Raw genomic sequence first — 57,671 nt, 5'->3', positions numbered from 1 at the left:
CGCGTACGATTCCTTTCTTGTCTACTTTTGCCATGACGTTGTTTGTTTTGGAGGGCAAGGTAGTGCGGCAGAGAAGGCGCGACGATTTTTTCGCCAAAATCGACAAAATTTTATGGATTTTTTAAAATTCCGTACCTCAAAAGCAGTCAAGTATAGCAAAGACTGATCTCAGAAATCCTTTATATCAAGCCCTGACCAGCCTGCTAAAAAGCCCTGATAAGTCCGACCTCATGCTGCTCAGGTCGGACTTATCAGGGAATAATGAGTGCCTGTTATCGGCTGCATACAACCATTGTGTTTAATCGATCGAAAAGATGTGCAATACCGGTAGGTATGAACGCAAAAAGGGGTGTATCACAGTCCGTGATACACCCCTTCGGATATTTGCAAAAAGAAAATTACTTAATGAATAGCAACTCGCTCAATTTAGGGAGTGGCCAAACGCTGTCAGCAACGATTTTCTCCAGCTTGTTTACATGGTAGCGGATAGGGTCGAAGTATGATTTAACGTTTTCGTCATAAGCGATTGCCTTTTCACGTGAATCTTCAATAACGTTCGCTTTCTTACGCTCGTTAATCATGATTGTCGTGTTCGACTTAATAAAGTTCACATGGTAGGAAATCTTTTTGATGATCTCCATTTGCGCCGCGTACGACTCTTCGTCCAATCCAAGATCTTTAAGACCCTTAACATTATCGATCAGAGTAGTCTGGTAGCTTACTGCGGCAGGGATGATCACACTGTTTACCATTTCGCCCATCACCCTTGCTTCAATCTGTAATTTCTTAAAGAAGCTTTCCAAGAGGATTTCATGTCTTGCATGACTCTCACGCTGTGTATAAACACCAGCTTCTTCAAATAAGCGGGTTGTTTTTTCGGTAATCAGTACGTCTAGAGCCTTAGGAGTAGTCTTGATGTTAGAAAGACCTCTTTTTTCAGCTTCTTCAGCCCACTCGTCACTGTAGCCGTTTCCTTCGAAACGAATCGCTTTAGATTCTTTGATATAACGTTTGATGACAGTCATCAACGCCACATCTTTTTTCTCGCCTTTCTTAAGCAATTTATCCACCTCTACTTTGAACTTGCCAAGTTGCTCAGCAACGATAGTGTTCAAAATAGTCATCGGATTAGCAGAATTTGCCATAGAACCTACTGCACGTAATTCAAACTTATTACCCGTAAAGGCGAAAGGAGAAGTACGGTTACGGTCGGTATTGTCAAGTAAGATCTGAGGAACCTTAGGGATGTGCGTCCATAAAGCAGGCTCCTGCTTCATTTTGCTCGTTACACGAGAAGTCTCGATCTCGTCAAGAACTTCATTCAGCTGAGTACCCAGGAAAATGGAGATGATCGCAGGAGGAGCTTCGTTCGCACCAAGACGGTGGTCGTTGCTAACCGAGGCGATAGAAGCGCGTAACAGGTCAGCATGCTCATAAACCGCTCTGATCGTGTTTACGAAGAAGGTAAGGAACATCAGATTGTTCTTCGGAGTTTTTCCGGGAGCAAGCAGATTCTTGCCGGTGTTGGTAATCAGCGACCAGTTATTGTGCTTACCTGAGCCATTTACTCCGGCGAACGGTTTCTCATGTAGTAAAACCTTGAAGTGATGACGACGGGCAACCTTATCCATTAAGTCCATTAATAGCTGGTTATGGTCGATCGCCAGGTTCATTTCCTCGTATAAAGGAGCACACTCAAACTGAGATGGGGCAACCTCATTATGACGGGTTTTTAAAGGAATACCCAGTTTTAACGACTCCGTTTCAAAGTCCTGCATGAAAGCAAGCACACGCTCAGGAATAGATCCGAAATAATGATCTTCCAGCTGCTGATTTTTAGCAGACATGTGGCCAAATAGCGCTCTTCCGGTAGTATATAGGTCTGGTCTTGCATTGAACAAGGACAGGTCAACAAGGAAATATTCCTGCTCAATACCCAAAGAAACAGAAACTTTCTCAATGCCCTTATCGAAGTATTGAGCAACAGATACAGCAGCTCTGTCAAGTGCAGAAATTGCTTTTAGTAAAGGAGCCTTATAATCCAGTGATTCGCCTGTGTAAGAGATGAAAACCGTTGGAATGCAAAGCGTTTTGCCCATGATAAACGCAGGAGAAGAAGGATCCCATGCGGTATAACCTCTTGCTTCGAAAGTGGTACGGATACCACCGTTAGGGAAGCTGGAAGCATCAGGTTCCTGCTGAGCTAGAGCTTCGCCAGAGAATTTCTCAATTCCAAAGCCGTCACCGGTTGGCTCAAAGAAAGAATCATGTTTTTCAGCCGTAGTTCCAGTAAGGGGTTGAAACCAATGCGTATAATGTGTAACACCCACGCTCATAGCCCAGGCCTTCATTGCAGAAGCAACTTGTTCTGCAACCTCGCGGTCAATTCTTTCTCCGTTGATGATCGAATTGTCTACGCTTGCAAAAGCATCTTTAGAAAGATACTCTTTCATTTTACGTTTGTCAAAAACGAGAGAAGCGAAGTAATCTGAAATTTTTGGGGACGGCGAAGTGACCTCAGGAACAGTCCTGGTTAGAACGGCATTTAATGCCTGGAATCTAAGACTTGACATGATTTAATGTTGTTTTTTAAAAATATTTAAATAAAATATTCGTGTTGGGCTCAAATATTTATATAATCTAGCTAAAAAACTAATAAAATATGAAATTAATGATGTTGTATGACAAAAGGTATGCGTTAATGTCGGTTTGTCGGGTTTAGGAGGGGTTAATGTAAAATTCAACTCAAAATAGTCACTATTATCTAAAAAACTTGCGGTAAGCGTGGGTTCGCATCAGAAACGTTTCTGCTGGCTTGTTCTTTGTCCGTTCGGATGACCGGTTTTCTTTAAGGGGGCTGATCATCAATTATAGAAATTCTTACATTTGGAGATCAGTCTGTACCGGCAAGTTCACCAGAAATAGATGAAGAACATCTTCCGCTTTAAACAATTCAGTGTCGACCAATCCGGTTGCGGCATGAAAATCAACACCGACGGAGTATTGCTAGGAGCCCTGGCTACAGTACCAGGGCCGGAAAGGATTCTGGATATCGGGGCGGGGACTGGCGTTATTTCGCTTATGCTGGCGCAGCGTTTTCCGAAGTCCAAAGTCGACGCCGTCGAAATAGATCCTTCCGCAGCAGAGGCCGCGCGGGGAAACTTCGTATCGTCGCCCTTCGCCGATCGGCTGTGCCTGATAGAAGGTTCCTTTCAGGACTATAGCACACAGCCGGAAGCTCCGGCGTACAACATGATTGTGAGCAATCCGCCTTTTTTCCTGAACTCGCTAAAAAACCCTGATCACCAGAAGAAGCTGGCCAGGCATGCGGAAGAAGGGTTCTTTGACGCCTTGATGCAGTTTGCAGAAAAACATCTTCGTTTGGAAGGAGAACTATGGCTGATATTACCTACAGAAGCAGCCGATAAAACCAGGAACATTGCGGTAAGCATGGGTTTTCATCTAACAGGAAGTACGGAAGTTAAATCTTTCGAAGCCGACTTACCACACCGGGAGGTCCTTGTTTTTTCCAGGAAGCAGAAAAAAAAAGATACAGCCTCATTGATTATTTATGAGGCACCAAAAATATATACAAAAGCATATAAGGAGCTGCTTCGCGACTTTTTAATCATTTTTTAGAATCATAATATGAAACGGATCGGACTACTTTCAGATACCCACGGGTTTCTGGATGATGCGGTTTTTAAACATTTCGATCAGTGCGACGAAATTTGGCATGCGGGTGATTTTGGCAACATTGAACTTGCTGATAAATTGGCGGCTTTTAAGCCACTTCGGGGAGTTTACGGGAATATTGATGGTAAGGATGTGCGGATTTGTCACCCGCTGGATCTGCGTTTTATGTGTGAGGGTGTGGATGTGTGGATGACGCACATTGGTGGGTATCCGGGAAAATATGACGCAAGGATCCGCACAGAATTATACAATAATCCTCCCAAACTTTTCATCTGCGGACACTCCCATATCCTAAAAGTTATCTTTGATAAAAAGATCGGTACTTTACACTTAAATCCCGGTGCTGCGGGAAAACAAGGATGGCATAAAGTGCGTTCTATGTTAAGATTCAGCGTTTCTGAGGAAAATATTTCTAACTTAGAGATCATAGAATTAGGAAATAGATAATGTATAAAATACACTAAGTATGTCGGTAGTTAAAACGTTAGGCCAGTTTATTATTGAAAAACAAAAAGACTTTCCCTATGCAAAGGGTGAGCTGTCCCGCCTGTTAAGGGATATTGGAATTGCCTCAAAAATTGTGAATCGTGAGGTAAATAAAGCAGGTCTGGTAGACATTCTTGGTGAAGTAGGTACTCAGAACAGTCACGGCGAGTCGCAGAAAAAGCTTGACGTGTTCGCTAATGAGCAGTTTATCTCTGCGCTTACAGTAGGCGGGGAGTGCTGTATTGTAGTTTCCGAAGAAAATGATGAACCTATCTACATCAATTCGGAAGTATCTCCCAATGCCAAGTACATTGTCGCAATCGACCCTTTAGACGGCTCATCCAACATTGATGTTAATGTTTCTGTAGGAACCATTTTTTCTATTTATCGCAGGCTTTCTACAGATGGACCGGCGCAGCTTAAAGATGCACTTCAGAACGGTACGGAGCAGGTTGCTGCCGGCTATGTCGTTTATGGATCGTCAACGATGTTGGTCTACACCACAGGAAAAGGCGTTAACGGCTTTACACTCGATCCTTCTATTGGCGAGTTTTGTCTTTCCCATCCGGATATGAGCATGCCAAAGGACGGCTATATCTATTCACTAAATGAAGGAAACTATGTTCATTTTCCTCAAGGTGTGAAAAAGTATCTTAAATACTGTCAGGAAGAAGACGCTTCGACAAACAGGCCATATTCTTCGCGCTATATAGGTTCGATGGTTGCCGACTTACATCGCAATCTGCTCAAAGGAGGTATATTCATCTATCCGAGTACGGCGAGTGCGCCAAACGGGAAGTTGAGGCTGGTGTATGAAGGAAATCCAATGGCTTTTATTATTGAGCAGGCCGGAGGACGGGCTACAAACGGCTTTAAGCGAATTCTGGACACGGAAGTCGAATCGCTTCATCAGCGTTCGCCCATATTCCTGGGATCAGAGAACATGGTGCTTAAAGTGGAAGAGTTTATGCGGGAATATTGTCCGGAACTAGCTCCCAAAGAAGTCGAAAGCTCAGAATTATAATGCCTCTGCCTCGAAAAAGGTATCTACTAATAATTTATCTTTTTGTTGAGCTGCTGCGACCGCCAAACGGTCGCAGCGTTCGTTTTCAGGATGTCCGGCGTGGCCCTTAACCCACTGAAAGCGTACTTTATGCTGCTTGTATATCTGCAGGAAGCGCATCCACAGGTCTTTGTTTTTCTTGCCTGCGAAGCCCTTGCTCACCCAACCAAACACCCATCTCTTCTCTACCGCATCGACAACATATTTGGAGTCGGAGTAGATGACAACCTCTTGTCCCGGCTTAGTCAGCGCTTCCAGTCCCACAATAACCGCCAAAAGCTCCATCCTGTTATTGGTTGTTTTCCTGAAACCTGCCGACAGTTCCTTGTAGTGAGGGCCTGATCTGAGCACCACACCGTAGCCTCCCGGTCCGGGGTTACCACTAGAAGCACCGTCAGTAAAGATCTCGATCATGTTGCAGAGGGGTTTTAGAGCTGGCAAAAATAGCAAGATAAAGGAGAATAGTGGGGAAGGGAGAGAAGGTTTAAAATCATTGCGTTCAGAATTAGGGAGTTAATGAAATAGTAAATTTAAAATTTGCATAATGTGATTTTTGAGTTATTTTTGCAGCATAATAAAGCACGGTGGTTTTAGCTCAGTCGGTTAGAGCGCCTGATTGTGGTTCAGGAGGTCGTGGGTTCGAGCCCCATATTCCACCCTTTATGGGGCAAAGTCTTTAAACGAGATTTTTGCCCCATTTTTTTTTGCCCGTAACTCTTTGTTTCCAGATAGGTTATCTCTGCAATCGAGTTAATATTCATGGTTCGATACCCATCTTTGTCATAAATTAACATTCCAATAAAAATTGTCTCTACTAGGTATCTTTTGTCTTCAATCGTGGCTGTTTGATAAAGACGAGGAAGATAACAGAGCGTTTTTATCGCATTGATCACCAGAGGTTGAATATTGATTTTAGGTTCAAATCGCTCTTTAAGTGCTGTTAGCTTAAGATTTATTGCTCGTACTTTGCTGTCATAATGCATTTTTAGGTTTTTAAAATCAGATGGTTCGATCTTTCCGGCGAGCAAAAGTTCTCTAGCATTAATACTCTGATAGTCTAGTATATGCAATTCATCTATATAGTCCTGTCTCATGGCGGAAGCCGTTTTTCTCACTTCGTTATAAGTGCTTATAATTTCTTGTAAGAATTTTGGCTGATCTCTTTTGGCAATCCTGAAGAGTTTTAATTCTTTGATGAAATTCTGGTTTACCTGATTGGCATTGAACCTTACTTTGCATGGCGATTTACAATGGTAATAAGCAACATAAGTTTTACGACCCTTAGATGCACTTCCTGTAAGCATTCTGTGGCAATTAGGGCATCTCAAAAAACCTCGAAGCGGTAGATCTTCTGGCGTAGCAATTGCAGATTTTTTAGGTTTAACATCTCCTTTCAATACATTTTGAACTTTGTCAAAGAGCCTTTCGGTTATCAATGGTTCATGCAGCCCTTTTATGATGTGTTCTTCTTCTCCATCTATTTCGCGAACCCTGATTTTTCCACAATAGATCCAATTTCGTACAAGCGAATGAAAGTTATTGATGCTACAGGTAAGGCCAAGTTTAAACGCCTTTCTATGAACTTCCGCCATTGAAGACATACCTAAAGAAAGCTCTTGAAACGCCCACCTGATGGCGGAAGCGTATGGCTCCTCTGGTGCAATATATTTCTTGCCGTCTTCGTATGTCTTGTTTTTATATCCCAATGGTGCCCTGCCAGACCAATTTCCCTCCTTTTTGGCCCTCCTCATGCCCATTTGAGTATTAAGGCTTCGTCGATCATTTTCGATTTCCGGTATAGCCAAGTACAATGCAAGCATTAATTTGTTCTCAGGAACATTTAAATCCAATGGCTGCTCTACTGCCTGTGGGTTAGTTCCCATCCTTTTTAGGTTTGCCAACACCTGATAAGTATCACAGGTATTGCGGCTAAATCTATCTCATTTTGTAAAGAGGAGGAAATCCGACAGGTGTTTACGCAAATAGGTAGTGAGCTTCATCCATTCTGGTCGTTTGAAGGATTTTGCAGAATGGTCTTCTGTGAAAATTTTTAAAATGCTAATGCCATGCAGTTTGCAGTAGTTACTTACATCTCCTGCTGAGCTCTTAATGAATAACCCCTCAATCCCTGTTCATCTGTACTTACACGGAGGTATAAAATTGCTGTTTTCATAATTTAATTTTCTTGCAATGATTATACAGCGATGGGCATTTGCCAAATCTTGGCAAGATTACGATATATTGGGTTGGGAAATACTCTAGTAGGTATAAATTTATTTAACATGCATCCTACGGGAATCCGTAATGTGTTACATAAATAAGGCTTTACATTTACTGAATCAGTCTGTAAGTGTCAGAATATCTATATATTAGTAAGTATCTATTTAAGCTCCATGATCAATACAAAACTTCCAAAAGTCCTCAATATACTGTATAATACTGGAGGCAATAAGATCATCCAATATTGCGGTGAAAACTCTGTTCTTGAAAACTGCATTTTAGAGAGTAGAGACCCGTTTATAATCAACAGTGGGGATAGGCGTTTTGTAATTACTACGAATAGAGATTTTGTTTCTGAAGACCATTTCTATGTGTTATTATCTTCAAGGGTCCCTACAAAAAGGGATTTTGAAGCTGAGAATTTGAATTTGATAGAATGGCTTAAACACCCATCGATTACGCAATCGACGCCACAAGAAGTTACTGCATCATGGTCGGAGAGTTTCAATTTTATTAAGGAAGATACCGAAAATAACACTGATGGCCTGCGTACCCCACAGCTTGGGGCTATACATTCTATTCTGGCGCACCAATATAGTGGTGATGATATTGGTATAGTAGTTATGCCTACTGGAACTGGAAAAACAGAAACCATGATCTGTTCAATGGTTGCAACCCCAGCAATTAAATTATTAGTTACTGTTCCCTCTCATTCATTGCGTACACAGCTTTTTGAAAAATTTCTGACTTATGGTTTATTAAAACGCTTTGGTGTAGTAGGGAATGAAGCCATCAACCCACATGTGGGAATTTTAACTTCAGGAGTGAGCACTCTTGAAGACCTGGAAGAATTTATATCTCGATCTAATGTAGTCATTACTACGATGGCTATAGCCTCTGGTGCTACCCAAGAACAAAAAGCGTTAATGTCAGAGAAATTTTCGAATCTTTATGTTGATGAGGCACATCATTCTGAAGCGACTACCTGGCAGGATTTTATTTCGCGTTTTGCTAAGCATAAAGTATTTCTTTTTACCGCCACGCCTTATAGGAACGATGGGAAAAGGCTTAAGGGAAAGTTTATTTTTAATTTTCCACTTCGAAAGGCTCAGGAACAGCGTTATTATAAAGAGATCAAATTTCTGCCAATAAGAGAATATGACCGCTCTAAAGCAGATAAAATGATTGCTGATAAAGCAGTATCTACACTTAGATCAGACATCGAAAATGGATACCCACACATCATATTAGCCAGATGTATGACTAAGGATAGAGCGGAAGAGGTCTTCCAGTACTATTCACCGCATGCTGATCTTAACCCGGTTGTAGTACATAATAACAAACCTGGACTAAAAACACCATAAAGGCTATTAAAGCCAAAGAACATTCTATCATTATCTGCGTTGATATGTTAGGAGAGGGATTTGACCTTCCGGAACTTAAGATTGGTGCTATTCACGATGAACGTCAAAGTATACCTATTACTTTGCAATTCATTGGACGCTTTACAAGAACAAGTTATAATGAGTTAGGAAATGCAAGTTTCATTACTAATATGGCTTATCCTCCTATTAAAGATGAACTTGATCAGCTCTATGCAAAGGATGCCGATTGGAATCTCCTATTACCTATGCTGAGTGAAGGGGCTGAGCAAAAACAAATAGACTTTAAGAACTTTTTGGACGGATTTAATCATTTAGAAGATTCAATAATACCGTTCCAGAACATTAGCCCAGCACTAAGTACTATTGTCTATAAAAATGATGGTGATACTTGGCATCCGAACAATTGGAGAGAGGGCATTAATAATCTTAATACCTATGATCACCAGTATTCGGATTATAACGCAGAACAGAATACTTTGGTTATTATTTTGGGTAAAGTAGTTAGAGTTGAATGGGGGGAATTTGATACGGTTCAGGACCTTACTTGGGATATGATTGTGGTTTTTTGGGATTTACGTCCAGAAATTAACCGGATTTTTGTCAATACATCCATTAAGAATTTTTCTTCTGAAACATTGGTGGATGAGATATTTGAAGGTAATCAAGTAAAAATTACCGGAAGGAACGTATTTCGTATTTTTCATGAAGTATACAGACTATCACTGTTTAATGTAGGTGCTAGAAAAGGTGTACCCGGTGACATTAGCTTCCAATCCTTTTATGGAAAAGGTGTGCAAGATGGTTTGCATATGCTTGAACAAGGTACTCTAATCAAAAATAACATCTTCGGGGTAGGTTACAAAGACGGAAACAAAGTCTCATTAGGATGTTCAGTTAAGGGAAAGGTATGGTCGTACCTAAGAGGTAATCTCCAGGAGCTTACTGCTTGGTGTAGAACTGTGGGAGATATTATCAATAACGCTGATATTAACCCTAATACAGTATTGGAGCATACACTACAAGTTGAAACTATTACCTCCAAACCAATTGTCACACCTATTGCAGTGGACTGGAATCCCGAAATGTACAAGTTTTCGGAGAGCAGATATCAAATATATTTAAATGGGATTAGATCATATCTTTGGGAGTTAAATATAGATATAGTTGATCATCAAGGCGACCATCTCCGCTTTTCTATCTCCAGTGAGTTACATACCGTTGAATTTGAGTTGGTGCTCGGAGTAGCGCAATTAAATGGAGAGCCTGTACCGAGTTTTGACATACTACAAATAGGTAACATCCCTGCAGAGATCATTAGCGGTTCGAAAACTGAGCAATTGGTTGACTATCTTAAGGATATGACACCACTTTTCTGGTTTGCAGATGGTAGTCAACTTATGCAAAACCAATATGTGAAACTGAGGAAGCATGCAGATCATATTCCATTGGATCAAATCATCAGTCAACAGTGGCCTGGTGTAAATCTCTCACATGAATCGCAGGGAATTCACCCATATTTGCAGGATTCTATTCAGTATAAGTTTATTGAACAGATCAGGAACCAATATGAAATAATCTATGATGACGATGGTAGTGGCGAAATTGCTGATATTATCGGTATCAATGATTCTGCGAATCATATCGACATTCACCTTTATCATTTGAAATATGCCAGAAATGGTCAGATCGGAAACAACATTGAAAATTTTTATCAAGTCTGTGGACAGGCACAGAAATCTCTGAACTGGAAGTATCGTCCAGGCAAGGAATTTTTTGAGCACTTGTTCAAGCGAAAGATGAAGACACGGAATGGACAGCAGTGTCCGAGGTTGGTAAAAGGCACAGAGGATGAAATGGAATATTTGCTTAATGCAGCCAAATGGACTAAAGAACTTCGCTTTCATATAAACATCGTACAACCAGGCTTGGCTAAAGCGGGGGCATCTGCGGATATACTTCAGATACTAGGAACAACGGCGCATTATTTACATACTGTCGGTAATGTTCATTTGCAAGTCTATACAAGCTAGCTCAATACGCGTTCTAATGAATTGAATTAGGCATCTGATCGTAAGGCATCACTTTATCTTGGAGACTTTTATCTCCTTTATTGCTAGTAGATGTTTAAAGTTAAAAGATATTAGTGCAGTTGAAGAGAGTTAGTGTTTGTAATACCTCTATAATTACTGCCAATATTGCCGAAATAAAAAAAATATTTTAAGCCGCATACTGTTAGAGTAGGTATTTCACTGATAGACAATTAATTTCTAACCATATAAACCAAGTAACAATGAGATTAGCGAAAGCAAGAATCCAAAACTATAGGTCTATAAAAGATACTGGCGTGAACTTGTTTACTCCGTCATTTTTTTGACGTCCGCATTGCTTTTACTTTTTTTATTGTTGGGTCAGCAACGAAGCTTTTATATTTATCTGTCTCCATTCCGCAAAGTGCAACTTTTCCGTTTTTGTCGCAATGAACACCCCACCCAAATTGTTTGGTTAGTGGCGAAGCTCGGAAACAGGGTTGTCCTTTTGAAAAAAAGTGCTCCCTTGCAGACTTGTAGTCGCTTTCCGTTACTTCATTTTTTTCGGCAAACACTTGAAATAAAACGTCGTCAGAAGTGTATTTGTAAGGATTTTTAGATAAGAGTTCAAATTGCATGGAAGCGACAGTTTTTTTGTCATTCTTAACTTCGGGGATTCGTCCTGCCGAAACTTTACAGTCATCAGCTACTTCAATAAATGTGTCAAAGTAGTTTGTCGTGTGTATTTTATTTATTGGTTTCATACGGTCTGTTGTGCTTGCCACTAATGATTTAGGCTTTGCGAAGATAGCGGATAAAAAGCGCTTCGGAGTTACTTCGGCCCTAAACAATACGTTAGCAACGTCGTTTTATCTGCATGGAAAACTTCTCAATTAAAGTCGACTATGCGGAGAAAATACATGAGTTCGAGGTTGGTGAATATCCGCACTATGACGATGAACGATGCAAATACCGGGTTTATAAAGATGGTACCTACGTAGCCAGTTTTGAACCGGACAGGCAGAACTATTTACATGTCTGTCAGAACGCAGCCGGACTCGATGAGGAGCTGTTGGATCTGCTGGCAGACTACATTGAATCACGAATTCCTCATCCCAGGAGCATAACCTTTAATGAAGATGAATCTGAAAGCTAATTGTTTACTGCTTAAATTCATTCAAAAGCTTTTGTAACTCCGTCAAGGGATCCTTAAAGTGTTTTTTGTTTTCTGCATGAATGGCAACGGTGCAGCAGAGAAGTGACGTGATGAAAATGAACGATGCACCTGCGGGATGAGCAATTACACCACCCGGAATGTAAATTCTAAAAACCATCCAGGTCATTATCGCCGTACTCAATATTACCAGCATGATTTCGTATGTGCTTTTGAATTTGTAAAAGCTCGACAAAAGTCTCTGGTGCTTTTGTATATACTCTTGAATGGGGAGGCCTGCAGCATGCTGGTCGCCAGATCGCAGACTTGCTATTTTCTTGAACTTTTTCAGTAATATGATTGTAAAGGGTATATATATGAGTATACAAAGGATACCTACAAAGATCAGCAATGAGTCATTCCAGTGTTTTATGATGACGTGTGTAAGATAGCTGTAAACGATAACTTGCAGGGCAAATGACGCCCAGAAATATTGCATATTTATTTTCATCTGCTTATTAGCTCTCAGCCTTAATATTTTATGCAATGAAGCTTTATCTAAATGAGAAGTATAGCGAGACGCGGTGCTGTCTTCCGCCCAGTTTTTCCGTAGCTCTTCCATGTTCTTACAAATTATGTTGTTTAAATTTTCTTAACTCGTTCTTAATTCTTACTAGTCGAACGCTGATGTTTGCTCTGGAAAGACCCGTAATACCGGAGATCTCATCGTATTGAAGATCTTCCAGATAGAGCAGGACTATAGATTTATTTAATGGAGACAGTTTGTCCAATAATTTATGAAGCATAGATATATCCCGCTCTTGCTCGCCGGTCGATTCATCAGGTATTTGATTATGTGCATCCGAGATGGATTCACTTTTGGTTCGTTTACTCCTTCTTAGGTTAGTTAAAGCTGTGTTAAGACATACTTTATACATCCATGTTGAAAACTTGGCATTCCCTTGAAAACCCGGGTACCCTCTCCATAGCTGATATAACATTTCCTGTATCAAATCCTCACGATCCTGACTGTCGTTAAAGTAAAGATTGCAGACCTTATGTGCGATACCTATATTTTGGTTGATCTGCCTGATAAATGCGTCTTCCAGTTTATCTTCCATTTGGAACCTTATCTTATTTTAGCAATTAGTATCAACCGAATGTAAAAAGCTACATTTGGAAAAGAAGTTTTATATCTTTTACTCAAGATTGTAATCTGAAACTGCACACAAGACTCAAAGTATCTGATTGTTCATCGATAATTTACAGAACAAAAATGAACATTCACAGGTATTTACAACCAGATAGCCCGACTAAAAGATAAGTTATGATTAGCATCCTGAAGTTTAAGAGTATTATCCTGATTGCTGGACTTATACCAGTATTAATATCATGTTCCGAAAAAAAGGTCAGTTCTACAGACTCATCCACACCGGAAGCATCAACTCCGGGATTAACGACATCGCCTGTAGAAACTAATCCTCCGAATACAAAGTACAAGCCTGCGTTTGAAGGGCAGACGCGGATAAACGGTGTAAAAACCAAAACTGCGTATAAAGCGACGGTTATTACATCATCTCTTGCAAACCCATGGGGCATTGTCTCGCTGCCAGACGGAAGGTTCTTAGTGACGGAGAAACCCGGACGTTTGCGAATTGTTAGTTCTGCCGGAACTTTGAGTGAGCCTATATCCGGTGTGCCCAAGGTTAATGCTTCAGGGCAAGGTGGTTTGCTTGGATTGTGCCTTGATCCGGATTTTGCATCTAACAGGATGGTTTATTGGTCATTCTCAGAACCCGGCAACCTCACTGCTATAGCTAAGGGGCGATTGTCGGCTGATGACCGTGCATTGGAGAACGTGACTGTCATTTACCGTGCAACACCTGCTTACGAGGGATCGCTTCATTACGGGGGCAGGGTCATCTTTGACCGCAGCGGGAACCTGCTGGCTAGTACAGGTGAACGTTCTGATCTGGAGACCAGGCCACAATCGCAGTCTGTTAGTTCGGGATTGGGGAAAATAGTCAGGATCAATAAAGACGGGCAGCCCGTTTCGGGTAATCCTTTCATGGGTCAAGCTGGCGCAAGGCCGGAGCTGTATTCTATTGGACACCGAAACCCGCAGGGATTGGCGATTCATCCGGTAACCGGCGACCTGTGGGAAAGCGAGCATGGTCCTAGAGGAGGGGATGAGATTAACAGAGTTGAAGCCGGTGCTAATTATGGCTGGCCTACAATAACCTACGGAATTGAATATAGCGGAGAGCGTGTGGGTGAGGGTATTTACCAAAAAGAGGGCTTGGTGCAGCCTGTGTACTATTGGGATCCGGTAGTGTCGCCGAGTGGCATGACGTTTTATAGTAGTGATCGTATTCCAGAGTGGCGAAATAACCTTTTTATCGGTGCCTTAAGTGGTATGCATATCGTTCGTCTGGTAATCGAAAACAATAAGGTTACGGGAGAGGAACGGTTGCTGACGGGAGAAAATCAGCGGTTCCGGGATGTTACTCAAGGCCTGGATGGTGCCTTGTATGCGGTTACTGATCAAGGTAGGTTGTACAAAATTGAGAAAGAATAGAAAGCCGACAAAGCTGAATTAGTTGAATCAATAGCCATTTATAGAGAGAATTTCCGTTACCGCATCAGTTAATTTTGGTTGACTGAGGTAATTAAGAAATGATCCGAAAAGATTTACTAAAAGTTTTACTGGTATTTTGTTTTGTAGTTTGCGGTTTTCGGATTAGCAAAGCTCAAACGGTACAGCCATTCATCATGGATATGGTTCACCACAACCCTGGTGAACCATTAACCGAGACAGCTTTCAGCGACCCCGAGTATCTAAAAACGTACGGTTATAACGGTATTGTTGTAAATGACTTCACATTTGCACACGCTGCTTTAACGTTTGATAGCTTGAATCGTGATATCTTCCCGGCCGGAAGTAAAGAACGGGCCTGGGTTATGGCTGCAGCTGAGCGTGTAAGAAACAATATATCCAGGGCAAAGAAGGCCGGTTTGAAGGTATATTATTTTACTGACATTGTCGTTGTACCAAAAAAGCTTGAAGAAATCTATCGGGATGAGATTGTTGACAAAGACGGGAAAATAACTTTTGACCGCCCCAAGACAGTTGAAATTCATCGAATCATGCTGGCCGAGCTGTTCGAGAAGTTTCCGGATCTGGACGGATTGGTCATTCGTACAGGTGAGACCTATTTGAACAACGTCCCGTACCATACGGGTAATAACCCCATCACCCGGGGTGTTGATAGCCATGTAAACCTCATTAATTTTCTAAAAGACGAAGTTGCCATCAAGCGTAATAAGAAGGTCTTCTACCGCACCTGGTTGTCGGCCGGTATGCATGAAAAACCTGAGGTCTATTTATCAGTAACCAATCAGATCATCCCTCATCCCAACCTGATATTTTCGATAAAACATACAAAGGGAGACTTCCACCGGACATTCGATTTTAATCCTACGCTTACACTGGGTAAGCATCCTCAAATTATAGAAATCCAATGTCAGCGTGAATACGAAGGTAAGGGCGCTTACCCCAATTACATTGCCGAAGGTGTGATAAATGGATTCGAGGAGTTCGCATCAAACAGACCCCAGTCCGGACACAAGGGACTTGCAGAGATTAAGGACCATCCTAATATGCAAGGTGTGTGGACCTGGAGCAGGGGTGGTGGCTGGGTTGGTCCCTTTATTACCAACGAGTTTTGGCCCCGATTGAACGCGTTCGTGATCAGCCGGTGGATGATGAGTCCCGGCGCTTCTGAAGAGCAGATCTTCGAACAGTTTATGGTCGAGAACGGCGTGTCCCTTAGTAGCAGGAAGATGTTTAGGGAGCTTTGTCTTTTGTCGGCAAAGGCCGTGCTGAGAGGTCATAACAGCGCCACGCTGGAGTGGAACGACAGATGGGTATGGTGGACGAGGGATGAGTTTCTTAGCGGGACTGATGGTCCCATCCTGCGCTCGGCATTTGAGAAACTTTACTCCAGCTCTTTACTTGAAAAAGCCGTAAAGGAGAAGTATGAGGCCTTGAAGCTATGGTCTGAAATAGAAGCCTTAAGCCGGAAAATAAAAATCACATCAAAAGACGACGAGAAATATATCCGGACCTCTTCCCGATATGGGCGTTTACTGCATGAGATCATTGCTGAAGGCTGGAATGTGATGGCTCTTGGCTTCGTAGGAGACAAGACAGGCAAGTATGATACCGCTCAGATAAAAAAGTCCATATACAGGTACGATCAGGCCTGGAAATCATACCGCAAGCTAGAGCGTACAGAGCCGGCAAGCGCGACTTTGTATAAACCCTATCAGTTCGTTTTCAGAGCAAGCGGCTATCATTCGACAGCCGGACTGGATGCTTCCGTAAGTAAGTATCGACAAATCAATTTAGACTAACATTTGTATGAGATCAGTAGCAAATAAATTTTTACTCGCCTTGTTTTTATCAGGCAGCGTTTTACAGGCCAATAGTCAAACGATGGATGAAATGTGGGACAGCCGGTCTTCTGATCAGGAGCATCCGAACATTGGCTGGTTCAAAGATGCAAAGTTTGGCATGTTTATTCATTGGGGTTTATACTCCAAGCTTGCAGGTGAGTGGAAGGGTAAACGTTATTACGGAAGCGGGGAGTGGATTATGAACCAGGCTAGAATTCCGATTGCGGAATACAGTAAAGAAGCGGCAACGTTTAATCCGACTAATTTTGATGCAGAGAAATGGGCTCAGCTTGCTGAAGACGCCGGGATCAAGTATATGGTGATTACAGCTAAGCATCATGAGGGATTCTCTATGTATGACTCGAAGGTTACAGACTTTGATATTGTAGAAGCGACGCCATATAAAAAGGATCCGATGAAGGCTTTAGCGGAGTCTACACGTAAGAGAGGAATTCAGTTCGGCTTTTATTATTCGCAGTTTCAGGACTGGTATGAACCTAACGGTGGTAAGAATACCTGGGATTTTGACGAGAGCAAGAAAGATTACCAGCAATATTATAATAACAAGGCGATTCCGCAGCTTAAGGAGCTGATGACTAACTACGGTCCCCTTGGGATTGTATGGTTTGATACGCCGGGCGGACTAACAAAGGAGCAAACAAACGATTTTATCAAGGGACTTCGCAAGCTGCAGCCTAATAGTTTGTTTAGCAGCAGAGTGGGTCATGGTTTGGGCGACTACCGGGATTATGGTGACTCGGAGATTCCGGCGACACCTATCAAAGGGGCCTGGGAATCTATTTATACGCACAATGACTCATGGGGGTATATTAACCATGATATGAACTTCAAAACTCCGCGGGAAATTGTGCATCTGTTGGCACAGGTAGCTTCAAAGGGTGGTAACCTGATGCTCAATGTAGGCCCTGATGGTACGGGTAAGATTCCGGAGTATTCGGAGAAGTTCTTAAGGGAGACCGGGAAGTGGCTTGCCAGGAACGGGGAGAGTATTTACGGTTCGACATATGGTCTCGTCCCAGCGCAACCCTGGGGAGTGTCGACTTCTAAACCCGGTAAACAGTACCTGCATGTGCTCAACAGGCCGCTGGATGGCAAGTTGGTTATTCCCGGCTTTAATGCTAACGTCAAATCTGTCGCCATATTAGGTGGACCGGCGTCCGTTCCTTTCAAAAAGCGGGGAGATGTTTTGGAAATCACCCTTCCTGCCGGAGAAGCGGCGAATTTGGCGACAGTATGCGTAGTGAATTATGCCGGCAAGCTGGCAGATCTTGACTTGAACGCTCCGGTGAGCGTATCCAACCAGTTCGAGTTCAATTCTGTTGAGGCTATTTTTGGGAGACCGCAGGGCAATACAAGAGTTAGGTCACTTACATACAGTCATTATTATGGCGATTGGAAGCACACGACATGTGTGACGGGCATGCAGGATTCATCAGATGCGATTACGTTTCAGCTGAATGTGCTGAATCCCGGAGACTATCAGATCATAGCGGAGTATAGCTGCCCGGAAGAAAGCGCAAAACTGGAGGGCTCATTGCATATTCAGAATCAGCAGTATCTGTTCCGTACGCTGCGCACGTCCGAATTTGTAAAAAGTGCTCCGCTTATGTTTATCAAACATACTTTGGCTACTACCACTTTTTCAACACCAGGGGTTTATCCTGTCGTTTTGCGCCCTGTCGGATCAGGCAAGGAGTTGTTTAAATTAAAGTCGCTGATTTTAAAGCCGGTAAGGTAATGACCATAATCAAGACCGTTTGTTTATCTGCTATACTTGTTTCCTGGGCCTATTTTAGTACGGCTCAGGCTCAAACCAATACCTCAACTGGTTTCGGGTCCTTTATCCATTATTACGGTGATCTTCGGAATTTTCGTTACCTGCTTAAGCACGAAAAGGAAATCAACGTGGCCTTTCTCGGCGGGTCGATCACGAAAAATGACGGGTGGAGAGACCAGGTTGGGGAGTATCTGAAAAGCAGCTATCCCCATATCAGCTTCAATCTGTTGAATGCCGGTATTCCTTCTCTTGGCAGCGTTCCCCATGCTTTCAGGTTTAAGGAAGACGTGCTCGCCAAGGGGAAGGTAGATCTTCTTTTTATAGAGTCTGCCGTAAATGACCGGGGAAATGGTACTCCGGAAATCCAGCAAAGACGGGCACTGGAGGGGATAGTGCGGCAGGCCTTAAAATCCAATCCGCATACAGACATCATTTTAATGGCTTTTGCGGATGAGCTGAAAATGGAAGACTACAGATCGGGAAAGGTTCCTCCGGAAGTAAGGATTCATCAGGAAATTGCTTCGAAATATAAATTGCCGTTTATCAATCTCGCAGAGGAGGTGACTCGTAGAATAGACAACAAAGAGTTTAGCTGGAAGGAAGATTTTAAGAACCTTCATCCCTCGCCATTTGGCCAGGATGTCTATTTCAGATCGATACAAAACTTGTTCGAGCGGCTTCGATCTAAGGTTTTCCCGGCGAGTGGATTATCTGCTCATGTGCTGCCTCGTGCTATGGAGAAGAAGAACTATTGTTCGGGAAGGTACGTGCCTGTCAGTCAGGCTCAATCCATCAAAGGCTTTCAGTTAAATCCTGCATGGAAGCCTAAAGACGGCGCACGTACGAGGCCAGGTTTTTCTAACCGTCCCGTGTTGGAAGGAGAGGGAGCGGGAGCAGAGTTGCATTTTAACTTCCAGGGGGATGCTGTCGGTATAGCCGTTAACTCGGGTCCGGACGCTGGGGTAATCGAATACAGTATTGACGGAGGAGCATTCAAGGAGATAGACCTCTATACACCATGGAGCAAGTCGTTACATCTGCCCTGGTATCTGGTGCTTGGGGATGACCTCAAAGCGGGAACTCCCCACCAATTAATGATAAGAATAAAGAACTCAAAAAATACCGCTTCAAAAGGCCAAGCATGCAGGATCGTTCACTTTCTGGTGAATTAGTTTCTCGTAGCATCTGACTAACTATACCAATATGCGTAATCATAAATTTATTTTCGTACTTATCTTTTTGGCAGGAGTGTATGCCAGCTTACAAGCGCAGCCAGCTTATGAGAGCAGAAATTCGGCTGTTTTAACTACAGCTCCGGCGAAGTTGCCGGTGAAAAGGGTTCCGGCTGCCGCTGTAGCGGGAAATGGAGATATAGGATTAACTCTCGGAGGTAACCCTGATCATTTGACATTTTATCTGGGTAAGAACGATTTTTGGCGGGCTCACCCGGTTTATCCAGGAGGTGGGATAGCTTTTCCCGGAGGGTTTGATATCATGATAAGTGATTTGGCGGGAGCCAGTTACCGTGCCGAACAGCAGATCGGTAAGGCACGTATCGCTGCGGAATTTGGAAAGGGTAAGTTGCGTGTACAGATGAATACTATCGTGTCGGCAACCAGTAATAACGTACTGATTGAGCTGACCGCTAACAGAAATAGCCGTTTGAAATTTAATTTGTGGCCGGCTGAAGGAAATACATCGGAGGTTTCTAATGGGAAAGATAAGGATGTGTATCGGGCGGTACGATCATTTGCCAACACCCCGATGCTGGAATGGCCCTCTCATGTGGCAATTGCCATGAAGGTTTTAAACGCAACAACTTCTTCTGAGCAAAGTGTTGAATTGCCAGCCAATAAGAAAGTTGTCTTTGTGTTGAGCATGTTTACCAATCATGATCGGGTTGATTGGAAAAGTCACGCTATCAGCAACGTTCAGAATATCGATGAACAGGCGGTAGCACGACTTAAAGAAAGTCACGAGCAGTGGTGGTCGAATTTCTGGAGTAAGTCTGAGATTCAGATCCCCGACAAGATGCTGGAGAAGTATTATTATACGTCACAATATCTTCTGGGAAGCAGCTCACGGAAGGACAAATTTGCTCCGGGCATCTGGGGGCCTTTCATTACTCAGGATTCGTCGCTTTGGGGTGGTGATTATCATCTGAACTATAATTACCAGGCTCCTTATTGGGCAGCGTTTTCATCTAACCAGATCGATCTGACGGATAATTTTGATCAGCCTATCCTGGATTATATGGAAAAGGGAAAGGCGCATGCACGTGATCTACTCGGACAAAATGGTATTTATTATCCGGTAGGAATTGGTCCCAAAGGCTTAGTGACAACCCGTTGGCCACTCACGGAGGATGAAATGTTGAAAAGGTATGCCACGAGAGAAAATACCATTGACGGGGGATATAAGTTTCTTGGCCAGAAAATCAATGCTGTATTCAGTGTGGGAAATATGCTGATGCGCTTTTACAGCACTTATGACAGCGATTATGCGAAGCGTGTTTATCCTTATATGCAACAGTGCGCTATCTTTTGGGAAGAGTATCTGAAGTTTGAAAATGGGCGATATGTTATCTATATGGACCATTTCAACGAAGTTATGCCTAACATTCGCAACAAGGGAATATGGCGTAATCGCTTAGGTGATTTTAATTCCAGCTTATCCATTGGTCTTGTGAAGATGCTGTTCAAGGGAATGCTCGACGTAAGTGAACACTTGAATGTAGATGCTGAACGTCGGGATAAGTGGAAACATATCGTGAGTCACTTAAGTCAGCCCCCTGTCGGAGAGGTAAACGGTAGGATGGCGCTTAAAAGCGTAGAACGAAATGTTGATTCAGATAATCCACCGGCTGTAGGGCTTTCAAGGGTATCGATTCATGGATTGATATTACCCGGAGGAATAGCCGGCCCGAAAACAGATGCTGAATTTAATAAGATTCTGTTAAGCGACATTTCTCATTGGAAGGATAATATTGCTTCGAAAGCTGACTGGGCTAATACATCAGGAAACGGTATTGAGACTTGTTTTCCGGCAGCAGTACGAGTGGGGTATAGCGCAGATTCGGTTTTGATGTATCTGAAAGAAAGAATTTCGGCACAGTCACTTCCAAATTTCTGGATCACTCAAGGTGGTGGTGGTATTGAGACACTTGCTGCTGTGCCACTCACTATCAATGAAATGCTCATGCAAAGCTACGAAGGTATCATCCGGGTGTTTCCAAACTGGAACAAGCGGAAAGACGCAAGTTTTAAGACGCTTAGGGCTTATGGGGCGTTTCTGGTTAGCAGTAAACTGGAAAAAGGGAGTATTCAGTACGTTGATCTGGACAGTGAAAAGGGCCGGGTCTGTGTAATGGAAAATCCCTGGCCCGGAAGGAAGATCAAGGTGGTTCGCGGCAATGGCAAGACCGAATTTGTTGAGGGAGAAAGGGTATCTTTTAGCACTTCTGTTAACGAACGACTGAGATTAATGGCTATGTGAAACCGGGTTTTTCAGGTTGTGATGTCAATATAACAGACCATTTAGCCAATTGAGGGGCACTTTCTGATCTCGGAAAACCCGGATCTTCGTAATCAAAGTAAACCTAATTTTTTCAGATGTCTGTAAATAGAACAAGCGGAATAGTATTGTTTGTCAGTGTCGTTCTTGGTGCTCATTTCCCGGTGGGCTCCATGGCACAGAATAGAACGAAGTCGATTTACCAAAAAGGTTGGATTGACTTAAATAAGAATGGGAAGAAAGATATATATGAGGATCCGGCGCAAAGTATAGAGAGACGGGTTGAGGATCTGTTATCTCAGATGAACACGGACGAGAAGACCGCCCAGACGGCTACGCTTTATGGGTACGGGCGTGTACTTCAGGACGAGCTACCCAAGCCGGAGTGGAAGAGTTCAATCTGGAAAGATGGAATTGCCAACATAGATGAAGAGCTAAACAGCGTGCCCAACAATAAGAAGGCCGCTACCTCTTATTCTTATCCTTTCAGTAAACATGTAAAGGCTAAAAACACCGTACAGAGGTGGTTCATAGAAGAAACCAGGCTGGGGATTCCGGTCGATTTCACAAATGAAGGAATTCACGGGCTGTGCCATGAAAAGGCAACACCTTTTTGCGCTCCGATCGGTATCGGCAGTACATGGAATAAAAATTTGGTGGGAAAAGCCGGGCATATCGTTGGCCGCGAAGCCAGAGTTCTCGGCTACACGAATGTTTATGCGCCGATCCTGGATCCGGCGCGTGACCCGAGGTGGGGACGTGTGGTAGAATGTTATGGAGAGGATCCCTTTCATATTGCTGAGTTGGGTAAGCAGATGGTTTTGGGAATACAGGCCGAAGGAGTAGCTGCAACCTTAAAGCATTATGCAGTTTATAGTGTTCCAAAAGGGGGAAGGGACGGCCACGCACGTACAGACCCGCACGTTGCTCCGCGTGAAATGCATCAATTGTATCTGTATCCTTTTAGAAGAGTTATTGAAGAAGCCCACCCTATGGGCGTCATGAGCAGCTATAATGATTGGGACGGGATTCCCGTTACCGGCAGCTACTATTTCCTGACGGAGTTGCTGCGTAATCAGTTTGGATTTAAGGGCTATGTCGTGTCGGATAGTGAGGCGGTTGAATTTATCGCGTCTAAGCATCATGTTGCTGCGGATTTTAAAGGAGCTATTGAACAGGCCCTAAAGGCTGGTCTGAATGTATGGACGAATTTCAGAGATCCGAAGATTTATCTGGAGCCTCTGCGTGAGTTGGTTAAGGAGGGCAGGGTTTCCACCGAGGTGCTCGACCAGCGCGTCAGAGAGGTGTTGACCGTCAAGTTCAGGTTGGGGCTTTTCGACAAGCCTTTGGTTGATGATCCGCGCAAAGCGGATCGTTTGGTACATACCCAGGCAGACCGGGATTTTGCTCATCAGCTTAACAGGGAGGCATTGGTGCTTCTAAAGAATGAGGCTAAGACGTTGCCATTGAGTAAGGATAAAGCCATGAAAGTATTGGTTACCGGACCTCTAGCTGAGGAAGTCAACTATACAGTAAGCAGATACGGCCCCGGTAATAATCCTTCGCTTTCTATTTATAAGGCGCTGCAGGCATATGGTACTGAAAAAGTAAAGTTTGATTATGCCAAAGGCTGTGATATTGTTAATGAAGGATGGCCGGGTACGGAACTCGTTCCAACGCCCTTAACTGACGAAGAAAATGCGGGTATAGCAGCAGCTGTTGAGAAAGCAAAGAACGCGGATGTGATCGTAGCTGTGGTTGGTGAAGATGAGAAACGGGTGGGAGAGAGTCTGAGCAGAACCAGCCTGGATCTTCCAGGGCGTCAGCAGCAGTTGCTCGAGGCCTTGCACAAAACAGGTAAACCGATTATCGTAGTGCTTGTCAACGGACGTCCGCTAACCATCAACTGGGCCGACCAAAATGCAGATGCAATTCTTGAAGCTTGGTTCCCGGGTCCTGAAGGCGCGAAGGCGGTTGCTGAATCCCTGTTCGGTGACTATAATCCAGGTGGTAAACTTCCGGTGACTTTTCCGAAATCTATCGGTCAAATTGAGCTTAATTTTCCTTTTAAGCCGGGTTCTCACGCGAATCAGCCTTCCAGTGGTGATAACGGATTTGGAAGATCCCGCGTTAACGGGCCGCTGTATCCATTCGGCTTCGGCTTGAGCTATACTACTTTTGGCTATGATAACCTAAAGGTTAGTCCGGAAAAGCAGGCTGTCGGAGGAAATTTCAAGGTATCGGTAGATATTTCCAATACAGGAACGGTTAAAGGAGACGAGGTAGTGCAGCTGTATGTGAAAGACAAATTAAGCAGTGTTGTTGTCTACGATTCCCAGCTGAGAGGATTTGAAAGAGTTCACCTTGCTCCGGGAGAGAAAAAAACTGTCACATTTGAACTGAAGCCCCAGGACCTTGAACTTCTTGATCGCGATATGAAAGCCGTTGTGGAACCGGGTGAGTTTGAAGTCCTGATAGGAAGCTCCTCGACAGATATCAGACAGCGGCAGCTGTTCCATGTAGAATAGTGTCAATTCAGTTGAATAATTCGCTAACCTGCTTACATAATCGCCTTTGTTTTTTCAGTCAATTGCGTCGATTAAAGGATCTGTTTAAATCTGTCTTTAAATACTAACAATAGCAATTAACCTAAAGATTAAACCAATTGATATGAGTAAAATTTGTACCCGATCTTTTTCATGTTTGAGCATAAGTAGTAAGTGGATAGCCGGGGCCACCAAGCTGCTTATACTTCTATTCTTTATGAATATGAATTCAGACGCATTTTCTCAGGCGGCTGTGTCCATTAGCGGAACCGTGACGGATAACAAGGGAGAGCCTCTTCCAGGCGTCAGTGTACGCGTAAAGGGAAAAACACAAGGAACCAGTACGAATGCTTTGGGAAAATATAATCTCAGAGTGACCGGAACCGGAATTACACTGCAGTTCACTTTCATAGGCTTCGAAACCAGAGAAGTCAATGTTGGCTCCCGGACTGTCGTAAATGTGTCTTTGGCAGAAAGTGCCAATACGCTTCAGGAAGTTGTAGTGAGTACCGGATACGGCGGTTCTGCAAAGAAAAGGGATCTTACAGGCCCTATCAGTACTGTCGGTGAAAAGGCCATTGCTGAAAGACAACCCGTAACCATATTCGATGCCTTGCAAGGTCAGGCAGCGGGTGTGCAGGTGTCTAATGACAATGGTGATCCATTCGGTCAGGGAACTATTCAAATCAGGGGAGCCTCATCACTTAATTCCGGGAATGGTCCTCTCTATGTGATCGACGGTTTGATATCTCAGGACGCGTCATTTGTAAATCCTTCAGACATCTTATCTTTCGAAATTTTGAAGGATGCTTCCACCGCCGCGATCTACGGTGCGCGGGGTGCGAACGGTGTTATCTTAATTACTACCAAGAGAGGTAGAGAGGGACGCCCGATGGTGCAGGTAAATCTTTCCAACGTATTCGGCAGCTTGGCTAACAAACTACGCACTACGAGTGCTGATGAGCTCCGCTATTTCAGAAAGATGCGCGGAGGTGGCGACGGTTTTGGTGGAAACATCGATTCAGTTAACCCTTACCTGAACGCAGATAATGATTTTCAGGATTTATTGTTCAGGAAAGGAAACAGAAAGGTATTAGGTGTGAACGTCAGTGGAGCAACAAAAGGCTTGAGCTACTATGGCGGGGTTACCTACACAGATGATCAGGCAATTGTTATTAACAGCTGGATGAAGCGTTTGCAGGCTAAGATCAATGTGGACTACCAGGCGACTCCTAAATTGAAGTTATATAATAATCTTTCTTACAGCTATCAGACAGGGAATCAGATTCCTATTGCAAACAGTGCCAAGCAAGTTTTCGAACGAAATCCATGGACAAGTTTATACCGGCCGGATGGGAGTTTAGCAAGTTATGTGGAGTCGAAGCGGAATCCGGTTGCTTTCGCCATGCTTAATGAAGATCTGGATAACGACTACACTGCTCAGTTCAATACGAAGGCTGAGTACAAACTCTTAAGTTCGCTTACGTTCACCACATTATTTAACGCCAGACTGGATAACGAAACGAACAGATCTTTCACGCCATCTTCCCTGACCAGTGGTGGAACGGGTGATGCCAGGGGAAGCAATACTTTCAATAAGGATTTCTACTGGGAATTCCAGTCATTCCTGAATTATGATAAAACATTCGCTAAAGACCATGCTGTTACCGGCTTACTGGCTTTCACTGCGGATCGGTTCAGATTTGACGATTATACGATATCGATGTTCAAGTATGTGAGCGAGGCCATCAATACATCCAATGCAGGTATGTTGGATCTTAATGCCACCGGAACTACTGCCGGAGCGTATTCTAACGTATCCGTATTCGGGCGTTTAGGTTATAACTACAAAAGCCGATATATCTTGCAGGGAACGATCAGAAGAGATGGATCGTCAAAATTTGGTATAAACAACAGATGGGGAACCTTCTTATCTGGTTCAGGAGCCTGGAGATTATCAGACGAGGAGTTCATGTCGTGGGCAAAACCTGCGCTTACTGATGCCAAGCTTCGCTTTGGTATTGGACAGGCCGGTAACGATGCTATTGGTAACTATTCTGCCTACACGCTGGTTAACTTCGGTGGCGAGTACTATAATGGAAACAGTGCTGCTGCGGAATCGTCAACCTTAGGTAACGACGCTATCAAATGGGAAACAACAACCTCAAAGAATATGGGGCTTGATCTATCCTTTCTTAAAGGACGGTTAAACTTTGTTGCCGACCTGTACACCAAGACGACAACAGACCTTTTGTACAGACAGGAAATTCCGAAAGAAACCGGAAAGTCAAACACCACGATCAATCTGGGATCAATTGAGAACCGAGGATTGGAAATGTCATTAACAGGTACCGCAATCTCAAATACGAATATGGGTTGGGATATAAGTGCCAACATTTCCTTCCAGAGTGGAAAGGTGAAGAAGCTTGCGAACGGCACGCCGTTTATCAGCGGAAACATCTGGAGAATTGAAGAGGGTGGTAAAATTGGCGATATGTTTATGTGGAAAAACTTAGGCGTTTATCAATATGATGTATCGAATGCTTATACGCCATCAGGTGAAAGACTGACCCCTGTAAATGTACAGGTTTCTGCAGACGGCATGTCGGTGGTAGATTTTGATGGCTATACATTGAACGGCCAGCCATACACCGGAGATGTTCGCAAGAAAGCAAGAAACGGAATTGTGCTTGAGGGTGGAGATACAGAATGGTATGACCTGAATAATGATGGACTGATTGATGATAATGATAAGGTTATCGTTGGAAACGGATTGCCTGACTTTTATTTCGGTATCAATAATAATTTCAGGTACAAGGCCTGGTCTCTAAGCTTTTTGTTTACGGGACAGGTAGGCAACGACATCTATAATAAAGTAAGAAACGATCAAAACGCTGCCTCATCTACTTATACACCGCCAATCTGGGATGCGGCAACTACAGCCTGGGCTAAGCAAGGAGATATTTCCAAATATCCTAACTGGGTAAGAAAGAACGATCGACAGAGTATCGTTACGGGTTATAACAGCCTTTACATCGAAGACGGTACTTTTATCCGCTTGTCGAGTGCTAGACTAACCTACACCTTTGATTCGAAACTGGCTAACAGAATGAAGCTAAAGGGACTAAGTCTGTATACATATGGTCAGAATCTTCTTACCTGGACCAACTACAGCTGGTACGATCCAGAGTTCAGTTCTTCAGGTTTAGAGATCGGTCAGGATAGCGGAAGATATCCTAAGAGAAGAGAGATCGGTCTAGGTGTAAACGTTAATTTTTAGTAGAGATGAAAAAGATATTAACAACCATTATAGCTGCAGCCATTTTTTTATCTGGGTGTAAGGATTTTTTAACAGAGGAGCCCCTGGCGCAGGTTGCCACAGAAGCCTACTTCAAGTCGGGTAAGGATATTAATTCAGGGTTGGCAGGTGTGTACAGCTCATTTCAGGAGATGATGACCGGAACCGGGGAAGGATTTTCGGGAATGTACCATTACTGGGGTGAAGGAAGATCGGATAATTTTGATCGGTCACAATATGCAAACAGTATGATATCTGAGCTTGCCATCAATACATTGACATCGGGTAACGGTTCTGCGAACTGGAATAACCTATACCGTACCATTGCAAGGGCTAACCTGATGATTCAGCGTTTGCCTGATGTTCAGAAATATGATCCGAATGTTTCGACGGCAACGATCAACTCTGCGCTGGCACAGTGTTATGCTATGCGTGCGATATGTTACTTTTATATCGTACGTATATGGGGAGATGCACCCATTCGTACGGAGGCGTACGAAAGTCTCAGTGTAGACCCGGAGCTTCCGAGAGAATCCAAGGAAAAAATCTTCACGGAGGTAATCATTCCTGACCTGACGATGGCTTATGATCTTATTCCAAAGGCTCAGACTCCCGTGGTATGGAACATTAACGAGGGAGCCATTGCGGCCACGTTGGGAGATGTATACGCATGGAGGAAGGATTATGAAAATTCTAAACTGTGGCTTTCAAAAGTGTTTGAGGCGAGAGGACCCAAGGGTGTGGCACATGGCAATACCGGGGCAACGCTTGAGCCACAAGCTACCTGGAAGAATCTGTTTTTAAATCCTGCAATTACCAATGAAGCAATCTGGAGTATTCATTGGGATTTCGCCAACAACGGTTGTGCTTGTATTCCGGTATCTGTAGGCAAGACGAACAACCCGGTACGGGTGGACTCTATTATTCATGAGGATTGGAAAAAAATCAAAGCTGATACGCGTGTTGCCAAGACTATAGATACCCTTCCCGGACTAGGACACATTGATAAGGTGGTAAAATATCACGACGTTAAGACGTTCGGAAATAACGCCAGTATAAACGAAGCGTTTCCGGTATATCTGGTTATGTACCGACTTGCTGATGTCTATCTACTATACGCAGAAGCATTAAACGAGACCGGATCGCAGTCTGAAGCGATCAGGTACCTGAACCTCATCAGAACCAGAGCAGGCCTTCCGGCGATTACAGCATCAAGCCCGGAGGCGGCCAGCAAGGAGACTCTTGCCAGTGCCATCCTTGCTGAAAGGAGATACGAGCTTTTTGCTGAGGGTAAAAGGTGGTTTGATATCGTAAGGGCTGATAAGGTAAAAGAGATCATGGATCCGATAATTAAATATCGCGTTGAGCGAATTACGCAGCGACCGGATCTTGTCGGTTTCGGCACAGATATGAACAAGATATTATGGCCGATTCACAGAACCCTTTTAGAGGACAATAAAAAGTTAGTTCAGAATCCATCTTACAACTAGTAAATATGAAAACCATAAAAAATATAACGTCTTGTTTGTTTCTTTTCATCCTTTTCAGTGCCATTCAGGGGTGCACCCTTTTCGGCCTGGATATGCAGGAAGACTATGACCGTAAACCCAATACGCTTAATCCCAATCTGAACAAGACAGCCTGGCAATATTTGAAAGAGCGCGCTACAGGTTCTACTGTAAATGATCAGATTTTTAGCAGAATGCTGGAAGGAATACAGTATGCAGAAATCGATAGCAATGAGTATAAAAAACCAGGCCGGACCTACATTTTGCTTCATAACGACGCGATCAATCGTGCCACTACTCCCCCAACAGACTGTTTCTTCGGAGCAAATATGGTAAATGCAAAGCCGGCAACAGCCTGGAGCAGTTATCCTAAGGAGTTTGTAAAAAGGTATTTCGAATACCTGATTCTGGAAGGCGAGTACAGTCATTATACACTTCCTGTTATAGAAGCGGTAAAGGCTAATACAACTGCACCTGCGGGTTCGCTGGTATCACTTCCGGCAGGTATCACCAGGCATTCAACTGCGCCTTTTGTACCAAACCCGGAATCCAAAATGTCTTTGCGGGTGCTGAACAGCTCACCGTCTAACACCTCCGATTATCCTGTTCAGCTTAATGGTACCAGGAACGTGAGGACCAGCAGCCTTTTGGCTACCAATGGAGTTGTACATGTAATCGACCGCTTTTTAAGTACAACCATGCCTGATTAGTAAAAACGCAAATACACATTAAGTTAGGGAGTTAGCTCCACGACATTGGTTCAAACAAAAAGAGGCTGTATCATAGAACATGATTACAGCCTCTTAATTACGTATCGGTTCCGGACAAGAGGAATCTTTTAAACTTTGAGGAAGTGAAGCGATTTCAATTATTGTTACTATTATTTGTTTCAGCGATATCCGTCTGTGCCCAACAGCGAGTAAGGCTAAATGATAACTGGCAATTTATGCGTCAGGATTTGGGAGGAATTTGGGAAGCTGTTCGCGGAGTAGAGCCAGGGAGTCCGGAAAGCGTCCCTTTATGGGAAAATGTTACGTTGCCGCACTGTGTCAACGCCGTAGATGGGGTACATCCGGATCTTAACTATTATCAGGGGCCATCCTGGTACAGAACCCGGTTAAAAGTGAGCAATCCGTATGAAAACGGAAGAACGCTCCTGCATTTTGAAGGAGCAGGTCAAAAGACTTCGGTATTCGTCTATACCACGGAGGTGAAAACGCATGTTGGGGGCTATGATGAATGGACCGCTGATATTACCGAGGCTGTAGAAGCATTTAAAAAAACGGATATCTGTAGAGAACTATTCAATGGTGAGGTACCTGTATCGATACGAACCGATAACTCGCGTGATCTGGAAATGATTCCTTCAGATCTCTCTGATTTCAATATCTATGGAGGTTTGTACAGGTATGTTAATCTTGTTTATGCGCCAGCTCTTTCCATCGAGAAAGTTTTTGCTTTCGCTGAAGTGGACAAAACAGGCAAGAACGCAAGGCTGCAGGTAAAGGCGAGATTTTATAATCCGGATCAGGTTTCTTCAGCCGAGGCTGAAGTGAAACTACTTGACCAAATGGGGCGCATAGTGAGAAAGGAAAGACTGAAAGTAAATATAGAGGGTGGGTCGCTATCATTAACTGACTGGCGACTGAAAAATCCCCTCATCTGGTCTACCGATCGTCCTGTTCTTTATACCGTCGAGGTGAGTATTCACTCTTCGAATGGAGAATACAAACATGCTGAAAAGGTTGGATTCCGTCACTTTGAATTTATAGAGAAGGGGCCCTTCATGCTGAATGGTAAACGTCTTTTGCTGAAGGGCACACACCGACATGAAGATCATGCGGGTGTAGCTGCGGCCATGACGGAGGACATGATTCGTACAGAGATGAAGATGATGAAGGATATGGGCGTTAATTTCATTCGTCTGGGTCATTATCAGCAATCGCGTATCGCATTAGACCTTTGCGATAGTCTGGGTATCCTGGTATGGGAAGAGATTCCATGGTGCCGGGGAGGCTTAGGAGGTGATGTTTATAAAGAGCAGGCCAGAAGAATGCTTACTAACATGATTGAACAGCATTACAATCATCCTTCAATAATTATCTGGGGTCTGGGAAATGAAAATGACTGGCCAGGTGACTTCTCCCAATTTGATAAGGAAAAAATCAGAGCTTTTATGAAAGAGCTTAACGATTTTTCTCATAAGCTGGATAACTCAAGAAAAACGGCCATCCGCCGTTGCGATTTCTGCAGTGATATCGTGGACGTTTATTCTCCTTCCATCTGGGCAGGTTGGTATCGTGGAGTTTATACCGAATACAAGAAGGTTAGTGAAGCAGAATTTAAAAAGTACAAGCATTTTCTCCACGTTGAGTGGGGCGGAGATAGCCATGCACGTCGTCATTCTGAAAACCCGGACAATGCACTAATGAAGGTTCAGGCTGCGGGAGAAGCTGATGAACGTGCAGGAGATGCTTCTTTGTACGGAGGAAGCACCCGTGTTTCCAAAGACGGAGATTGGAGTGAATCGTATATCTGTAATTTGGTGGACTGGCATTTGAAAGAACAAGAAACCATGCCATGGTTAACGGGAACAGCACAATGGCCTTTCAAGGATTTCTCTACGCCTGTTCGTCCGGATAATCCGGTGCCTTATATGAATCAGAAAGGAGTAGTGGAGCGCGATTTTACCAAGAAAGAGGTATTTTACGTTTATCAATCTTACTGGACAGATAAACCCATGGCTCATATTTACGGTCATTCATGGCCTGTTCGTTGGGGCGAGGCAGGTGAGGATAAGATGATAAAAGTTTATTCCAATTGCGACGAAGCTGAGCTATTCCTGAATGGTAAAAGTCAAGGGGTTAAGAAGCGGAATAGTCAGGATTTTCCAGCAGCAGGACTTCGTTGGAATCTGAAATTTATTGCCGGAGAGAACCATGTCAGAGTAGTCGCCAGAAAGGGAAAGGTGACCGTTGAGGACTCCATACGTTTTCAGTACCAGACAGCGAAATGGTCTGCGCCAGCGAGGATGACACTCACTAAGATTGAAGATAAAGATGGTATTCAAACGTTTGAAGCCAAAATCGTTGATGAAAATAACGTTCCATGTCTCGACGCACGGAACTGGGTACGTTTTTCATTGGCAGGAGATGGGGAACTCATTGAACATCAGGGAACATCGTGGGGATCCAGCTTTTTGCAGATGTATAATGGCAGGGCAATAATTCGCGTAAAATCCACCAAGGGAGGGTATGTCGTTGTTGCTAAGTCTGAAGGGATTCCTACCGTTTCCATAAATCTTTAAAAGATGAATTTAAAAGCGAACTGTTGTTTGATAGCATTGGGGATCTGTTTTTCAAGCTGGGCTTCCTCTCCAGTTAAAAGCAAGGCATCCGCATTAAAGCTCTGGTATAACACGCCCGCAAGAGCATGGGAGGAGGCAATGCCTTTAGGAAATGGAAAAACCGGGGCAATGGTATTCGGCCGGATTAGCAGGGAACGGATACAATTAAACGATAACACGCTTTGGTCCGGATATCCACTCTCAGGAAACAACTCCGACGGTCCTGTTATTCTGCCGAAGGTGAGAGAAGCCATATCCACGGGGGACTATAATCGGGCCTCCTACTTATGGAAAAAAATGCAGGGGCCTTACTCAGCGAGATATTTGCCTTTGGGAGATCTTATTCTAGACCATCATCTGAAGGATTCTACTGCTGTTGCTTATTACAGAGATTTAGATATCGGTCATGCTTTAGCAACTACCCGATTTAAAGTAGGCGGAGTGAATTATTCAAGAGAAAGCTTTATCAGTCATCCCGACAAAGTGGTGATGGTAAAGTTAAGCGCCGACCGAAAAGGTGCTTTAAACTTTACTGCCGCATTATCAAGCAAGCTTCGCTTCAAAGTTGCTGCCCTGCAAAACGATTATTTGGTACTTAAGGGAAAGGCACCGAAATATGTGGCTAACCGAGACTACGAATCGCAGCAGGTGGTATATGATGAAAAAGAGGACGGAGAGGGGATGACTTTCGAAATTCACTTACGGGTGAAGACAGAAGGGGGCAATTGTACGGTATCAGGCGACAGTCTGAAAATTGCAGGTGCTACGACGGTGACCTTGTATCTTACTGAAGCAACAAGCTTTAATGGCTTCGACAAGTCTCCGGGGCTTGAAGGAAAAGATCCGGCGATTGAAGCCGGGGGAAACATGAAGCAGGCCTTGAGAAAGAGTTATGACGAGATTAAAAGGTCGCATTTGACTGATTATGCGACGCTCTTTAATCGTGTTAAGTTCTCTTTGGGTGAAGAAGAGGTAAAATTGACGACAGATGAACGCTTACGGAACTTTAACGCCTCAAAAGGCGACCCGGGTCTGCAGGTTCTATATTATCAGTTTGGCAGGTACCTGATGATTTCCAGCTCCAGGTTGGGTTCGCGCCCCACGAACTTGCAGGGGATCTGGAATGATCAGGTTCAACCACCCTGGGGAAGCAATTACACGATGAACATCAACACGGAGATGAATTATTGGCTGGCCGAAAATACCAATCTGTCAGAACTCCATAGGCCGCTTTTTGATTTCATGAAAGAGCTGGCAATAAACGGTTCAAAAACGGCAAAGATCAATTATAACATCCCGGAGGGCTGGCTGGCACACCATAATTCGGATCTATGGGCTAAAACGTCGCCTACGGGTGGCTATGACTGGGACCCCAGAGGTATGCCCCGTTGGTCGGCCTGGCCAATGGCAGGAGCCTGGCTTTCAACACATCTGTGGGAGCATTATTTATTTAACGGAGACCGAAAGTTCTTGCAGGAGGAAGCTTACCCGCTAATGAAGGGGTCTGCCGAGTTTATTCTCCACTGGCTGATCAATGATCCACACAGCGAATATCTGGTAACCAATCCATCCACGTCTCCGGAGAATACCGTTAAGATAGCCGGTAAAGAATTCCAGCTCAGTATGGCATCAACGATGGATATGGCCATCATCAGAGAGTTATTCACGGCCTGCATCGAAACGTCAAAGGTATTGGGTATTGACAGCGATTTCCGCCACAAACTTGAGGCAGCAAAGTTGAAGCTTTATCCGTACCAAATCGGTCAATATGGGCAACTTCAGGAATGGTATAAAGATTGGGACGATCCGAAAGATAGTCACCGCCACATCTCGCACCTTTTTGGTCTTTATCCCGGCAATCAAATTTCTGTATTTACTTCTCCTGAACTTGCAGCAGCGGCCAAGCAGTCGTTGATTCATCGCGGAGACGTCAGCACCGGCTGGTCAATGGCGTGGAAGATCAATTGGTGGGCAAGATTAAAGGATGGAAATCAGGCTTACAAGATATTAGCATCGGCTTTTACCTATATCGATCCCACGGAGAAACGAGAGCAAATGAGTGGTGGTGGCACATACCCTAATCTTTTTGATGCGCATCCCCCTTTTCAGATAGATGGCAATTTTGGCGGAACGGCAGGTATGACCGAAATGCTGGTACAAAGTCATGACGGAGAGATTGAGCTCTTGCCTGCACTGCCGGATGTTTGGAAAAGCGGGTATATCAAGGGGGTACGGGCCAGAGGGAATTTTGAAGTGAATCTGCAGTGGAAAAGCGGCCGATTGCAGCGTGCGGTTATTCTTTCGAAAGCAGGAGGTAATTGCAGGCTTAGAACGAGTACGCCTGTTGTGGTGCGTGGGACACAGACTCAAAAAGCTACGGGTGACAACAGCAACGCCTTGATTTACCATTCGGAAATACCCGTTTATAAAAAATCCGGGAAAACGGAATTGCCTTCCTTGAACTTAAAAGATACTTATGTTATCGATTTTCAGACGGTTGCAGGAAAAGAATATGTTATAGAAGCAGCTATGCCTTCAGATACTAAGTTTTAATTATGAACAGACTTAAAGTAAGCTATCCGGCAATGTTACCCGTTTTGCTGGCCATCATGCTGATGACTATACCTGACGGCGGAAGCGCACAGGTGCAGGGAGATGAAGACCAGAATATGTTTAATCAGGCGCAGCAGCGAGATCATCAGGCTGTTGAAAAAGCAAAACGCAGCTGGTGGACAAACGCACAGAAAACACAGTCGGACAGACTAGTGTGGTGGAGAGAAGCCAAATATGGCATGTTTATTCATTGGGGTATTTACTCAGATCCTGCAGGAGAATGGAAGGGAAAGAAAGTAGAGGGATATGCAGAGCATCTTATGCGTAAAGAGCAGTTGAGTAAATCAGCGTACAGCAATCTCGCCCGAGAATTCAATCCGAAACTGTTCAATGCAGAACAGTGGATATTAGCAGCGAAAAATGCGGGTATGCGTTATTTCATCGTTACCGCCAAACATCATGATGGCTTTGCTTTGTGGAATTCAAAAGTGTCTGACTTTGATGTATTCGATCAAACGCCATTTAAGCGTGATCCTATGGAGGAGCTGGCAGCGGCAGCGAAGAAACATGGGATCCGCTTCGGGTTTTATTATTCACATGCCTTTGACTGGGAGCATCCTGATGCGCCGGGGAATGATTGGGAATATTCCAATCCCGGAGGCGATAAGCTGCTGGGAGGCACTAACTGGTTTGATGCGAAGCCTGAATGGTTACCAAAAGCAGCGAAATATGTCGACGAAAAGGCTATTCCGCAAATTAAGGAGCTGATTGCTAATTATCAGCCGGACATCCTTTGGTTTGATACACCACATAAACTTCCCTTATCAGAGAATCTTCGCATTTTGAAGGCGATCAGGGAAGCAGATCCGAACATCGTTGTAAACGGGCGTCTTGCCAGAAGCGCATCCTTTAATTTCGGTGATTATATTAACACGGGTGATCGCCCGGCTGAGTTCAGGTCGGTTGATGGCGACTGGGAAGCCATACCGACAACAAATGAGTCGTATGGTTATTCCAGGCACGATATTAGTCACAAGTCGGCCAGGTTTTTTATCCAGCTTTTAGCCAAAGCTTCGGCAAAGGGTGGTAATTTATTAATGAATATTGGCCCTAAGGGTGACGGGAGCTTTGATAGCAGAGATACACAGATTTTGGACAGTATAGGGTCCTGGATTCATAAGAACGAGGAGAGTATCTATGGCACACGAAAAACACGTATACCCGTCCAATCCTGGGGAGTCATAACCGAAAAGCCGGGAAAACTCTATCTGCATGTGTTCAACTGGCCCAGGGATGGGATCTTAGAGCTGGGCGGTCTGAAGAATAAGATTTTGAAAGCATATGTCTTAGCTGATCCAAAGAAAAGCGCCCTGGAAGTGAGGCAAGCTGGAAACGCCGATTTTACGATTAAGGTTCCACAAAAATCTCCGGATGAGTCAGACGCTGTAATTGTTGTGGATATTTCGGGAGAAGTAGTACCCGATGTGGAAAGAAGGATTAGTTCCAAAGAAGGCATTAATCGTTTGCTTGCTTTTGACGCAAACATCCACGGGACAGGTTTCAGTTTCGGAGATGGGAAAGCGAATCGTTATTTTGCCGAAGGATGGAAGTCTGTTAATGACTATCTGACGTGGGATTTGAAGGCACTCCAGCGTTCAAAATACAGGCTTTTGGTCCGTTACCTTCCAGTAACAGAAGCGGGGATGGCTTACGATATCAATATAAATGGGTCTCAGTTTAAAATGACTCCTAAAGGAGGTACGAAGGATATTCCCGTTCTCCACGAACTCGGTGTTATCGATTTGCCCAACTCTTCTTTCCAGCTTTCATTAAGACGGCTGCATACAGAAGGATCGGAGCTGTTTAAGCTTCTCGAAATACAATTAATGCCCCTGGTTAAGTAAATAAATATTGAATTATGAAATATAGTTATCTCTGTATCGCTGTGCTTGCAGCTTTCTTTTATAAAGATGCTGATGCGCAAGAATTGAAAATTAACAAAGCCATTAAACACTCCGAAAAGCAAACTTCTGTTATGCTTACTGAAGTTATCAAGGCGACTGATGCTTCCACGCCTGAACTCGTATCTCCCCGGACGCTTGAAGAAGGTAAGTTAAAACTTGTGGCATCCCGGGATTGGACCAGTGGTTTTTTCCCCGGGGTATTATGGTACTTGTATGCGCATACGGGAGCAAACAAGTGGCAGAACGAAGCCAGGAAATATACCTCTAAGATAGAAAAGGAGCAGACCAATGGAACGACACATGATATGGGATTTAAGGTTTACTGCAGTGTTGGCACTGGGTTAAATATTACGCAGGATCCTCACTACAAAGATGTGGTGATACAATCTGCGAAAACCTTGTCTACCAGGTTTAACCCTAAAACCGGCGCCATTCTTTCCTGGGACCATAGCCGGGATAAATGGATTAATCCTGTAATTATCGACAATATGATGAACCTTGAACTGTTATTTGCGGCAACAAGGCTCACAGGCGACTCCAGTTTCTATAAGATCGCTGTTCAGCATGCCAATACGACGATGAAAAATCATTTCAGACCAGACTACAGCTCTTATCATGTAATTGATTATGACCCGCAAACCGGTGAGGTGTTAAAAAAGCAAACGCATCAGGGTTATAGTCATGAATCGGCGTGGTCAAGGGGGCAAGCCTGGGCTGTTTACGGATATACACTATGCTACCGCGAAACGAAAGATAAGCGATATTTAGAGCAAGCGGAACATATTGCCGACTACATCCTCAACCATAAGAATATGCCCGAAGATATGGTCCCTTATTACGACTTTGACGCCCCGAACATTCCGAACGAGCCTAGAGATGCATCTGCAGCTGCGGTTATTGCCTCCGGTCTATATGAACTCAGTACATTTAGCCAGAGTGCAAAACGATATAAAGAGTCAGCAGATAAAATGATGGTCAGTTTAAGTAGCAAATATATCTCGCCATTAAAGCAAAACAAGGGTTTTATTCTGCTGCATAGTACAGGATCCAAGCCATCAAACAGTGAGGTGGACGTGCCCTTAAATTATGCCGACTACTATTACCTTGAAGCTTTATTGCGGAAGAAAAACCTGGATGCCGGGGCTTCTGTGCTCAGGTTACGGAAGTAAACAAATAAAGTGTTCGTTGTAAACTAAAAAGCCTGATTGGATTTTCAAAATCCAATCAGGCTTTTTAGTTTACAAGTATGAGGAGCAGGATGTACCACTATCGGTTTTGCCTGTCTTGATATTGAGTCATGTATAGTGATTGAGGATGTAAGCCCTTCTTGTTGGGATTTTCCCAGAATCCATCAGGTCTTTCGGCAAATCTACCCTTGTGTTTCTCTCCGATCGTCCCTATGCTGTAGTTGGTTCCAGAAACCCAGGGACTTTGAATCGCAGCTCTTTTGACGGTACAGTTCCACAAGACTTGAGTAACCCCTGCCCAACCGTGTCCGCTTCCCCAGTTACCACGATCCTGGACATTAATTTCCCCATCTGTGACAATATTATCATATAAGGTTCCAACAGCCCAGCGATGATGGGGGCCGATATCAGCATGTGTTTTTGTTGATTTTCCGTTGTAGAAAACATTCGGTCCGAGAGTACGGGCGCCTGTTACAAAGTCATGACGACCTTGAGTAGTTTCCAGATTCATGAAGAGATTCTGTTGCCCGTTATTATTGAAGGAGTACCTTCTGGCTCCCGTAATCACTGATTTTGCGTCCAGGCATTTGGAATCTCTTACCGTAATATTTTTTGCAGCCTCGTTAAGGCTTACTCCGGCGTAAACAAAATGTTTAGCGGTAATATTCCTTACCCAACCGTTTTCGATTTTATTAAAAAGGATACCGGTCCAGCTATGTTCTTCGTCAGTGTCATGAGTATAAGCAGATTCGCAGAGAATGTTCTCAATTCCAACCTCGCGAATTCTTCCCTCGAAGCTCGCTTTATAAATACTCGCTCCACCATACTTCTGTTCCATCTGCATCATGACAGGGTTGTCGAGCACAATGGTGTTGCCTTTGATCTCGGTAATCTTTCTTTCAAAATGGAGATCGAAGTCCTCTGGTTGCCACTGCAGTGTTCCCGGGCGTGTCACGATCGCATTCATTTTGATATCATTGATCCAGTTTGCCATTCCCTTTCTGAAGAGGACTACTTCGTCCCCTACCTTGTACTGGCTGGCTGACTCGACGTTCAATGTTTTGGTTCCAACAGCTAAATAGGGGTCTGTGACACGTACTCTGGTTCCGGGAACTTCCACAAGATTCCCCGAGCCTGTCACTTCAATGAGCGGCCGTTGCGATGATCCGCTGGCAATTAGCCGTGTTCCGTTTTCGCCATCTCCCTCGCCTCGTAATACGATTCCGCTACTAAGAATTTTTATGCTGCCGGAAATCTTATAAGTTCCTTTTTTCAGAAGTATAGCGCCACGGAAGCCGTTGTTGTTTAAAGGCATTTTTGCAACTTCGTCTATAGCTTTCTGAATCACCTGGTCGCTGTTTCCCTTGGGTTGAGGGGATACGGACCTCACTACAGGGACATCAGGGATCTGGCGATCTCCGTGATGATATCCAACTCTACTAAAGTCAGGTAAAATATTCCCTTTTTCGTCGGGTATATATTCAAGCTTTCCGGAAGTACCGATTTTTAACAATTCAGACTGCCAGATTTTTTCGGTTTTAGGGGCGAAGGCCAGGATAAGGACGACGCCTCCTGATAAAAGGATTTTCTTTATCATGTGAGTGAACTCCTGATATTAGCATGCAATCATCCGACCAACATGCGTCAGGATCAAGCGAATATATAGACATCGTTTTGGTAGATATATGACCATATTGGCAATTGTATCTGCTATTTTATCTGTCTTTCCTATTTACTTCGCTTTTTTAAGATGTAAGAGTTCATCGTTTGTGAAGAGCGAAACGACTTTGGATTTGTTCAAAAATTCTTTCTGATATGCTGAGGGACTGTTACCTGTAACTGTTTTAAAGTATTTATAGAAGCTAGCCGAATTATTGAAGCCGCTTTCATAGCATATTTGTTTGATGCTGTAATTGTCCTCTATCAACAATTTACAAGCATGGCCTACCTTCAGTTCCAGAATAAACTGAGAGAATGTTTTTCCGGTTTTTGACTTGAAAAATCGGCAGAATGAATTTGGGCTTACATTGGCGATTTGGGCAATTTCTTCGAGCGAAATTTTCTCCTTGAAGTGCTTGAACGTATAGGCATATATATCGCTTACTCTTTCGCTTTCTTTGAAATCGAGTTTGAAACCCATGGAAGACAGAAGAATAATACCGGGTGATTTGGCAATCTCATGAAGGGCCTCCATTAGCATGAGCATGCGCTCGAAGCCATCTGTCTGAAGCATCTTACCCATAAGTGTGGCGACGGTCTTCTTTGCTTGTCCAGTAATTTTTATGCCCCTTTTTGCTTTTTCGAGCAACTCTCGTATAATCTTATTTTCGGGTAGATTCAAGAAAACCTCTCCGAAGAAGTTAGGTTGAAAATGAGCTACCCTGATATCAACGGGAAGTGTATTGGCAGGTTCAAAATATTGGTCGTCAAAGCGTGAAATGTGAGGCATTTCAGACCCTATCAAAACAACGTCGCCTGGTTGAAAGCGATTGATACTATCACCTACAAACTGAGTTCCTTTGCCTTTATTAAAGTGTATGAGTTCCACTTCGACATGATAGTGCCACTTGTTATTGACATCCGGTACTACATCCTGCCTAACATTAAACGATTGTGTGGGCTCCTTTGAAAGTCGTAATAATTGAGGTTTCATGAGAAATGGTTAGTGGCAGGACTCTGGTTAGCAAGCCTGCGTTCTGTCTTATTCAAAGGAACATTTTGTTAGGGTTTAGTGAAATGGACGAAAGAGGATATCGAATGGATTAAAACAGAAAAGAGCCTTTTTGGCTCTTACAGAGGGGGGATGCATGGCCTAGAGGCTGTTATCAGACTTTGTTTTGCGCAGCCGTGAGAATTGTATTAGTTTTAACACAGTAAACCTAATATTAGTTGATGCGCGCCAGACAGTTTTGTGTGTTTGTTATATTCACAGTCCTTTTTAACTTAATAGGGGCGGTATGTTTTTCGCAGTCTGCAGCTCCGGATTTTAAACATCTCACCCGCCAGGAAGGTTTATCGTCGAACAAGATTAACTGCATTACGGAGGACAAGTTCGGCTTTATCTGGCTGGGTACTGAAGATGGGATTTCGCGCTATGACGGAGTTCGGTTTAAGTTTTATAAAACAGAAGATGGCCTATCGGACAATTACGTAAACTCGATATCATGTGATCCGGAAAACGGGGATCTTTGGATAGGAACCAGAAAGGGGATCTCGTTTTTTAACCGGAAGGAAGAGCGATTTTATAATAACAGCAACGTGCTGCATATTGACAGTAAAGATGCGGTGGTTTTTGGAACAAGTATTCTGAAAATTTATCTCGATAAAAGAAATTGCCTTTGGGTTGGGACATCACTTGGTCTGTTTTACTTCAATAAAGATATATCTAACCAAAAAAATCCTGTATTTAAGAGTAGCCGACTGATAAGTAAGAAGGTTGTAAACGACATATTTGAAGACTCAAAAGGCAGGCTATGGCTGGGAACGGGCGGTCTGTTTCAATATGATCTGAAGAGAAATCTAATGCTTCCTTACAAGATGCCAAAGCACACGGCAAATGTTCGTTCTATCTGGGAAGATAGTCGGAAAAATCTTTGGGTATCGACGGGCGATTTTGGCGTTTTTCTTATTGACGAGTTAAGAGGTGATAGCCGGCACTATAGTAAGGGACATTCTCTGCTAACTAATAATATTACGGGAGTTGTTGAAGATGAACATGGAAAGATATGGATAGGAGCAAAAGATGGTGGTGGACTTTATGCATATGATTATACAAGCAGCAAGGTAGATTTTCTCAGCGGGCATAGTAATATTCCGAACGATCCGAAAGGGATTACCAGTAATGCTATCACCGCTATTTACCGGGACAAAAAAGGATATATATGGGTTGGCACCTACGCCGGTCTTAACTATTACGATCCTTATAAAAAGAATTTCCTTCTCTATAAGGTCAATTTTAAGTCAGACGGATTATTTAATAGCAATATCAGATGTTTCTACCAGGAGCTGGATGGAAAGATTTGGGTGGGAACACGAGATGAGGGTGGCATCAGTCAATTTGATCCGCAGAAGGGTACTTTTACCAATTATAAAAGTAACGCACGTGCGGAAAGAGGCCTCACTGACGGAAACGTATTGAGCATTACCTCACTGGATTCAGATCGGTTATTGATCGGGACAAATAGCTCAGGACTGTTCATCTTTAATACACGCACTAAAGCATTCACTACGCCTGTTTTAAGATATGAGAATGCTGCAGTAATCAAACGTGGAAGAATTCAGTTGGTCCACAAAGATCAAAAAGGCACAATTTGGGTAGGAACGACCAGTTCTCTCTGCATATACGATCCGGCTAATTCATCGCTAACATCAGTTCTGAAAATTCCGTCTGCAGTACAGATTTTTGAGTATGATGAAGATGAGATTTACATCATAACGCTTTTCTCCGGAATGTACAACTTCAACCGAAAAACAGGTAAGTTACAACATTATACCCCAGGTGATAAGAAGTTTAATTTGAGTAATGGGCGGACAAATTCTATTCAAAAAGACAATAAAGGCAATTTGTGGATAGCTACCAACAAAGGTCTCAACTATTTTGATGTTAAAAAAAAGGAGTTTAAACTCTATACAGTTGCTGATGGTCTCCCCAATAATATAATATGCGGAATATTAATTGATAAGCATGACAACTTATGGATGAGTACCGTGGATGGCCTGGTAAACTTCATCACTTCAACCGGCAAGATAAATAAGTTCAATATTCATGACGGTTTGCAGGGTAATGAATTTGAGAAGGGGGTATGTTTGCAGACGAGTGATGGTGCTATGCTATTTGGGGGCATTAACGGCTTCAACTACTTTTATCCTGACAGTATCAGGAAAAATCCCCTGGTTCCTACAGTCGTATTGACCGATTTAAAGATCTTTAACAAGTCAGCATCCATTAATTCGGAAGAGTCGCCACTTAGTCAGAGCATAAGCTTTGAGAAGAAAGTGCGATTAAGTCATCTTCAGAGTTTTCTGGAGTTTGAGTTCGCCGGGTTAAGTTTTACATCTCCGGAAAATAATCAATATGCCTATAAGCTCGAGGGTCTTGAGGAGGAATGGAATGTTGCGGGCAACAAAACGTATGCATCTTATACAGGTTTACAACCCGGTGAATATGTATTCAGGGTGAAGGCTTCAAATAATGATGGTGTTTGGAGTGAAGATGAAGTGGCGCTGCAAATTGAAATAACACCCCCCTGGTGGCAAACCAGTATATTTCGATGGATATCTGCAGTTGTGTTATTGGGACTTATAATCTGGCTGAATTTTTATCGAACCCGAAGCTTAAGGATGCAAAAGCGCAAGCTCGATCAGCTGGTAAAGGCCCGAACGGAAGTCATTCGTCGTCAAAATAAGCAGCTCGAAGAAAGCCGGGATCAGGTGGTGAAACTGAACAGCCGGATAAAGGCGATCAGTGAATATCGAATGCAATATTTTACTCATGTGTCTCATGAGTTTAGAACTCCATTAACGCTAATTATCGGTCCAGTCAACAAATTGCTGTCGGGAGCGGCGGATGCCTTAGAGATAAAGGAAAATCTAATGGTCATTAAACGCAACGCAGGAAGGTTACTTCATCTGATAAACGAGCTGATGGACTTTAGGAGCATTGAGAATAAAAATTTGCCACTAAGAGTGAAGAAGATAAACCTGACGACTCTGGTGGATGAAATAGCTGCTCTATTTGTGGAACTGGCAAAGGAGAAGCGAATAACGTTTGGGGTAGAGCATGAAAATTTTGATGTTAAAGGAGCCGCAGACGCCACCAAAATACAGAAAGTGGTTTTTAATCTAATTGCAAATGCGTTTAATTATACAAATTCTGGTGGGGAGATTAGTGTAAGATCAAGAATCACGATGACGCAACCCTTGCGTTCCGAAGAATCTGAAATTACTTTTGGCAAGTGGATAAAGAACTACACTTACTTTGAAGTTTCTGTAAGAGATTCGGGTGTAGGCATCCCGGAGGAAAGCTTAGGTAAAGTATTTAAGGAGTTTTACAGGGAGTCATTAACCAATATCGATACTAAAGGAACAGGCCTGGGGCTTTCAATTGTGAAGGAATTGATACGCTTACATAAGGGTCATGTTACGGTGAAAAGCACGGTAGATATCGGGTCGGAATTCCTGGTCAGGGTTCCAATAAATATTGATGCCTACGCAAGTGAGCAGAAGGAAAGTCCCGGAAGAGACGGAGTTATTTACGAAAAAGGGCAGGTACTGGATCTTTTAGGGGGAGCGGTTTTACAGTCTAAAGAAGGGGTTCGTTCAAAGTCCGGGAAGGGAAGGGAGCATGTGCTGTTGGTTGAAGACAACGAAGAGCTGCTGCAATTTATATCGCAGCAATTGGCGACCGAATATCGGGTATCCCAAGCGCGGAACGGCCATGATGGACTTAAGGCCGCAATAAAGTACACCCCTGATATCATTATTTCGGATGTGGTCATGCCGGGAATGTCGGGGGTCGAGCTTTTAATAAAGCTGAAAGATGATCTTAAAACCATGCATATTCCTGTTGTACTTTTAACAGCTAAAGCAGATATAGAAAGTCAGATGGAGGGAATGGAAGCGGGAGCTGACGATTACATCAGCAAGCCTTTCGATGTCGATCTTTTTCGGTTACGAATTCGTAATCTGGTTCAAAGCAGAGTGAAATTACGCCGGCTATTTTCAACATCAGTAGAGGATGTTCCTGTGGAAACAGGGGTAATGGACCAGGACTCGATCTTTTTAGAAAAAGTCATATCGATTATCCGAAATAATATATCCAACTCTGATTTCGGTGCTGGTGAGCTTGCGGATCAGATGTGCGTCAGTTTGAGTCTTCTTCAGAAAAAAATCTCCAAACTTACGAGTTATTCCCCTACAGAATTTATTCTATTGTATCGTATGAAGAAGGCGCTGGAACTTATTAAGACGTCTGGACTCTCTGTGGGTGAAATTAGCGAAAAGGTAGGGTTTAAGGACCCCTATTATTTCAGCAGGTGTTTCAAGAAACATTTCGGTAAAAGTCCGAAGCTATATGCACAGACTTTAGGAGATTCAAGGTGATGATATTCACGATAGGTTAATTATTCAATCTTTGTGTGATTTCCAACTTCTTCCCGTTGGTTCCTGTTACTTTTATCGTCAAGGGGTTGGAGTCTTTTATAAATTTTCCGGTATATTTTACTTCTTTCTCGGGGCCTTCAAGGAAGGTAAATTCAATATCATAGTCCTTGAATCGGCCGGTGAAATTATGAATGTCTCCCAAGTTATTCTGCTCATTTCCGGTAAGTGTGCTTTCATTGACGTCTCTCTCATCTGCGGTGAAAAAAAAGAAAGTATCTCTGTTACTCTCCCATTGATTAGATAGGTTGGGAACAAACAGGTCCGCAATACCATCGTCGCCTGAACAGCTTATCAGTGAGATTACGACAAGCAGGGTGGTCAATAGCTTTTTCATAACATGAAGTTTTAATTGTTAATAGCTTTATTGTTAGCCAACAGTGAGTTCATATTCGTTACTCTTTCTCCCAAGCTGACCAATCTTCTTTCCATTGATGAAGAAAATATTTCCATCTCTTTCTTCAGATATTCCAGGCTTGCCTTCTTTTTGTTCTTGTTCGTTTCTTTGTTCAGATCGTAAAAGCGATTGATGAACGTGTAATTCACTTCGAGAATAAATGGCCGATGAAGATCTTCAATTGCGAAATCAATCAGGTTGGAGAATTTTAGAGATAGCTCTTTGCTGTTCCAGTATGTAGCAATAGCTTGTTGATAGATGTCTTTATTTGCGTTTAGAAGGTTGAAAATCTCATTGTATGCATAAATAGATCCGTTTAGTTGTTCGTATGCACCTTTGTTTGTTAAGGAACCTGAAAGAGACAGGAACGCGTCGTTGAAGTTTCGCGATTCATTTACATAATTGTTTAGGGCGGATGATATCAATGGAAAAAATTCCATCCGTCCTTCAGCCAGTGCGCTTTCATCTATGTCTTTATTGTTCAGGAGCTCAACAATCTTGTCGTACCCTTTCCGACTTTCATCTTCCAGCTTCTTGATAATCTTATTCTGCATACTGGCTTGTGTACTCGCTATTTCTGCTCTGATTTGTTTGACCGGATCTCCTGCAGGCTTCTTGATATAGATGTCAATGAAAGTCCCTGGATCTTTAGGCAATATGGCTTTCCCCTCCAAAGGATACATGATTTCATATTGCTTAAGATCAGAAGATTCAATATTAACGTAGCTAAGCTCTTCAGAACACTTGAAACTTATTACTCCCTGAGGATCCGTACTTAGGCGCTGTCCGCTGATTATAAATCCGGAACTTTTGTATGGGGTGTAATCCGCATACCTTACTCTGAACTTGTAATTTATCCCCTGTGCCAGTATAGGCTGAGTTACCAGGCATCCGAGTGTAATGAAGTAGGCTGTGTATTTCATTCTACCTGTGTTAATGTAAGAAAATCATCCTGATAGACCGTTCTTAAGCTGTTATAGACTTCTTTGTTCCCTTTGAATGCGATTATCCGGATCTCGCTACCTGGTTTAACCGGTAATTTTGCTGAGAAATTTCCAAGGCTGTCTGTATTTGCTATATACGAAGTGCCGACAAAACGAACTACAGCATCAGGTATACCGGTTTTATCATGGGAAGAATACAATCGTCCCTGAAGGGTGGTAATTTCAACATCTCTTTGGAGTTGAATTATCAGATTGGTATGATCGGAGGAATCACTTAGCTTATAGATTTGTGCGTTTTCAGGATGATAGCCTGAGACGTTTAAAAACAGATCGATCTTGCGGCCTTTGTACTGATCGCTTATACCTGTGAAAAAAGCAATACCCTCGCTGTTCAGGATTTTGGTCTGCTGGAAGAGATCTATTACAACATTTACTGAAGCATTCTCTGGAATTTTGTAAGAAGATTGACTTCCTGTCAAACGAACTGCGAGAGATAAAGGACCTTTCTTTTCGAGGGGCCTGTACTGATATCCGAAGTACATGACAATGCAGAATATGACAACTGGGCCAGCTAAGTAGAGTTTTCCATTGCTTCCTGAGTTTTCATACCTGCTAACAGACTTCATTGCTCCTGCCAGAAAGCCACTGGCAATAAGGCCAATAATGATAATCAAAAAGAAGTAAACGGAAATGTCAAGCTCTATTCTTCGTCCTGTTTTTATAGTAAAGAAAAAGAAGACTGCAAATAGAACAAAACCTCCAATAGAAATATAGATCCAGGTCAGTTGTGACAGCTTTTTCATAATGGATGTAACTAAATCTACTCATATCTAGTCTGGCCCGAAATAGCTAGTAATAGCTATTTTATCTCGCTCATGTAGTAGGTAAATTAGTTAAGTAATCCTATTCCAATAAATAGCAGAATCGCTTTAATTCGTTACAGATGGCTAGTCCGAAATTGATCGCTGGACCCATTCTCAGAAGGGTCGATAAAAAGAAGGTTTCTGTTTGGGTAGCTTTTTCCAGCAACTACCACTGTTCGCTGAATATTTATGAAGGGGATGGAATTAAACTGACAGCATCTGGAGACAATACTTCTTCTGTTACGGAGGCACCATTAACAACAGTTAAGAATACGGCCCCCACTGTACAGTTTGGAGCGCGACTTTGGATTGCATTGATCACAGCAGAGATAAGTACTCCGGGTCTACAAGCAGATCAGATTTACAGCTATAATGTTTTATTTGAAAGCAGCGATGATCCCAGCGATAAGGGCGATTTACGAACAGAAGGTTTGTTGAGTGATGAGAAGCACGAGGAGCGGGCGCAGAAAGCAATAGGCTATAAAACGGACGTGTTGCCTACTTTTCTTCTTCCTTCTGATGATCCTGCCAAACTTTTTTTAGCGCAGGCTTCCTGCAGGAAAATGCATGGGCATGGAGAAGATGCTCTCTCATATCTGGATAAAGAAATTGAAGATTTTAATAAAGCAACCACCAAAGATATTCAAAAAAGACCCCAGCAGCTCTTTTTAACAGGTGACCAGATCTATGCCGATGATGTGGCGGGAATGTTGTTACGTTATACCGGTAATGCTGATGGTTTTTCGCGCGTAGGGGAAGAACAGATTCGAGTCAGGGAAAATAATACATCACCCATCGAACAATTTACAGCAGAACATGTAACGTTTCCCCCTTATCTCCGACAATATATCATGTCGAAGTATGCAGGCTTTACGAGTGGGAGTGCGGATTGTCATCTAATTGGCTTCGAGGAATTCTCTGGTGTTTACCTGAACTACTGGAGCTTACGGTCCTGGCACATTGACTTTTACAAGAAGGTAGAGAAGCTTATTAAGGACAATAAAGATTCGGTACTCAATGAGGTAGTGAGCAGTCTGCTCGACAGCGAAGCTGTAGAAGATGATCCTACGTTGATTAGTGTGATCATGGACAGGGAGAATCTTCGGGGAAAAGCTAAGGAATATGTGTTCGATGAAGGTATGCGCGAGACGTTTGCAAATACTACCAACGCGAAATTTGTCCAGTGGAAGGAGAAGGTCCGCTCAACGATGCGTAGAGAATTGAGAGAGTTAGCCAATTTTGCGAGTACCTTACCGTCTGTAAGCAGGGTTATGGCAAATGTACCATGCTATATGATCTTCGATGACCACGAAATTACCGACGACTGGTACATCACGCAGCGCTGGAAAAATCAGGTGTTGTCAAAACCTCTTGGCAGGGATATTATCCGAAATGGTTTGATGGCTTATGCCGTCTTCCAGGATTGGGGAAATGTGCCCGATGAATACGTTCCGATAGGAGATAGTACAGAAAGTTCTTCTGGTCTGACGGAAAAAACGAAGTTCATCCGTCTCGTAAATGAGTATTGCTATCGTGTCGCGAATAAATTAAAGTTAGACACCTTGGTTTCTGAGGTTATCGAACCTATGGAGATTCTTTTGGGAATGGCAGATGAGGCCTCTAAATTAAAGTGGCATTATAACGTCGCCACCGGCAAAGCAACAACGTACGTGCTTAATACACGAACATCCAGGACGTATCCGTCACTTAATACTCCTCCAGGTTTAATTTCAGATGATTCATTTTCGGAGCAACTGCCGGAGAATGTTGCAGAATCTACACCGTTTACAGTCGTCATTTCACCGGTTCCTGTGCTGGGGCTGGCTAGTTTTGAAGAGTTGATACAACCACTTGCAGCATCAGTGGTTGGCCTTTCTCATAACTCCGGAGCCAATCAAGGCGTGGTAGCGGGTGAGATAGAATTCGATTTTGAGGCATGGAGTTTTAATGTGGCAGCTTTTGAGAATTTGCTCGAGAAATTAGATAATTACAAGAAGGTTATACTGTTATCCGGGGATGTTCACTACGGTTCATCAGCAGTGCTTGACTATTGGAAAGGCGAAGGAACAGCACCAAGCAGCCGTATTGTCCAGCTTACATCCAGCTCTTCAAAAAATCGCTGGATGGAGAACATGGCATTTTTTAAGTCAGCTATTATTCAAAAGATCTTCACAGGCATTGGATCTGATCTGGAAAAAGTTGGATGGAAGGATAAAATTCTGTCGCTTTCAGGAAACGTCAGTATCCGCAATAGGCAGCGTTTAAGACAAAATCCTGGTGTGATTCCTGTTGCCGGTTGGCAGGCAGGTGCAACGGTGAGCCAAAAACCGGATTATGGCTGGCGATTGAAGTTTATAAAGGACGACCGCTCTTCAGCGGATGAGTTTTTTACCAGTGATATTGACCTTAACAACGCCACTTCATTAAAAGATGGATACAAGAAGGTAGTGCAGAGGCATCTTCAGACATTCGTATCAGGCGTTTCCAAGCGGCTGGTATGGCCATCACATGTCAGCAAAATAACGTTCAGTGCCGATGGAGAAGAGTGGAAAGTGAATCATGAGTTTTTATTTAGAAAGGGGGATCTTGATATATCAAAAAGATCTGTAGGAAGTCATATTACTCATGTGATATCATTGAAAACTCCGGCCGCCGAAATAGTTAAACCCGTGCTACCTTAACACTATTTGACATGGCTGAAGAAAATAAAGACTTCTTTAAATCGCTTCTATCCAGGGTTAAGGATATTTTAGCTCCCGGAATAAATCTGCTTAGTGATCCTCAGTCAAGAGCGGAGTTCCTGGGCAGTTTGGGCATTCAAGACACAGGTACTGCTTTAGCAGCAGCTCCTGCCAACAGTCTGGATGAGTACATAGCCTCGGAATCCCAGGAAGTAGATGCCTTTAAGCTAGCGAGCGCCCTTGCAGACCTGACTCAGCTCATGCTGTCGATTGAAGGCTTTTTCAGGGCGGCAATAGCTGCGGACAGCGATTCGGAATTTTCAGCGGGAGAGGCGCTCGACACTTTCACTAACATGCTGGTTCTGGACTACATTCGCAGACGACAACCGACTATTCACAGTACTATACGGCTTTTATCCGTTCTTAGTCAGCAGACGGCAGAACAGGGAGGTTCTGTTAAGTTCATTAAGGAGGTGGTATTTGGATTCTTTGAGAGGCTTGGCAAAGGCTTTGAAAACTTCGAATCTGAAGAAGATGCAAAAGTAGTGTCTGATTCAATATTCCTTCTTTTGGGTGCGGGTCTGTTTATCATAAATCAAAAGATACTTAAAGGTAATGGCATCGAGTCTGTAAGTATTGAATCAGGCTACGGGTTTGAAGGCGTATCGCAATCAGCCACTCCTGTGGCCGACAGCATCGCAGACCGTTCATTTACTTATTCTGTTTCATTCACACCCTTAGATGATCCTGATAATATCGCTACGCTTTACAACACGCTTTCACTTGTTCCAAAAAGTCAGGGTGGTATATCCTTGGTTACCGATCTGGCCGGTAAGCTGGATGCGACGCTTCCGATTGATGAAAACAGGTCCTTAAAGTTTGATTTTGCAGGAGAAGGGATATTCAGAGTAGGCGAGTCACCTGAGGCAGAGGCAGGAAAGAACAATAAAGCAGCAATTTCTTATACAGACACACGAAAGGATCCAACCTTATGGTCATTACTCGATAAACCATCTATAAAGATCGGCATAGGAACCTATATGGTCGGGTTTAAAATTTCTCCTGATGATTTTGAAGTGAAGACCAAAATCGAAATGCCCTTTAAGTTCGGCCGGGGAGGCTTATCAGGGTTCCCTTTTGAGTTGCTGCCAGAAAAGATCGAGGAGAAAATACCCATAGCGTTTGGTTACTCATTGAAGCGTAACTTCTTTTTTGGAGATGGTAGCGCAGGTACAGATCCTAAAGCTCCGAGTACAATGGCAAGAACTACCGGAGAGCCGGCAGAGGACCCGGGTCTGGTCGCTGGTATTGCGAAAATGGTTCTTAATGCAATTGACTTTAGAATTCCCCTGCATCAGAATGTGGGAGGGGTGCTTGGCTTGCAATTATTAAATGTCCGTACAGGAGTTGAAGGGAATTTTGATACGATACAGCTGGAAACTTCTTTAGATTTCTGGTTGAAATTCGGATCTGTGCTAACCCTGTCTGTGAGCCGCTTAGGTATGTTGCTGACGCTGGCAAAACGAGAAGATAATGGGGGTGTAGGAGGATATGACATAAGTCCCAAGATAAAGCTTCCTAACGGAATAGGTGTTCGGGTAAATGCTGAAATAATTAAGGGCGGAGGATTTCTTTATATCGACGAGGAAAGAGGCGAGTACTTCGGAGCATTAGAGCTGGAATTCAAAAATCTGTTTTCTTTGAAAGCGGTGGGGTTAATCAACACGATCATGCCTGATGGCTCCAAGGGCTTTTCGATGATCGTTATTATTACCGCAGAATTTAGTCCCATTCAGCTCGGCTTCGGATTTACTTTATTGGCAGTAGGAGGGCTTTTAGGTCTTAACAGAACGGTTCAGGTAGAACCACTGCGAATAGGCATTAAGACAAATGCTATTAAAAGTATTCTCTTTCCTGAAGATGTTGTTGGTAACATAAGCAGAATTATAAGTGATATACGCGAGATCTTTCCGGTAAAGCAAGATCAGTTTCTGATTGGTCTGATGGCGAAATTTGGTTGGGGAACGCCAACGCTCATTAAGATTGAATTGGGTGTGATTGTAGAAGTGCCGGATCCTAAAATATTGATTCTCGGCGTTATCAGTACGAAATTGCCGACAGAGGAGGCGGCAGTACTTAAATTGCAGGTGAACTTTTTGGGAGTGATCGACTTCCAGAACAAGTTTATCTATTTCGAGGCTCATCTTTTCGATTCCATGTTGGTAGGCTTTCCGCTGACAGGTAGTATGGCGTTTGTAGTGGCTTGGGGGAATACCAGCTTGTTTGCTATCAGTATCGGGGGATTTCATCCTGACTTCAAAGATTACCCTTCCGTTCCTACTTTGCCCGGTGCTTTTAGGGAAATGACCAGGATTGGTCTTTCACTACTCAGTGGCAAGAATCCGCGTCTTACTATCGAGTGTTATATCGCGATAACCTCTAATACGATTCAGTTCGGAGCCAAGCTGGAATTACTTGCCTCAGGACCAATGGGCTTCAATCTCTATGGCATGCTCGCCTTTGATGCCATCTTTATTTTTGATCCGTTTAGCTTCGGGATTGCTCTTGAGGCAACCCTAGCTATACGTAAGAATACCAGTATTCTATTCGGCATTCATTTCAAAGGTGTTCTTTCAGGTCCAACGCCATGGCATGTAGAGGGTGAAGTAACATTTGGTGTGCTCTTCTTTGATGTGACTATCGGGTTCTCCGCCACTTGGGGAGATCGGCCTTCTGAAATTACCAGGGTAACAGTTGATCTCCTGGAAAAGGTAAAACAAGAGATCTTCGATATCCGGAACTGGAGAACAGAACTAGCTGAACACCAGCATCAAGCTGTTACTTTAAAGAAGCCCGAGGATGAGGAAAACGCTCCTGTAGTGCTGTTTCCATTTGGAGAGCTGAGGTTCAGCCAGAGATCCATTCCGCTGAATTACAAAATCGAGACCTATGGTAGTCAGGTTCCTCTTGATGTAAATCTGATCCGGATTTCGAAAGTAAAGATTGGCAGTGAGGAGGAGGCTACAGATGATGAGAAAGAAATGTTCTCGCCAGGACATTTTACCAAACTTTCTGAATCAGAAAAGCTGTCGCGGAAATCGTATGAAGCATTGCCGAGCGGATTCAAATTAAAAGACAGCGGAAAGTTATTGACTGCCAGTCCACATCTTGATCCCGTTGTAATGGATTACGAATTGGATTATACTAATGACGATAAAAACTTACCATTTAAGCTTTCCATATATGCATTTGATAATATGAAGCGATATGCTGCAGCTTCAAAGTCGGAATTGAGCTGGCTTAAGACGGCTTCTAAACCTCTAAATTCACCTGGAAAGGTTGAAGTGGAGCATAAAGGGTTTGCCATCGCCAAGACGTCTAACCTGACTGAGTATGATGCCAGTTTCAGGGCTACAACTTTGGCGGAAGTCAATAACTTTTATGATAACCTGATTAGATCCAACCCATCTTTGGCACATGAGATACAAGTTGTGGAGAGGTATGAATTAGCGGAAGTATGATGAACAAATAAAAAATTGAGCGATGAGTTTTGGACAGTATCAATTTCTTTCATGGGCAAGACGAGGAATTGCACGGCATATATCTGAGCAGGATACATTAGGAGCAGCTGCCGGTAATGCAAATGAAAGAGCCGGAATTTCGATTTCTGTACAGATAAACGAAACCGTTTTACCTGACAGAGTTTTTGCCTTAACAGGGCCTGGGGATATTACAGGTATACAGAGCAGTATGATCATTCGTACTGAACCACCACTGGGCATCGCAGATTATGAACCTAATCTTCTGCCGTATATTGAATTCTATGATGAAGACTTCCCCTGGAGATATAGTCCTGCTTCTCCGGCCGGCAACAAAGACCATTTACGCCCCTGGATTGCACTTATTGTACTAAAGGAAGGAGAATTTGAAGATACGAAAAGGCGGGAGCCCCTTACCTCCATTAAAATTACTGACCCTACTAATCTCCCACCTCATGACCAGCTTCATCTATGGGCACATATGCACTCTAATCTTCCTCACCAGCAAAGTGAGTTTGAGTCGTTTATTGATGATTTAGAAGAAGATGCAAAACGCGACCCCGATGGGGTTTACAGCAGGGTCCTTTGCCCGCGTAAGTTAGAATCGAACGCTTTATATCATGCCTTTCTTGTTCCCAGTTACGAAACAGGGCGTTTAGCAGGAACGGGGCGACCTACGGCGGATATAAAAGCCCAGCAGCCGGCCTGGCCCTCTACAGATTCAGAATTTCCAGTCTATTATCGATGGCACTTCCGTACAGGACAAAACTTTGACTTTGAGTACTTGGTTAAGCTTCTCGAGCCGAGAATAATGGACGAACGTGTTGGATTAAGACCAATGGACTGTTCCAGGCCAGGCTTTGTGCAGGCAGATAAAAACGAGGAAGTATCCTCTCCTGTACCATCAATCTTGTTATTGGAAGGTGCAGTTAAGTCGCCAAGCGCGAAGTCAACAGTTTTCCCCCCGGCGGAGACACCGCAACCTTTCTTCGATGAGATGGAGAAGCTGGCGAATTTAAATAATTATCAATTGGAGAACCTTGAAAATGACCCCTATGTGTCAACTCCGTACTATGGCATGTACCATGCCATGCGCAAAGATCCTGCACACCCGGGAAAGAAAGAGGTTCCGACCTTTGTTCCTGAATCGGGCAATTGGTATAATGATCTGAACCGTGACCCACGGACCAGGGTTCCTGCAGGTTTTGGCGTCCGTGTAATGCAGGAAAATCAAGAGAGGTTTATGGATAAAGCCTGGAAGCAGCTTGAAGGAGTGCTTGATGCTAACAAAAAGATGCGGCTGACTAAGTTTAGTGCCGTTATTTCGCAGCAACTATTCAATAAAACAATTCAGAGTCGGCCAGCGGAAAATCTCTTGAGTTTAACCTTTCCTTTAGCTTCCCGCATTCTGACCGAAAATGAAACTTTGAAGTTTACTATTCAAAAGAGCATCTTACCAAAAGCCATTTTTAGTGCGGGATTCAAAAAAATTACCCGGTCTAAAACTTCTTTACTTAAGGGTTTGAACGTGCAGAACGTTTCTGGAAATTTTGTGAACCTTATGGGGAAAATGAACCAGGTAAACGGACTCTCTGCCAAGTCTAAGTCTACTTTCAAGGGTATCGAAGGTTTGAATGCCATTACCTTCTTTGAAGCGCCATCTTCGATTAATCAGGTTAAAGGCTATGCTATTAAATCTAATCTGGAGCTGGAATACGTTTACACTCCTCCGGCCAAAGGAGGCTTTAAGAATATTGATATTATCAAAGAAATAGATAAACCTGTTGTTTTTAATCCCGGAGTACTTAAGACATTAGGTAATTTGGGAGGGCTCAAGCCGGTGAAGCTTCCAAAGGAAATTGAGCGTGAGCGCCCTTTCCCGGAGGTGAAGAGGCCACCATCTGATGTGGATATCAAAGTAGCCCCGATTCTGGTCAAGGACGTAAAAGTAGTTAATCAGCCGGATGTTCAAAAGCTGAATTTGGAAGTAAACCTGGCTTTTAATCAAGTCAACTCGCGCTTTCAATATCGAGAACCTGAGACGCAAACTCAGGTTTTACAGATGGCATCGATTAAAGCTTATGTAGCAAACACTTTGAATCCCTCTGTCTCCTATAAGAAGCTTATTGCCGGACAGATAAAATGGCCGGGAGGGACAATTAAGCCACCCAAAGAAGATTTTCTGCCTGCTATGGCTTATCCGGATATTCCTGAACCTGCATACAAGTACCTCGTAGATATCGATAAAGAGTTTCTGTTACCTAACCTGCAGTTGATACCTCAGAATACATTATCACTTTTAAAGACAAACCAGAAATTCATTGAAGCCTATTTGATGGGACTTAATCATGAGATGGGGCGAGAGCTTCTCTGGAGGGAATATCCTACAGATATGAGGGGGACATATTTCAGGCAGTTTTGGGACACCGCCAATTTTGTAACACCAGATACCAGTCCCCAAAACGCCGATAAGCTAAAAGATATCAGGCCCATACATCAATGGGGCAATTCCAGCTTACTGGGAAGCCATAATGCACGTGATGCGCAGGGAGATGCAGAGCAACTGGTATTCGTGATCAGAGGAGATCTGTTGAAGAAGTTCCCAAACACTGTTGTCTATGCACAAAAAGCTATCATGATAGATGGTAAGAAAAAGATAAGGGTTGATTTGACGTCAGAACAATATGCAAAAGAGGTGCGATTTCCGCTTTATCAGGCTGAAATTGTTCCGGATATTAAGTTGCTTGGTTTTGATCTGACCATTGATGAAGCAGCTGGCATCGATGAAACTCCCGGTTTCTCGGATAAGGATGGATGGTTTTTTATTATGGCCGAGGTGCCTGGAGAACCACGTTTCGGTATGGATGTTACTTACAATCCAAACAAGCCAGAGAGTCAGACCTGGAATGATCTGTCGTGGGAAAACTTCGGAGGGCAGAGTTTGAAATTCATCAGGAAGGAAATCGTTCCGGGTAATACCGGAAAGCCGGGAGGAAACTTCAATGTTTCTGCTGGAGATAAGAAAGGAAAATGGGGAGCAAGCTCTAGTGATATGGCTGCCATCCTTTTTCAACGGCCAGTAATGGTTGCTACTCATGCAACGGAAATGCTTGATATACCTGTACCAGACAATAAAGTTAGCAACAGGTTCATTAGCCTGATTGATTATATACACTCTTCAATCCGTTAAATCATGCCCACTCTTGATCAAGATCTTCAGAAAATAAGAGAAGCCCGTCTGCAAATCCAAAATGCCGACAAGGAACTATATCAAAGTAAGTTAAACCGGCAAAAAGGTTCGGGTGACTCTGCTACTGCTGATTTAAGTGTTCGAAGTGAAAACTATATCAAAGCTTCTTCTGCGTTAGATAAGGCCAGGAAAGAGCTTTTTGAGCGGAACGGCTATAAGAATATAGTTGCAAATATGAGTGCAGAGGTTCCTGTTCTCTTTTTTCCTATACGGATTGAAACACGCTTTGTAAATGTTGGTAATGCCACTGAATTATGGATCAGGATCTATCCGGATGATATTCATATCCATACACACGAGTCACTTTTGACAGAAGACGAGCATTTCGCAGGAAGACAATACTGGTTGAGCTTGCTCAAAATAAATAGGGAAAATATATCGGTTGAAGATCATAAGAAGGCTGTCTGGAAGAGCTTTTCTGAAGGCAGAGGTGTACAACGGGCACTTTGGGTTGCAAAACAAACCATGCCTCTTAATTGGTCAGTGGATGTCATCCTGGAAGATGAGGCTTTACAGTTCTCCGAGGTAGGGGATACGAAGACGCATAACTGGACACAGGCTCCAAGGACCCATCTTCTTCCTGACCAGTTTGTTGTCAGCCTCTACCGGAGCGGGAAAATAGTTCATACAGAGGTTGG

General features: G+C 43.4%; 36 protein-coding genes, 1 tRNA gene and 1 pseudogene (2 of these 38 cut by a window edge). 25 read left to right on the top strand and 13 right to left on the bottom strand.

Annotated features, from left to right (window positions below):
• Window positions 1-34, bottom strand: the 5' portion of a protein-coding gene (locus B0I27_RS08930) for a hypothetical protein (protein WP_106292884.1). The gene continues 950 nt to the left of window position 1, outside the view; only the first 34 of its 984 coding nucleotides appear in the window; the start codon lies at window positions 32-34; its stop codon lies off the left edge, out of view.
• 364 nt (window positions 35-398) lie between these two features.
• Window positions 399-2,573, bottom strand: a complete 2,175-nt coding sequence (locus B0I27_RS08925) for a glutamine synthetase III family protein (protein ID WP_106292883.1) — start codon at window positions 2,571-2,573, stop codon at window positions 399-401.
• Window positions 2,574-2,925: 352 nt separating this feature from the next.
• Here B0I27_RS08925 and B0I27_RS08920 point away from each other — a divergent pair, with 352 nt between their 5' ends.
• The 3 genes from B0I27_RS08920 to fbp are packed head-to-tail and all read left to right on the top strand — an operon-like array spanning window position 2,926 to window position 5,206.
• Complete coding sequence (locus B0I27_RS08920) at window positions 2,926-3,639, top strand: tRNA1(Val) (adenine(37)-N6)-methyltransferase (RefSeq protein ID WP_106292882.1); 714 nt, start codon at window positions 2,926-2,928, stop codon at window positions 3,637-3,639.
• A gap of 9 nt (window positions 3,640-3,648) precedes the next feature.
• Window positions 3,649-4,143, top strand: coding sequence for a metallophosphoesterase family protein (locus tag B0I27_RS08915; RefSeq protein ID WP_106292881.1), 495 nt, complete (start codon window positions 3,649-3,651; stop codon window positions 4,141-4,143).
• A gap of 19 nt (window positions 4,144-4,162) precedes the next feature.
• Window positions 4,163-5,206: a class 1 fructose-bisphosphatase gene (fbp, locus tag B0I27_RS08910; protein ID WP_106292880.1), complete on the top strand. Its 1,044-nt coding sequence runs from the start codon at window positions 4,163-4,165 to the stop codon at window positions 5,204-5,206.
• On the opposite strand, the gene rnhA is transcribed toward fbp, so the two are convergent.
• Complete coding sequence (gene rnhA / locus B0I27_RS08905; RefSeq protein WP_106292879.1) at window positions 5,201-5,659, bottom strand: ribonuclease HI; 459 nt, start codon at window positions 5,657-5,659, stop codon at window positions 5,201-5,203. The genes fbp and rnhA overlap by 6 nt on opposite strands.
• 169 nt (window positions 5,660-5,828) lie before the next feature.
• On the opposite strand from rnhA, the gene B0I27_RS08900 reads away from it, so the two are divergent.
• Window positions 5,829-5,904, top strand: a tRNA-His gene (locus B0I27_RS08900).
• Here the strand turns inward: B0I27_RS08900 and B0I27_RS08895 are convergent.
• Window positions 5,869-7,002: a recombinase family protein gene (locus B0I27_RS08895; RefSeq protein WP_342751873.1), complete on the bottom strand. Its 1,134-nt coding sequence runs from the start codon at window positions 7,000-7,002 to the stop codon at window positions 5,869-5,871. The two genes, B0I27_RS08900 and B0I27_RS08895, sit on opposite strands and share 36 nt — an antisense overlap.
• A pseudogene (locus tag B0I27_RS17810) lies at window positions 6,979-7,173 on the bottom strand (recombinase family protein); the annotation flags it as partial. The gene B0I27_RS08895 and the pseudogene B0I27_RS17810, both read right to left, overlap by 24 nt.
• 465 nt (window positions 7,174-7,638) lie before the next feature.
• Between B0I27_RS17810 and B0I27_RS17650 the strand changes: the two are divergent.
• Together B0I27_RS17650 and B0I27_RS17645 are read left to right on the top strand one after the other, a co-directional pair.
• Complete coding sequence (locus B0I27_RS17650) at window positions 7,639-8,829, top strand: DEAD/DEAH box helicase (protein WP_219905000.1); 1,191 nt, start codon at window positions 7,639-7,641, stop codon at window positions 8,827-8,829.
• Between the two features lie 44 nt (window positions 8,830-8,873).
• On the top strand, window positions 8,874-10,880 hold the full coding sequence (locus B0I27_RS17645; protein WP_219904999.1) for a hypothetical protein: 2,007 nt from the start codon (window positions 8,874-8,876) through the stop codon (window positions 10,878-10,880).
• Between the two features lie 332 nt (window positions 10,881-11,212).
• Here B0I27_RS17645 and B0I27_RS08885 read toward each other — a convergent pair whose 3' ends face one another.
• A complete protein-coding gene (locus tag B0I27_RS08885; protein WP_106292877.1) occupies window positions 11,213-11,641 on the bottom strand; it encodes a DUF6157 family protein in 429 nt (142 codons plus the stop codon).
• Window positions 11,642-11,754: 113 nt separating this feature from the next.
• On the opposite strand from B0I27_RS08885, the gene B0I27_RS08880 reads away from it, so the two are divergent.
• The gene (locus B0I27_RS08880; protein WP_106292876.1) at window positions 11,755-12,033 is read left to right on the top strand and encodes a hypothetical protein; all 279 of its coding nucleotides are present in this window, start codon (window positions 11,755-11,757) and stop codon (window positions 12,031-12,033) included.
• A 4-nt stretch (window positions 12,034-12,037) separates the two neighbouring features.
• On the opposite strand, the gene B0I27_RS08875 is transcribed toward B0I27_RS08880, so the two are convergent.
• Window positions 12,038-12,652, bottom strand: coding sequence for a hypothetical protein (locus tag B0I27_RS08875; RefSeq protein ID WP_106292875.1), 615 nt, complete (start codon window positions 12,650-12,652; stop codon window positions 12,038-12,040).
• Between the two features lie 4 nt (window positions 12,653-12,656).
• A complete protein-coding gene (locus B0I27_RS08870) occupies window positions 12,657-13,151 on the bottom strand; it encodes an RNA polymerase sigma factor (protein WP_106292874.1) in 495 nt (164 codons plus the stop codon).
• A gap of 206 nt (window positions 13,152-13,357) precedes the next feature.
• Here B0I27_RS08870 and B0I27_RS08865 point away from each other — a divergent pair, with 206 nt between their 5' ends.
• The 13 genes from B0I27_RS08865 (at window position 13,358) to B0I27_RS08805 (ending at window position 38,183) form a co-directional block, all read left to right on the top strand.
• Complete coding sequence (locus tag B0I27_RS08865; RefSeq protein ID WP_106292873.1) at window positions 13,358-14,608, top strand: PQQ-dependent sugar dehydrogenase; 1,251 nt, start codon at window positions 13,358-13,360, stop codon at window positions 14,606-14,608.
• A gap of 194 nt (window positions 14,609-14,802) precedes the next feature.
• The gene (locus B0I27_RS08860; protein WP_219904998.1) at window positions 14,803-16,446 is read left to right on the top strand and encodes a hypothetical protein; all 1,644 of its coding nucleotides are present in this window, start codon (window positions 14,803-14,805) and stop codon (window positions 16,444-16,446) included.
• A gap of 7 nt (window positions 16,447-16,453) precedes the next feature.
• Window positions 16,454-18,247, top strand: a complete 1,794-nt coding sequence (locus tag B0I27_RS08855) for an alpha-L-fucosidase (protein WP_106292872.1) — start codon at window positions 16,454-16,456, stop codon at window positions 18,245-18,247.
• Window positions 18,247-19,458 carry an SGNH/GDSL hydrolase family protein gene (locus B0I27_RS08850; RefSeq protein ID WP_106292871.1) on the top strand — a complete coding sequence of 404 codons (1,212 nt, stop codon included), beginning with the start codon at window positions 18,247-18,249 and terminating at the stop codon, window positions 19,456-19,458. Before B0I27_RS08855 ends, B0I27_RS08850 begins: the two co-directional genes overlap by 1 nt.
• Before the next feature lie 31 nt (window positions 19,459-19,489).
• Window positions 19,490-21,781: a glycosyl hydrolase family 95 catalytic domain-containing protein gene (locus tag B0I27_RS08845; protein ID WP_106292870.1), complete on the top strand. Its 2,292-nt coding sequence runs from the start codon at window positions 19,490-19,492 to the stop codon at window positions 21,779-21,781.
• A gap of 116 nt (window positions 21,782-21,897) precedes the next feature.
• Complete coding sequence (locus B0I27_RS08840) at window positions 21,898-24,327, top strand: glycoside hydrolase family 3 C-terminal domain-containing protein (protein ID WP_106292869.1); 2,430 nt, start codon at window positions 21,898-21,900, stop codon at window positions 24,325-24,327.
• Window positions 24,328-24,469: 142 nt separating this feature from the next.
• Window positions 24,470-27,625: a SusC/RagA family TonB-linked outer membrane protein gene (locus B0I27_RS08835; RefSeq protein WP_245925467.1), complete on the top strand. Its 3,156-nt coding sequence runs from the start codon at window positions 24,470-24,472 to the stop codon at window positions 27,623-27,625.
• A 5-nt stretch (window positions 27,626-27,630) separates the two neighbouring features.
• Window positions 27,631-29,133: a RagB/SusD family nutrient uptake outer membrane protein gene (locus tag B0I27_RS08830; protein WP_106292868.1), complete on the top strand. Its 1,503-nt coding sequence runs from the start codon at window positions 27,631-27,633 to the stop codon at window positions 29,131-29,133.
• Window positions 29,134-29,138: 5 nt separating this feature from the next.
• The gene (locus tag B0I27_RS08825; RefSeq protein ID WP_106292867.1) at window positions 29,139-29,861 is read left to right on the top strand and encodes a fasciclin domain-containing protein; all 723 of its coding nucleotides are present in this window, start codon (window positions 29,139-29,141) and stop codon (window positions 29,859-29,861) included.
• Between the two features lie 143 nt (window positions 29,862-30,004).
• A complete protein-coding gene (locus tag B0I27_RS08820) occupies window positions 30,005-32,458 on the top strand; it encodes a glycoside hydrolase family 2 TIM barrel-domain containing protein (RefSeq protein ID WP_106292866.1) in 2,454 nt (817 codons plus the stop codon).
• Between the two features lie 3 nt (window positions 32,459-32,461).
• Window positions 32,462-35,050, top strand: a complete 2,589-nt coding sequence (locus B0I27_RS08815; RefSeq protein WP_106292865.1) for a glycoside hydrolase family 95 protein — start codon at window positions 32,462-32,464, stop codon at window positions 35,048-35,050.
• A gap of 2 nt (window positions 35,051-35,052) precedes the next feature.
• Window positions 35,053-36,954, top strand: a complete 1,902-nt coding sequence (locus B0I27_RS08810; protein ID WP_245925465.1) for an alpha-L-fucosidase — start codon at window positions 35,053-35,055, stop codon at window positions 36,952-36,954.
• Window positions 36,955-36,968: 14 nt separating this feature from the next.
• Complete coding sequence (locus B0I27_RS08805; protein WP_106292864.1) at window positions 36,969-38,183, top strand: glycoside hydrolase family 88 protein; 1,215 nt, start codon at window positions 36,969-36,971, stop codon at window positions 38,181-38,183.
• A 97-nt stretch (window positions 38,184-38,280) separates the two neighbouring features.
• Here B0I27_RS08805 and B0I27_RS08800 read toward each other — a convergent pair whose 3' ends face one another.
• Both B0I27_RS08800 and B0I27_RS08795 read right to left on the bottom strand, forming a co-directional pair.
• Window positions 38,281-39,798, bottom strand: coding sequence for a hypothetical protein (locus B0I27_RS08800; protein ID WP_106292863.1), 1,518 nt, complete (start codon window positions 39,796-39,798; stop codon window positions 38,281-38,283).
• Between the two features lie 135 nt (window positions 39,799-39,933).
• Window positions 39,934-40,854, bottom strand: a complete 921-nt coding sequence (locus B0I27_RS08795; RefSeq protein WP_106292862.1) for an AraC family transcriptional regulator — start codon at window positions 40,852-40,854, stop codon at window positions 39,934-39,936.
• Window positions 40,855-41,093: 239 nt separating this feature from the next.
• Here B0I27_RS08795 and B0I27_RS08790 point away from each other — a divergent pair, with 239 nt between their 5' ends.
• Entirely contained in the window at window positions 41,094-45,302 is a 4,209-nt protein-coding gene (locus B0I27_RS08790; RefSeq protein ID WP_106292861.1) for a two-component regulator propeller domain-containing protein, read from the top strand.
• A gap of 16 nt (window positions 45,303-45,318) precedes the next feature.
• Here the strand turns inward: B0I27_RS08790 and B0I27_RS08785 are convergent, their stop codons facing one another.
• From B0I27_RS08785 to B0I27_RS08775, 3 genes are read right to left on the bottom strand one after another with little or no spacing between them, the layout of a single operon-like run.
• Window positions 45,319-45,696 carry a hypothetical protein gene (locus B0I27_RS08785; RefSeq protein WP_106292860.1) on the bottom strand — a complete coding sequence of 126 codons (378 nt, stop codon included), beginning with the start codon at window positions 45,694-45,696 and terminating at the stop codon, window positions 45,319-45,321.
• Window positions 45,697-45,707: 11 nt separating this feature from the next.
• Window positions 45,708-46,679, bottom strand: coding sequence for a hypothetical protein (locus B0I27_RS08780; RefSeq protein WP_106292859.1), 972 nt, complete (start codon window positions 46,677-46,679; stop codon window positions 45,708-45,710).
• Complete coding sequence (locus tag B0I27_RS08775) at window positions 46,676-47,503, bottom strand: hypothetical protein (protein WP_106292858.1); 828 nt, start codon at window positions 47,501-47,503, stop codon at window positions 46,676-46,678. The genes B0I27_RS08780 and B0I27_RS08775 overlap by 4 nt, the downstream gene beginning before the upstream one ends.
• Before the next feature lie 140 nt (window positions 47,504-47,643).
• Between B0I27_RS08775 and B0I27_RS08770 the strand changes: the two genes are divergently transcribed.
• The 4 genes in view from B0I27_RS08770 to B0I27_RS08755 are tightly spaced (at most 22 nt apart) and all read left to right on the top strand, a layout consistent with a single transcriptional unit that may run on beyond the window.
• On the top strand, window positions 47,644-50,244 hold the full coding sequence (locus B0I27_RS08770) for a metallophosphoesterase family protein (RefSeq protein ID WP_106292857.1): 2,601 nt from the start codon (window positions 47,644-47,646) through the stop codon (window positions 50,242-50,244).
• Window positions 50,245-50,255: 11 nt separating this feature from the next.
• On the top strand, window positions 50,256-53,765 hold the full coding sequence (locus B0I27_RS08765) for a DUF6603 domain-containing protein (RefSeq protein WP_106292856.1): 3,510 nt from the start codon (window positions 50,256-50,258) through the stop codon (window positions 53,763-53,765).
• 22 nt (window positions 53,766-53,787) lie between these two features.
• Window positions 53,788-56,973: a hypothetical protein gene (locus B0I27_RS08760; protein WP_106292855.1), complete on the top strand. Its 3,186-nt coding sequence runs from the start codon at window positions 53,788-53,790 to the stop codon at window positions 56,971-56,973.
• Window positions 56,974-56,976: 3 nt separating this feature from the next.
• Window positions 56,977-57,671 carry the start of a hypothetical protein gene (locus tag B0I27_RS08755; protein ID WP_106292854.1) on the top strand. The gene runs 4,120 nt beyond the window's last position, so only the first 695 of its 4,815 coding nucleotides appear in the window; the start codon lies at window positions 56,977-56,979; the stop codon falls past the right edge of the window.

Source organism: Arcticibacter pallidicorallinus (assembly GCF_003002875.1).
GTDB lineage: Bacteria > Bacteroidota > Bacteroidia > Sphingobacteriales > Sphingobacteriaceae > Arcticibacter > Arcticibacter pallidicorallinus.
This window is presented reverse-complemented; position numbering and strand designations above follow the sequence as displayed.

Bases quoted from the DNA above. Each gene is read 5' to 3' on its own strand.
- B0I27_RS08800 (WP_106292863.1), bottom strand. From the start codon at position 39,798: ATGATAAAGAAAATCCTTTTATCAGGAGGCGTCGTCCTTATCCTGGCC.
- B0I27_RS08880 (WP_106292876.1), top strand. From the start codon at position 11,755: ATGGAAAACTTCTCAATTAAAGTCGACTATGCGGAGAAAATACATGAG.
- B0I27_RS08825 (WP_106292867.1), top strand. From the start codon at position 29,139: ATGAAAACCATAAAAAATATAACGTCTTGTTTGTTTCTTTTCATCCTT.
- B0I27_RS08780 (WP_106292859.1), bottom strand. From the start codon at position 46,679: ATGAAATACACAGCCTACTTCATTACACTCGGATGCCTGGTAACTCAG.
- B0I27_RS08795 (WP_106292862.1), bottom strand. From the start codon at position 40,854: ATGAAACCTCAATTATTACGACTTTCAAAGGAGCCCACACAATCGTTT.
- B0I27_RS08915 (WP_106292881.1), top strand. From the start codon at position 3,649: ATGAAACGGATCGGACTACTTTCAGATACCCACGGGTTTCTGGATGAT.
- rnhA (WP_106292879.1), bottom strand. From the start codon at position 5,659: ATGATCGAGATCTTTACTGACGGTGCTTCTAGTGGTAACCCCGGACCG.
- B0I27_RS17645 (WP_219904999.1), top strand. From the start codon at position 8,874: ATGTTAGGAGAGGGATTTGACCTTCCGGAACTTAAGATTGGTGCTATT.
- B0I27_RS08785 (WP_106292860.1), bottom strand. From the start codon at position 45,696: ATGAAAAAGCTATTGACCACCCTGCTTGTCGTAATCTCACTGATAAGC.
- B0I27_RS08775 (WP_106292858.1), bottom strand. From the start codon at position 47,503: ATGAAAAAGCTGTCACAACTGACCTGGATCTATATTTCTATTGGAGGT.
- fbp (WP_106292880.1), top strand. From the start codon at position 4,163: ATGTCGGTAGTTAAAACGTTAGGCCAGTTTATTATTGAAAAACAAAAA.
- B0I27_RS17650 (WP_219905000.1), top strand. From the start codon at position 7,639: ATGATCAATACAAAACTTCCAAAAGTCCTCAATATACTGTATAATACT.
- B0I27_RS08885 (WP_106292877.1), bottom strand. From the start codon at position 11,641: ATGAAACCAATAAATAAAATACACACGACAAACTACTTTGACACATTT.
- B0I27_RS08860 (WP_219904998.1), top strand. From the start codon at position 14,803: ATGGATATGGTTCACCACAACCCTGGTGAACCATTAACCGAGACAGCT.
- B0I27_RS08865 (WP_106292873.1), top strand. From the start codon at position 13,358: ATGATTAGCATCCTGAAGTTTAAGAGTATTATCCTGATTGCTGGACTT.
- B0I27_RS08830 (WP_106292868.1), top strand. From the start codon at position 27,631: ATGAAAAAGATATTAACAACCATTATAGCTGCAGCCATTTTTTTATCT.
- B0I27_RS08855 (WP_106292872.1), top strand. From the start codon at position 16,454: ATGAGATCAGTAGCAAATAAATTTTTACTCGCCTTGTTTTTATCAGGC.
- B0I27_RS08850 (WP_106292871.1), top strand. From the start codon at position 18,247: ATGACCATAATCAAGACCGTTTGTTTATCTGCTATACTTGTTTCCTGG.
- B0I27_RS08845 (WP_106292870.1), top strand. From the start codon at position 19,490: ATGCGTAATCATAAATTTATTTTCGTACTTATCTTTTTGGCAGGAGTG.
- B0I27_RS08760 (WP_106292855.1), top strand. From the start codon at position 53,788: ATGAGTTTTGGACAGTATCAATTTCTTTCATGGGCAAGACGAGGAATT.
- B0I27_RS08840 (WP_106292869.1), top strand. From the start codon at position 21,898: ATGTCTGTAAATAGAACAAGCGGAATAGTATTGTTTGTCAGTGTCGTT.
- B0I27_RS08770 (WP_106292857.1), top strand. From the start codon at position 47,644: ATGGCTAGTCCGAAATTGATCGCTGGACCCATTCTCAGAAGGGTCGAT.
- B0I27_RS08835 (WP_245925467.1), top strand. From the start codon at position 24,470: ATGAGTAAAATTTGTACCCGATCTTTTTCATGTTTGAGCATAAGTAGT.
- B0I27_RS08765 (WP_106292856.1), top strand. From the start codon at position 50,256: ATGGCTGAAGAAAATAAAGACTTCTTTAAATCGCTTCTATCCAGGGTT.
- B0I27_RS08815 (WP_106292865.1), top strand. From the start codon at position 32,462: ATGAATTTAAAAGCGAACTGTTGTTTGATAGCATTGGGGATCTGTTTT.
- B0I27_RS08920 (WP_106292882.1), top strand. From the start codon at position 2,926: ATGAAGAACATCTTCCGCTTTAAACAATTCAGTGTCGACCAATCCGGT.
- B0I27_RS08870 (WP_106292874.1), bottom strand. From the start codon at position 13,151: ATGGAAGATAAACTGGAAGACGCATTTATCAGGCAGATCAACCAAAAT.
- B0I27_RS08895 (WP_342751873.1), bottom strand. From the start codon at position 7,002: ATGGGCATGAGGAGGGCCAAAAAGGAGGGAAATTGGTCTGGCAGGGCA.
- B0I27_RS08810 (WP_245925465.1), top strand. From the start codon at position 35,053: ATGAACAGACTTAAAGTAAGCTATCCGGCAATGTTACCCGTTTTGCTG.
- B0I27_RS08925 (WP_106292883.1), bottom strand. From the start codon at position 2,573: ATGTCAAGTCTTAGATTCCAGGCATTAAATGCCGTTCTAACCAGGACT.
- B0I27_RS08805 (WP_106292864.1), top strand. From the start codon at position 36,969: ATGAAATATAGTTATCTCTGTATCGCTGTGCTTGCAGCTTTCTTTTAT.
- B0I27_RS08790 (WP_106292861.1), top strand. From the start codon at position 41,094: ATGCGCGCCAGACAGTTTTGTGTGTTTGTTATATTCACAGTCCTTTTT.
- B0I27_RS08875 (WP_106292875.1), bottom strand. From the start codon at position 12,652: ATGGAAGAGCTACGGAAAAACTGGGCGGAAGACAGCACCGCGTCTCGC.